We start from the raw sequence: 56,630 nt of genomic DNA, 5'->3' as shown, positions 1-56,630 counted from the left end.
GCCGGACACCGCCCACGGTCAGCGGCGGGCAGAAGGCGATGAAGAGTCTCCTCGCTTCGAGCGAGCGTCCGACCGGCGTCTTCTGCGCCAACGACCTGATCGCCATGGGGGCGCTGAAGGCGGCGCTGACGGCCCGCGTCTCCGTTCCCGGCGAGCTGTCGATCGTGGGGTGCGACGACGTGGAGATGGCGAGCTTCGTCACCCCCGAGCTGACCACCGTCGCCATTCCCGCGCGCGAGCTGGGCGCCCGTGCCGCACGCCTCCTCCTCCGCCAGCTCGACGGCCAGGAGGTGACGGTGAAGGGCGCGAAGCTTCTCCCGGTGAAGCTCGTCCGCCGCGGCACCACGGCCGAGCCGTCATCCAGGACTTAGGACTTGGGACTCAGGACTTTCCGTTGCGCCACGCCACCATCAGCGGAACCGGTTCGTTCGTCCCCGCGCGGGTCGTCGCCAACGCGGAGCTGTCCGCCGCGCTGGGCGAGGACATCGACGCGTTCGTGTCGAACACGCTGGGCATCCGCGAGCGGCACTGGTGCGCGCCCGGCGAGTCCACCGCCGACCTGGCCGAGCAGGCCGCCCGCGCCGCCCTCGCGGACGCCGGGCTGTCCGCGGAAGACGTCGACCTGCTCATCGTTTCCACCGACACGCCCGAGTACGTCTCCCCCGCCACCTCGTCGGTCCTGCACGGGCGGCTGGGGATGCGGAACACGGCGGGGACGTTCGACGTGAACAGCGCCTGCGCCGGCTTCGCCACCGCGCTCGACGCGGCGTGGAAGTACGTGCGCGCGGACGAGCGCTACGAGCGCGTCCTCGTCGTCGCCGTCTACGCGATGTCGAAGTTCCTCGACCCCGCGGACAAGAAGACGGTGACGATCTTCGCCGACGGCGCGGGCGCGGTGGTGGTGGAGCTCGCCGACGAGCCCGGCATCCTCGCCAGCGAGCTGTACGCGGACGGGTCGCTGGCGCTGGGGATGGGCGTGTTCGCGGGGGGGACGGCGGAGCCCATCACCGTGGACGTGCTGAACGCGGGCGTGCGCAACCGCCTCCGCTTCGTCCAGAAGTATCCCAAGGAGGTCAACGAGGAGGGGTGGCCGCGCATCGCCCGCTCCGTCCTCTCCCGCATCGGCACGACGGTCGACGACGTCGATCTGTGGCTGTGGACGCAGGTGAATCGATCGACCATCGAGATGGTGATGGATCGCCTCGGCGTGCCTATGTCGAAGGCGCACACGGTGATGGAGAAGTGGGGATACACCGGCTCCGCCTGCCTGCCGATGGCGCTGGACGACGCCGTGAAGGCGGGCCGTCTCCACGCGGGCGACCTGGTGCTGCTTACCGGCTCGGGCGCGGGGCTGTCGATGGGATGCGTCGCCCTGCGCTGGAACCCGCGGAGCGCGCGATGACGACCGCCGCCCGTGCCTTCCTGGCCCGCGCCGCGCGCCACCCCGGCCGCATCGCCTGGCGCACGCTGGCCGCCGGCGGCGCGCCGCGCGACGAGGCGCTGACCTGGGGCGAGTGGGCCGCCGAGTCGCGCCGCTTCGCCGCCGCGCTGGTGGCGGACGGGGTGCGGCCGGGCGAGTCCGTCGCCGTGCTGGCGGGAACGAGCACCGTCTGGCCCATCGCCGACCTGGGCGTGCTGATGGCCGGCGGCGTGTGCGCGGGCGTCTATCCCACCAGCGCGCCCGCGCAGGTGCGGCAGATCGCGGCCGACTGCGGCGCCCGGGTCCTGGTGGTGGACGACGCGGAGCAGCTGGCGAAGGTCCTCGCCGTCCGCGACGAGCTCCCGCGCCTGCGCACCATCGTCGCCATCGATGTCTTCGGCGACGACGTGGTGAGCTGGGACGCGTGGCTGGGGATGGGCGACGACGCGCTGACGGCCGGCGCCGGCGCGGAGGTCGACCGCCGCGTCGCGGCCGCATCCCCCAACGATACGGCGATCCTGATCTACACGTCGGGATCCACGGGCGAGCCGAAGGGCGCCGCGCTCCCGCACCGCAACCTCCTCGCGTCGGCCGAGTCGATCATCGAGGCGCTGGGGCTGACCGAGCGCGACACCACGCTCTCCTTCCTCCCTTTCTGCCACGCCGCCGAGCGCGTGTTCGGCCTCTACACGCGGATCGTCAGCGGGATGGAGGCGGCGCTGGTGCCCGACCACACGCGCGTGTGGGAGGCGGCGCGCGTCTACGGCCCCACGCTCTTCGGCGGGCTGCCGCGCTTCTACGAGAAGGCGTACGAGACGCTGCACGCCGAGCACATGGCCTCCGCGGGCGAGGGGCGGAAGCGGTGGGACCGGACCATCGAGCTCGGCACCGCGCGCTCGAAGCTGGTCCAGGGCCGCCGCTTCGTCCCGCCGACGCTGGAGCAGGAGTGGCGCGAGGTCGGCGCCCCGCTGTTCGAGCGCACCCGCGCCCTCTTCGGCGGCCGCGTGCGCCGCGCGACCAGCGGCGGCGCCGCGCTTCCCGTGGACGTCGCCGAGTACCTCGACGCGCTGGGGATCACCGTCCTCGGCGCGTACGGGCTGACGGAGCACCTGTGCGTCGCCATGAACCGGCCGGACGCGTACCGCTTCGACGCCGCGGGGCCGGCGATGCCGGGGACGGAGATCCGCATTGCCGAGGACGGCGAGATCCTGGTGCGGCGCGGCGACCTGAGCTTCGGCGGCTACCACGGCCGCGCCCAGGCGACGGCGGACGCGTTCACGCCGGACGGGTGGCTGCTGACGGGAGATCTCGGGCGGCTGCTGGACGACGGCTCGCTGCGCGTGAGCGGGCGCAAGAAGGAGCTGATCGCGCTCAGCACGGGGAAGAAGGTGGCGCCGCTGCCCATCGAGGCCGCGCTGGCGCAGGACCCGTGGATCGGCCAGGCCATGCTCTACGGCGAGGGCCGCAAGTACATCTCCGCCCTCATCTCCCTGCGCCCGTCGATGCTCCGCCTGTGGGCCGACGGGCAGGGGGACGAGGTCGATGGGAATGGCGTCGTCGTCCATCACCCCGAGCTGCTGTCGCAGGTGCAGGCGGCCGTCGATCGCGTCAATGCCAACCTCAGCCGCACCGAGCAGATCCGCCGCTTCGTGGTGATCGGCCGCGAGCTGACCGCCGAGGACGGCGACCTCACGCCCACGCTGAAGCTCCGCCGCACCGTGGTCGCCGAGAAGTTCCGCGGCGAGCTGGACGCCCTCTACCCCGCCGCAGGATGACCAAGCGCCTCGCACTCACCGCCCTCGCGCTCGCGGCGCTGGCCATCGCGGCCTCGTACGCGTCGGCGTTCCTCCCCGGCGGCGCGCCGGGGTGGGCACCCTGGCCCATGGCCATCGGCATCCCCACCGCGCTGGTGGCGGTGATGGTGCTGGGCGCCGCGCGCGGCGGGCGCATCGGGCGGCTGGCCATCCCCTTCGCCTTCTCGTTCGTCGTGCTGGCCGCGGGCTTCGCGCTGGCCCTCGTGCTTCCCGCGGTGGAATCGGCGGGCGCGCCGCTCTACCTGGGCCTCCCGCTGCGCGCGGCCATCGTGATCTACGGCATCGGCATCTTCCCGATCGTCGTCCTGCCGATCGCCTACGCGCTGACCTTCCACGAGCAGACGCTGAACGCGGCCGACCTGGAGCGCGTGCGCCTGGCCGGCGAGGCGTGGAGGCGCGCGCGCGACGGATCGTCATCTCCCGCGCAGTCCGAAGCCTCGCCCCCCGCCGAGCGGGTCCCCGCCCTTCCTGGAGCCCGCGCGTGAACCCGGCCATGCAGCACGTCAGCCATCCCGCCATCATCGCCGTGGCCGCCGCGTACTTCGCGGTGGTGGTGCTGATCAGCGTCTGGGCGACGCGCAGGACGAAGACGGCGAGCGACTTCTTCGTCGCGGGCCACGGGATCGGCCTGGTCGCGCTCACCGTGGCCTCCGTCTCCACCTCGGTCTCGGGGTTCGCGTTCATCGGCGGGCCGGGGCTCATCTACACCATCGGCCTGGCGGCGATGTACATCGTCCTCCCGGCGTCGGTGACGAACGTGATGGGCGCGTGGGTGCTGGCCAAGCGGATGCGCCTGCTGGGCGAGGCGCGCGGGCTGATGACCGTGCCCGACGCCATCGGCGCGCGCTACCGCAGCCCGCTGGCGCAGGGGCTGTCGGGCATCGGCATCCTCATTGGCATCCTGGGCTACATGGCCACCAACGCGCTGGCGATGGGCGTGGTGATCGACGCCATCTTCGGCGTGGGGATGGGGTGGGGGATCTGGATCGGGATGGGGGTGACGCTGGCCTACTCGGTGGCGGGCGGCATCCTGGCGGGGATCTACGTGGACGTGTTCCAGGGGACGCTGATGGCGGCGGCCTCCGTCCTCGTCTTCCTCGCCGTCCTCAAGGTCGGCGGCGGGCTGGGCGGCATCTCCACGCACATCCTGGCGCACGACCCCGGCTTCCTGTCGCCGTGGGGGAAGGCCACGCCGCTGGTGGCGCTCTCCTTCTTCTTCGTCTTCGGGATGGGGTCGCTGGGCCAGCCGCAGGGCGTGCACAAGTACTACATGCTGAAGGACCCGCTGCAGCTGCGCTGGTATCCGCTGCTGAAGACGCTGGGGCTGATCCTGGTCCTCCTCCTCTACTTCGGCGTGGGCGTGGGCGTGAAGTCGCTGGTGGCCCGCGGCGCGCTGGCCCCGCTCTCCGCGCCCGACGCGGCCACGCCGACGTTCCTGCTGCGCTTCACCCCGGTGATCCTGGCGGCGCTGGTGTTCAGCGGCGTGGCCGCGGCCACGATGAGCGCGGTGAACTCGTTCATCAACATCGCCGCGGCGGTGGTGACGCACGACCTGCCGCTGGCGTTCGGGCGCACGGCCAGGAACGAGCTGCTGTGGGGACGCATCTCCACCGCGGTGCTGGCGATCGCCGCCGCGCTGCTGGCGCAGGTGTCGGGGTCGATGGTGGCGTTCCTGGGGATCTTCGGATGGGGATTGTTCGCCTGCACGCTCGTTCCCGCGCTGGCCATCGGCCTGAACTGGGAGGGGGCGACGAAGGAGGGGGCGATCGCCAGCATCGCCACGGGGATCGTGGTGACGCTGACCTTCGAGACGCTGGCGTACTTCAAGGTCTACAGCTTCCCGACGGGGGTGACGGTGAGCGGGCTGTCGCTGGTGCTCTCGATCCTCGTGTTCTTCGCCGTGAGCTGGCTGACCCGCGCCCGCGCCGCGTCGCAGATCGATCCGGACGTGGCGCTGGTGATGAGCGTGTGAGGGGAAGTGCCCAGTGCCCAGTGCCAAGTGCCCAGTGGAAGCGGGGTCGGCATCGGTGTGACGGGCGGACCGGGGCGCGGCCGCGGATGGGCCCCCTCTCCCCCGGCCCCTCTCCCCCGCTTCGCAGGGGCGAGGGGAGAACATAGCCCGGTGGCAGGTGCGGCTCCGATCCCACGCACTACCCCCGCCCGACGTCATCCTGAGGCCGGACAGACCGGAACCGCGGCTGCCCTGGTGCCGGCAGGCCGAAGGATCTATAGCCGGCGTTCGCACGAGAGCCGGGGAGACGGACGAAAGCAGCGAATGCACCTGGAAGACATCGCCGTCGGGCAGACGGCCGAGTTCAGCAAGACGGTGACGGAGACGGACGTGGTGCTGTTCGCCGGCATCACGGGCGACTTCAACCCCGCGCACGTCAACGCGGTGGAGGCGGAGCAGGGGATGTTCGGCGGGCGGATCGCGCACGGGATGCTGTCGGCCGGCTTCATCAGCACCGTGCTGGCGATGAGGCTCCCCGGGCCGGGCACCATCTACCTCTCGCAGAACCTGCGCTTCCTGCGCCCGGTGAAGATCGGCGACACGGTGACCGCGCGGGTCGAGGTGGCGGAGGTGATCGCGGCGAAGCGGCGGGTGCGCCTGGCCACCACCGTCACCAACCACCACGGCGAGCGCGTGATCGACGGCGAGGCGGTGGTGATGGTCCCGGAGTCGCCGACCCCCTCCACGACGGGTTGAAACCCGCCGCTGGAACCTCGAGAAGTCCGCCTTCGCGGACTGAACGCCGGCCTGGTTCCGTGGAGCGGACGTTCGAGCGGTGCTGAGTTCTCCCCTCTCCCCTGCGAAGCGGGAGAGAGGGGCCGGGGGAGAGGGGGCCGCCCGCCGCGGCGCGAACGGCCGGCAGGACGGCAGGAAGCTCTCGCGACGATTCGACAGGAACCGCGGTCGCCTTACCGAAAGGACCGCGAGCGTGAAGTCCAACCGTGCGAGCGCGACCGCGTGCGCACACGTGTCCCACAACATGGAGACCCTTCCATGAGCAGCAGCGGCACCCTGCGCCACACCTGGCGCGCACTCCTGCTGGCCGCGGCACTGGCGCTGGTCCCGTCGCTCGCGGCGGCGCAGACCGGCACCGTGCGCGGCACCGTCTCCGGGCCCGAGGGCCGCGCCGTCTCCGCGGCGCAGGTGGCCATCGTCGGCACCCGCTTCTCCACCGTATCCAACACGCTGGGGCAGTTCACCCTGGGCGGTGTGCCGCAGGGCGTGCACCGGCTCCGGGTCTCCATGCCCGGCTTCGTCGCCAATACCAGCGACGTCACCGTGCGCCCGGGCGAGGAGACGCTCGTCTCCATCCAGCTCCAGGAGAACAACGTGGAGCTGGACGCCATGGTCGTCTCGGCCTCGCGCCGGGCCGAGCGCCGCTCCGAGTCGCCCGCCACCGTCACGCGCGTGGGCGCGCAGCAGCTCGAGGAGACGCCGGGGAACGCCTTCGTGGGCGCGCTCAAGCAGGCGACGGGTCTCGATTTCGTGCAGGTGGGGATGACGGCCGTGGCGGTCAACGCGCGCGGCTTCAACTCCTCGTTCAACAACCGGATGCTGATGCTGGAGGACGGCCGCATCGCCGTGCTTCCCGAGAACGGGCTGCCGGCGGGCGCCTTCACCCCCGTCCCCAAGATCGACCTGGCGGGGATCGAGGTGGTGGTGGGCCCCGGCAGCGCGCTGTACGGCGCCGACGCCTCGAACGGCGTGCTGACGCTGCAGAGCAAGGATCCGCGCGACTACCCCGGGCTGTCGCTGGAGGTGACGGGCGGCAACCGCGAGTACATGGACCTGCAGGGCCGCATCGCCGGCACGCGCGGCAACTGGGGATACAAGCTCAGCGGCGAGTGGAACTCGTTCAACGACTGGTCCAACCGCATCCACGCCACCGCGGCCGCCACCAGCCCCTGGGAGACGAGCGTCGGCGACACCACCGGTCTGAACTGGGACAGCAGCGTTTTGCGCGGCTACGGCCAGGTGCTGCGCTACTTCGGCGACGGGCAGGTGTCCCTGACCGGCGGCTACAGCCGCACCAACGGCGTGGGGCAGACGAACGTCGGCCGCAACCAGCTGGTGGACTGGACCTACAACGTCCTGCAGCTGCGGGCGACCAACCCGCGCTGGTACGTCAGCGCCTACCGCACCGAGAGCAACGCGGGCGAGAGCTACGCCGCCAACCGCTACACCACCAACCGCGCGACCGCGCCGGCGACGGTGAGCGACGACTCGGTGCGGCGGATGAGCGACTGGCCCAGCGACGGGCAGCTGTACGCGGCCGAGCTGCAGAACAACTTCCGCGTCCTTCCGCTGCTGAACACGCAGGTGACGTGGGGCGGGCAGTATCGCCACGACGTGGTGAGCAGCGACCGCCAGTGGCTGACCGACCGCCTGACCGGCGAGGCGCTGAAGATCGACCAGTGGGGCGTGTACGCGCAGACCGAGACGCCGCTGCTGCCGCAGCTGCGCCTGCTGCTGGCCGCGCGCTACGACGACCACGAGAACTACGATCCGCAGTTCTCGCCCAAGGCCGGCGTGCTCTTCACCCCGGCGCAGGGGCACACCTTCCGGCTCTTCTGGAACCGCGCGTTCAAGAGCCCCAGCACGCTGCAGACGAACTTCTGGATCCCCAACTTCGTGTCGGTGATCGGCGTGTTCGGCAACCGCGACGGCATCACCGTGCGCCGCGCGTCCGACAACTCGCTGGTGCGCGAGTACAAGCCGCTGGTCCCCGAGCGCAACACCACCTGGGAGGCGGGCTACAAGGGGCTCATCAACGGCCGGCTGTTCGTGGACGTGGCCGCGTACTACTCGCGCTACCAGAACTTCCTGAGCCCGCTGGTGACCGTGGCCAACCCGTACGCCACGGGTGGCGCGGCCACGGTGGCCTACAACGGCGCCACCAACCAGCCGTACGTGAGCGAGGCCGCGCAGCCGCAGGTGGTGCTGACCTACTTCAACCTGGGCAACGCCACCATCTACGGCACCGACGCGGCGTTCAGCTACGTGCTGAACCCCCGGGTCGACTTCACCGGCACGGTGTCGCTGCTCAAGCTCGACAACATCGAGGGGATCGACACCAACATCGCCTCCGAGACCGAGGCCACCGCGCTGAACTCGCCGGTGACCAAGTGGACGCTGGGGATGCACGCGCGCGACCTGGGCCGCTGGTCGGGCGGGGCCACCTTCCGCTACGTGAACGGCTACTACTTCAACTCCGGCATCAACAAGGGCCGCATCCCCACGTTCAACACGCTGGACCTGAACGTGGGCTACCGGGTGCCGCAGTTCCACTCGCAGATCAACCTGGCGGTGGCCAACCTGTTCAACTGCCGCGCGAACGACCCCACGCTCCCCGACGAGGGTGCGTCGTGCGGGTTCGGCGTGAAGCACACCGAGATGGTCAACATGCCGGCCATCGGCACGATGGTGTTCCTCGGCGTGCGGGTGGACACGAAGTGACGAGTGCGTGAGTGCAGGAGTGCGTGAGTGCGTTGGGTTCTCGCGAATCCGGTGCACTCACGTGCTGACACACTGACGGTCGGGGAGAGGATCAATCAGACGGGCAGGATGCGTCCAGTCTGCGCCGAAGCCTATCTCCGAGCTGAGGTCTCCCCCCTTCTCCCGTTATCGGGAGAAGGGGGGCCGGGGGGGATGAGGGGCCGCGAGCGCAGCGAGCCCCCGCTGTTGTCGACGGGGCAGTTCCTGGCAGGTCCACCCTGATCCGGAGGAGCCGTCCATGCGCCGCACCCGCACCGCTGTGCTCCTGGCCGCCGCGCTCGCGCTGGGTGCCTGCGCCGACGCGCCCACCGCCGCGCGCGAGGACGTCGCATCGCCGCAGAAGCCGCGGCTCGCTGCGACGTGGGTCGACGGGGTCTACAACAGCGTGTACGGCGCGCGCTACTTCCGTGTCTACGTCCCCTCCACCTACACCGGCACCGCGCGGCCGATGATGGTGATGCTGCACGGCTGCCTGCAGGACGGCTACGACTTCGCGGCCGGCACGCGGATGAACTCGTTCGCCGAGAGCCGCAACTTCATCGTCCTGTATCCGGAGCAGGGGACGGCGTACAACCCATCGGACTGCTGGAACTGGTTCTACACCTCCAACCAGTCGCGCGGTAGCGGTGAGCCGTACGTGATCGCGGGGATGATCGACTGGGTGAAGGCCAACTACGCCGTCGACGGCACGCGCGTGGGCGTGGCCGGCTTCTCCGCCGGCGCGGCGATGGCGACGATCATGGCGTGCACCTATCCCGACAGGGTGCGCAAGCTGGCCGAGGTCGCCGGCGTGATGTACAAGGCGGCGACGACGGCGGGCGGGGGGACGAATGCCATGTTCTTCGGCAGCAGCTACGACCCCAACACGCGCGGCACCGACTGCTGGAACGCGCAGGCCACGGGGGGACGCCGGGTGATCCCCACGCTCGTCTTCCACGGCTCATCGGACGGCACGGTGAACCCGGTGAACGCGACGCAGACCGCGCAGCAGTGGACGCAGACCGACGACCTGGCGAGCGACGGCGCCGACAACGGCAACGTAGACTTCGCCGCCGACGCCACGGTGAACGGGACGGCGTGCCGCAGCTACACGCGCACCGACTTCAACAACAGCTCGAACGGGCAGACGGTGGTGCGCCGGTACGTGATCAGCGGGATGGACCATCGCTGGCCGGGCGGCAGCAGCGCCGGCAGCTACACCGACGCCTGCGCCCTCGACGCCAGCCAGATCATCGTCGACTTCTTCGGCTTTTAGGGAACAGGAGACAGGGAACAGGGGACAGGGAGAGAGACGGATGTTCCGCCCCCAGCTGAGTTCTCCCTTCCCCTGCGAAGCGGGGGAGGGGCCGGGGGAGGGGGCCACAGCCGGGCGGGCAGGATCTCACCCTCCCGCGCAGATCTTTCCCGGCTACCTCTCCCGGTACGGGGCCCCCGGTACGCGAGAGGTGGCGAGCCTGAGCGAGCCGGAGAGGGCGCAATGCCGGAGCTGCGCGCCGATGCCAGCATCTACGGATAGGTCGCAAGATCCCCACAACCACGCGATCGCGATGACGATCCACCGCGCGCTCATCACCATCCTGGCAGCCGTGACGATGACCAGCACCGCGCCGGAGCCCGCCGCCCCGCAAGCGCCCGCGCGGGCGCCGGGCACCTTCGAGTGGCACACGTATGCGGGCGAGGCGGGCACGCGGCGCTACCGGCTGTTCGTCCCCGACGGCCTCGACACCAGCCGCCCGGCGCCGCTGGTGGTGATGCTGCACGGCTGCACGCAGGACCCCGACGATTTCGCTCGGGGCACGCGCTTCAACGAGCTGGCGGCACGCGCGGGGGTGGTCGTCGCCTGGCCCGAGCAGAAGGCCGAGCACCAGGTGCAGAAGTGCTGGAGCTGGTACGATCCCGCACACCAGGCCGTGCAGCGCGGCGAGCCCGCGGTGATCGCCGGCATCACGCGCGAGGTGATGGCCGCGCGCGCGGTCGATCCCAGGCGCGTCTACGTCGCCGGCGTGTCCGCGGGCGCGGCGATGGCGGTGATCGTGGCGGCGTCGTACCCCGAGCTGTTCGCCGCCGTGGGCTCGCACAGCGGCATCCCGTACCGCGCCGCCTCCGACGTGCCGCACGCGCTGAGCGTGATGCGCGGGGGGAGCACCGATCCCGCCATCCTCGCCTATGCGCTGCAGGACGCGGCGGGCAGGCGCGCCATGCCGCTGATCGCCATCCACGGCGGCGCGGACGCGGTGGTCAGCCCGCTGAACTCGCGGCAGCTGGCGGCGCAGTGGGCCGGCGTGCTCGGCCTCTCCTCCATTCCCGCGCAACGGTCGACGGAGGGGGGATTGGCCGTCGAGCGCACCCGCTGGAACGCCGCGGACGGCAAGCCCGCGATCGAGCTGGTGATCGTGGACGGGCTGGGCCACGCGTGGTCCGGCGGCTCGCCCGAGGGCACCTTTGCCGACGCCCGCGGCCCCGACGCATCGCGCCTCATCCTCGACTTCCTCCTCGCGCATTCGAAGTGAGTGCAGGGCGGGCGAGGTCGTGGATGTCGTGGATGTCGTGGATGTTTGTAGAGGTCGCAGTATGCGAGTGAACTCGCGGCTACAACGACACACAGTCCGCCTTCGCGGACTTCACTTTGGTGCCGAGCGATTTCGGCGCCGAGGGCAGGCGATGGGTGTGGTGATGCGCCGAATCCTCTCCCCGCGCTGAGGTCTCCCCCCTTCTCCCGTTATCGGGAGAAGGGGGGCCGGGGGGGATGAGGGGCCCCGGCGCGCAGCGCCGCCCACCGTCCTTTGAGGTGCGATGATGTTGGCGTTCAGGGCAACGACGGAGCAACAGAAGAGCAACACCGAACGATGACCACAGCCGTCCCCCCCTTCCCCCGCCGCCCCGACCCGCTGCGCTTCTGGCGGCGGCTGGCGGGCGCGCGCCACGCGCTGGTGGACCGCGCGCGCGGTGAGCGGCTGACGTATCCCGAGCTCGACGCCGCCGCCGACCGCTGGGCCGCGCTGCTGCGCGCGCAGGGCGTCGGCCGCGGCGACCTCGTGGCCACGCTGGCGGGGAACCGCAGCGAGCTGGCGGCCGCGTTCTTCGCCTGCGGCCGCATCGGCGCGGCGCTGATCCCGCTCAACTGGCGGCTGGCCGCGCCCGAGCTCGCGCCGATCCTCGCCGACGCGCGCCCGAAGCTGCTGCTCGGCGAGGACCGCTTTCGCGACCGGGCCGAGGGCGCGCTCCGCGGCATCTCCGACGCGCGGTGGATCGACCTCGACGCCGACGCACCCACGCTCCTGGCGCGCGGCGGCCCGTCGGCGGACGACGTGGAGGTGGAGCCGGACGATCCCTGGCTCGTCCTCTACACCTCCGGCAGCACGGGCCAGCCCAAGGGGGCCATCCTCCCGCATCGGCAGATCTTCTACAACGCCGTGGCGACGACCACCGCGTGGGAGCTCGGCGCCGGCGACGTCGCCCCCGTCTCCACGCCGTTCTTCCACACGGGGGGATGGAACGTCTTCGCCACGCCGCTCTGGTTCCGCGGCGGCAAGGTGGTGCTGTTCGACCAGTTCGACGCGGACGGGTACCTCGAGGCGATCGCGGAGGAGGGGATCACCGTCGCCCTCACCGTGCCCACCATGCTGCTGATGCTTATGGAGGGGCGGCAGTGGGGCCGCCCGCTCCCCAGCTTGCGCACCTTCATGTCCGGCGGCGCGCCGCTCCCCGCCGCGCTGGCGGAGCGCGTCCGCGCCGCGGGGTACGCGCTGCGCGAGGGCTACGGGCTGACCGAGTGCGGCCCCAACTGCTTCGCCATCCCCGCCGACGAGGCGGTACGGCGGCCGGGGTGCGTCGGCTGGCCCGTGCCGATGCTGGAGATGCGGCTCGCGCGCGACGACGGCACCGAGCCCGCGCCCGGCGAGCCGGGAGAGCTGCTGCTGCGCGGACCGCAGGTGTTCGCCGGCTATCTCAGAAATCCTGAAAAGACTGCAGAAGCGTTCACGTCCGACGGCTGGCTGCGCACCGGCGACCTGGCCGCGCGCGACGGCGACGGCACGTTCCGCATCTGCGGGCGGCGCAAGGAGATGTTCATCTCCGGCGGCGAGAACGTCTTTCCCGGCGAGGTCGAGGCGGTGCTGGCCGACTGCCCCGGCGTGGCCGAGGTCGTCGTCGTGGGCGTGCGCGACGAGCGCTGGGGCGAAGTGGGGCGCGCCTTCATCGTCCCGCGCGGTGAAACGAACGTGACGGAGGTCGACGTGGTGACGCATGCACGGGCGCGGCTGGCGGGATACAAGGTGCCGAAGTCGGTGGTCTTCCTCCGCGAGATCCCGCGGCTGGGCTCGGGGAAGCCGGACCGCCGCGCGCTGGCGGAGGCCCGGCCATGAGCGCCGTCGCCACCCAGCCGCTGGCGAAGGGGTCGACCCTCCGCTCCACGCTGCGCTACGTCGAGGCCGAGCACGGTCCCGCCGCGGCCGCCGCCGTCCTCGCGCGGCTGGGGGACGGCGAGCGCCGCCGCGTCGAGGCCGCCACCGCGACGGAGGAGGTGCCGATCGAGCTTCTCCGCGCGCTGTGGGACGCGGTGGAGGCGGAGATCGGCCGGCGCGATCCCGGCTGGCCGGAAAAGTCGGGCGCGTACTCGATCCAGTCGCTGGGGATGCAACTCTACGGCGGGATCCTGAAGAAGAAGGATCCGCTGGAGTTCCTGGTGCAGCCGGTGTCGCTCTTCCGGCTGTACTACCAGCCCGGCAACATGGAGGTGGTGGAGGCCGAGCCGGGGCGGGCGGTGCTGCGGCTGGTCGGCTTCCCCGGCGACCCGGTGTTCTGCCGGCGGCAGACGGGCGGGCTGCTGCGCGCGGTCGAGCTGGCCGGCGGCGCGAACCCCGCCGTCCGCCACGTCCGCTGCTCCGTCGAGGGCGACGCCTTCTGCGAGTGGGAGCTGCACTGGGGCGCGGCGAAGGAGTGACGTCGCAGTCCGCACCCGAGAAGGGCCCTCACCCGAAAACTGAAGGAGGGGAGACAAAACTGCCGTCTCCCCTTCAGTTTTCGACCCTCTCCCCAAACAGCCTGGGAGAGGTAACTGCGACAACGACTTAGCGCGCCGAACCTTCTTCCCGTGCTGAGGTCTCCCCCCTTCTCCCGTTATCGGGAGAAGGGGGGCCGGGGGGGATGAGGGGCCCCGGCGCGCAGCGCCGCCCGCAGATGCATCGTCGTGCTCCGGCTCAGCCCTCCCGCACCCCGATGTACGCCCCGCGCCCCGACACCCCCTCTTCGTCGTGGCTGACGCGCAGGCCGGCGGTCTCGAACGCGGCGGTCATCTGCTCGCGCGAGAAGAGGCCCATCTCGTGGAGCTCGGAGGCGCGGGTGATGCCGTCCGGGTGGCCGACCAGGTACTCGAACGTGAGCAGTGAGATCGTGCCCTCGACGGCCATGTGTGCCATGCGTACGATCGTTAGCCCCGGCTCCTCGACCGTCTCCGCGCTGACGCGGCCGGGTTGGATCATCTCCGCGGTGAACCACGGCTCCACCAGCAGCACCCCGCCCGGCGCGAGGTGGCCGGCCATGCTGCGGAGCGCCGCGTTCAGCCCGGCGGCGGTGCGCGTGTAGCCGATGGCGCTGAACAGGCAGGTGACCACGTCGAAGCGCCGCCCCAGCTCGAAGTCGCGCATGTCGCCGAGGTGCAGCGGCACGTCCGGCAGCCGGCGCCGCGCGGCTTCGAGCAGCCCCGGCTCGAGGTCGACGCCCTCGACGGTGTAGTGCTCGCGCAGCGCCTGGAGATGCATCCCGGTGCCGCAGGCCACGTCGAGCAGCGTGCCCCCGCCGCGGCCGCCGGCGGCCGTCACCAGCCCGCGGACGCGCGCCGCCTCGGCCGGGTAGTCCTTCCACGCGTAGATGCGATCGTACAGCTCCGCCGATTCCGAGAACATCATCTCCCCCCATGAAACGAAGCACGCGACGATTCCCGTCGCGTGAACGATCGCATCGCCGGCACGAATGCCGGTAGTCCGCGAAGGCGGACTTCGTGTGGTTGTTGCAGCGAAATCATTCGCCCCACCCCCACCCGGGCCGACGCCGTCTCACTCCGCCACGCGCTCCAGCCACGCCAGCGCGGGCTCCACCTCGCGGAACACCTCCACCGGCGCGTCCACGAACTCGCAGAGCATCGCGTACATCCGCGCCATCCCGTACACCACGTCGTTGTCGGCGACGACGGCGGTGGGGCCGACGACGGTGCCCGCCTGCTGCATCCGGCGCGCGCGACCGACCAAGCGCCGCACGTCGTCGGGGGTGAGGTCCGTGGTGGCGCCGCGCGCGTCGAACAGCTCCGCGTACCCGGCCGCGCGGTCGGCCTCCTCGAAGTCGAGATGCTGCTCCAGCTCCACCAGCGTCAGCAGCCCCTCCGCGCGCGTGTACATCCGCTGCCGCTCGCGGTCGAGCGTGTAGGGAATGGGCATCGAAACCGGACCGTCTCCATGGACAAAATGCTGCCGAGTGAACCGGAAGATGTTCTCGCGGCGGCCGAACGGCAACGCCTGCATGGCGCCACTCTCGATCCATCTCCCCGCGTAAACTCTGCACACCTTGTCACCGCGCCCGTTCCGCCGCCTCCGGGGTATACGTATCTTTAGATCAGAAAATCAGTTGCGAACCTGAACCGCCGTAGATGACCTCGTCCGAGCGCCCCCGCCGCCTGCTGCTGGCCGACTGCGACTCGTACTTCGTGCGCTGCGCCATGCTGGCCGACCCCGAGGGCGCGGGGAAGGCCGAGCTGCTGCTGGTGGGCGGGCGCCCGGACGGGCGCGGGGTGGTGACGTCGGCCAGCTACGCCGCGCGCAGGTTCGGCGCGCACGCGGGGATGCCGATGTCGCAGGCGATCCGCCTCTGCCCGCAGGCGATGGTCGTTCCCGTCCCCGGCGAGATGGTGCAGAAGAAGCACCGGGAAGTGCGCGCGGTGCTCGACGAGTTCAGCCCCGTGGTCGAGGCCGCCAGCGTGGACGAGTTCTACCTCGACCTCACGGGGACCGAGGCGCTGTACCGCCACGAGCCGCTGGAAGAGACCGCGCGCCGCATCCAGCAGGCGGTGCTGGAGCGCACGGGGATCTCGCTCTCCATCGGCGGGGCCACGCAGCGCACGCTGGCCAAGATGGCGGCGTCGGTGAACAAGCCGTTCGGCATCCACGTGGTCCCCCCCGGCGGCGAGGCGGAGTTCATCGCGCGCTTCGACCTGGCCGACATCCCCGGCGTGGGGCCGGCGTTCGCCGAGGCGCTGCGGCGGCGCGGCGCCACCCGCGTGCGCGACCTCCTCCCCCTCGACGAGGACACGCTGGTCGCCTGGCTGGGCGATTCGCGCGGGCGGTGGCTCCATCGGCTCTCGCGGGGGATGGGGAGCGAGGGCGGCGTCACCCCGCGTGCGCCGCAGAAGTCCATCTCGCACGAGCGCACCTTCCCGCAGGACATCCTGGCGGAGGAGGAGATCGAGGCGAAGCTGCTGTACCTGGTGGGCGAGACGGGCGCGTCGCTGCGCGCGGACGGGCTGAAGGCGCGCACGGTGACCGTGAAGATGCGCTACGCCGACTTCACCGACCGCAGCGCCAGCCGCACCGTGGCCGAGCCGCTGGAGAGCGACCGCGCGATCTACGCCGTCGCCCGGCAGCTGCTGCGGCAGCTGCGCTCGCGGCGGCGCGGCGGGATCCGCCTCCTGGGCGTGGGCGTCAGCAAGCTGGGCGAGGACGCGGAGCCGGAGCCGATGCTCTTCGAGCCGCCGCAGGGGCTGGAGACGGACCGCGACCGGCGCCTTTCCGCCGCCACCGACCGCCTGCGCGGCCGCTTCGGGCGCGACGCGGTGCTCCCCGCGCGGGTGGCGCCGGCGCGGAAGGAGGCGGGGTGAAGGCGCTCCTGCGCGCGGCGCTGGCGCTGCTCCTGGCCGCGCCCGCGCTGCATCACCCCGGCCCGGCGGGCGCCGCGTCCCACCCCGGCGCGCGGGCGCGGGACGAGCGTCTCGCCGCCGTCCCGTCGCACCGCGTCCCCGCCGCCGAGGCGCCGGCGCCGAAGCGCGCGCGTCCGCCGGCGCCGAACGGGCCGGTCCCGCAGCTCTTCGTCCCCACCACGGGTCTCGCGCCCGCACGCGAAGGTGCGGCCGCGAGCACCATCCGCGCGCCGCGCGTCCTCTCGCCGCGGCGGATCAACCGTCCCGCGTACTACGCCACCGCGCCTCCCCGCGAACGCCGTTGATCCCCCAGCCCGCCGAAACGGTTCGGCGGGCGGACGACGAACGTTCGCGAGGAGATGCCGATGTTGCTGGCGATGCTCGCGGTGCGCCCCTTCGAGGACGCGCCGCCGCTGGAGGTTGCGATCGTGCTGGTGATCGCCGCGCTGATGGTGTGGATGCTGTGGGTCGGCGCGCGGAGCGGGAAGAACAATCCCCCGCGCCCGCCCGAGGGCGACCGCGATCTCAACGCCTGATCGCACGAAACGGAGCCGCCCCGGCCGATGCGCCGGGCGGCTCCTTCAGTATCCGGATGGCTGTTTCTCGAAGAAGCAAGCGATGTCATTCCGAGCGCCGCCGCTCGCCGGATGCCGCGTCCGCACCGGCGTCAGTGCGGCGGCCGAGGAATCTGTGGCCTGCTTCCGAGCTACAGCCGGGCTGTTGCGCGGACGCCGGCCAAAGATTCCTCGGGAGCCGCCAACCTGTGGTGCAGCCGCGAGTTCGGAGAGGCGGCTCCGCTCGGAATGACAGCGTCTGGTTAATGCTCTAACCCTCATCACCGCTCGGCGTGATCACCAGCCCGACCTGCTCGACGCGGCCGTCGACCATCGATCTCACGTGCAGCTTCACGCCGGGGAGGGTGATGCCGCGCCCGGCTTCCAGGCGCTTCCCCAGGCGCGCGCGCAGCAGGTCCTCCAGCGTGCACGCCGCGTCCTCGGCGAGATCGACCCCGTAGAACTCCTCGATGTCGCCCACGGTGGTGTCGCCGCGCAGGGGGAACTCGATCTGCGCGGGAAGCGGCGCCGCGACGGCGCCGCCCGCGAACAGCCGGTCGACCAGCGGGCGCGCCTCGGGGGTCAGTACAAGGAACGCGTGGTCGCCCGGCTCCAGGCGCGTGCTGCCGCGCGGCGGGATCACGCGGCGGCCGCGGGCGATCATGGCCACCACCGCGCCGTCCGGCAGCGCCAGCTCGCGCACCGTGCGCCCGGCGAAGCGGTCGCCCTCCTGAAGCGTGTACTGCACGATGTCGCCCTGCACCTCGCGCAGCGACGTGATCTCCAGCGTCACCGCGGGCGCGGGGGGATGCGGCTCCTGCAGGCGCAGCAGCCGCGCGAGCGGGGCCAGCGTCCACCCCTGCAGCAGCGCGGAGACGAGCACGACGAAGAACACCACGTCGAACAGCCGCTCGCCGCCGGGGAGCCCCAGCAGGAGCGGATACGTTCCCAGCACGATGGGCACCGCGCCCTTGAGCCCCGCCCACGAGACGAACGCCAGCTCGCGCGGGCGGAAGCCGAGCGGCGCCAGCGCGGCCGCCACCGCCAGCGGCCGGGCGAAGAACACCAGCACCGCGGCAATCAGCAGCCCCGGCCCGGCCACGCCCAGCAGCCGGCTGGGGAAAGCGAGAAGGCCCAGCAGCACGAACATCGCGACCTGCGCTAGCCACGCCGCGCCGTCGTGGAAGAGGAGGATGCCGCGCTGGAAGACGATGCGGCTGCCGGCGATGGCGATTCCCGACAGGTACACGGCCAGGAAGCCGCTCCCGTGCAGCGACGCCGCCAGCCCGTACGACAGCAGCCCGGCCGCGGCCACGAACACCGGGTACAGCCCCTCCGCGCCGAGGCGGATGCGATTCGTCGCCCAGACCGCGCCCGCGCCCACCGCGATCCCCACCGCCGCGCCGATGAGCATGTGCTGGGCGAAGAGCCACGCCAGCCCGGGCCCGGGCGCCATCTCTCCCAGCAGGATCTCCAGCAGCCCGACGGTGAGGAACACGGCCATCGGGTCGTTCGAGCCGCTCTCCACCTCCAGCGTGGCTCCCAGCCGCTCGGGGAGGTGCAGCCCCGTCGACCGCAGCACGGAGAAGACCGCCGCCGCGTCCGTCGAGGCGACGATGCTTCCCAGCAGCATCCCGTTCAGCAGCGGCACGTCCAGGATCCACGCCACGGCCGAGCCGACGATCGCGGCGGTCAGCAGCACGCCGACCGTGGCCAGCGAGGCGGCGGGGGCCAGCGCGGGGCGGATGGAGCGGAAGGGCGTGCGCAGCCCGCCGTCGAACAGGATCACCGCGAGCGCCACGGTCCCCGCGCCGTGGGCGAAGCGGTAGTTCTCGAACGCGATCCCGCCGAAGCCCTCGGAGCCGGCCAGCATCCCCACGAGGACGAAGAGGACGAGGACGGGCACGCCGAAGCGCGACGACAGCTTGCTCGACGCGATCCCGATCAGCACCAGCAGGGCGCCCATCAGGATCAGCCGGTCGATGGGGAACATCAGCGCCGCTCCCGCGTTGCGCGAGAGAGACGGAGGTGGCGACGATGGATCGTCTGCAAGGCACTCCGTTCGTCAGGGGGAATTGCCAATCCGCGGGATCCAGAACACCTCCGGTGTCATCCCGAGGGAGGCGCTGCACCTCACTTTCGTACCGCACAAGCGCCGGGCGCCGACAGAGGGATCTCCTCGATCTCGCGGAGATTCCCGCTCCTTCGGCAGACATCCCGCCCACCGTGCAAGATCCTTCGGGCGCGCAGGGTTTCGTGTGAACGCGATCTCGGTGCTCCGCGCCCTCAGGATGACACCGAGGGGGTGTCCGCAGGTTTGCGCGACATTCTCTCAGGCGACGACGAGACCCGGCCGCGCCGGCGGCGGTATCTCCCGATTTGGGACGGGCCGCCGGGGTTTGTCAACGCCGCGCGCGCGGGGGAGGCGACATCTTCATGTGAAGTCATTATCTTGAAACGATCTACGGCAGATGGTCGTAGTTCACCCCCGGCCCGGCCGATCGGCCTGGGCTCGCGGGTGGGCGGCGGAGCGAAGGATGCCGCCGCCCCCCGCATCACCCGGAATCCGCTCGAGGAGAGCGCAATCCCACCATGCCTACCATCCAGTTGCCCACCGGCCGCAACAGGCCCATTCCCAGCATCGGCAACCCGCTGCGCGCGTTCGCGGGCAAGGCGCCGTGGGTGATCATCGCCGTGCTGGCGCTGCTGACGCTGCCGACGATGTTCGTCTACATCAACCCGGGGAACGTGGGGATCGTGATCCACAAGCTGGGCGGCGGCGTGGACCGGCACCCGCTGGGGCAGGGGCTGCACTTCCGCAACCCCATCACCACGGGGATCGAGGAGTACCCCGTGTACATGCAGACGCTGATCCTGACGCGCGGCGGCAGCGAGGGCTCGCAGAGCAACGACGAGATCAACGTCAACAGCGTGGAAGGGCAGCCGGTGTCGCTGGACGTGTCGCTGAGCTTCGAGCTGGACGCCAGCAAGACGCCGGCGCTGTACACCACCTTCCGCACGCACATCGAGCAGATCCAGCACGGCTACGTGAAGCAGGCCATCCGGCAGGCGCTGCAGGAGGTGGTGGGGAGCGAGCCGATCGCCGACATCCTGGGGCCCAAGAAGGCCGAGGTGGTGGGCCGCACGCAGCAGCTCATCGCCACGCGCCTGGCGCCGTACGGGTTCGTCGTCAAGCAGTTCACCATCAACGAGATCCGCGCGCCGGCCGAGGTGATGCAGGCCATCAACACCAAGAACGTGATGCAGCAGCAGGCGCTGACCGCGCAGAACGAGCTGCAGAAGAACATGTACAACGCGCAGGGCGACAGCATCCGCGCCAGCGGCCGGGCGAAGGCGATCCTGACCGAGGCGCAGGCGCAGGCCGAGGCCAACCGCCTCCTCTCGCAGAGCATCACGCCCACGCTGGTGCAGTACGAGATGACCAAGAAGTGGAACGGCCAGATGCCGCAGGTCACCGGCGGCGCCACCCCGCTCCTGCAGCTCAACCCGAACCAGTAGCGCGCGATCTCCGCTCGTCCCCGCTCGTCCGCGGAGGGACGGGTCCGTCGAGCGGGTCCGCGGGTGCACGTCCGCTGGTACGGGGCGACTGAAGTCGCGGCTACAACTACACGAAGTCCGCCTTCGCGGACTACCGGCATCGGCGCGGACGAGGGCACCCGCGCACGTGACGAGCATCGCGGGCCGGCGGCGGGCAGGATGCATCTCCGCCCACACGCCGGCCGCGTTCCGCGCGAAGTCCGCGAAGGCGGACTGTGTGCCGTTGTAGCCGCGACTTCAGTCGCATCGTCGCGACCGAAAATTCCATCTTCCGCCCAGACGATTGGGGCGCACCGATGATCGGTGCGCCCCAATCGTTCTTCTCCAACCCTTCGTCTACCGCCCGACCTTGGCGGAGGCCGGCGTGCTGGCGGCGTCGCGGCGGAAGACGGCCACGCCGTACGAGCATTCCGGCGTGCCGCACTGCGCCATCCGCACCGACACGTGGTACGTCCCCGTTTCCTGCGGCGTGAACGCCAGCGTCGGGAAGTCGTCGCTGTCGGTGTCGCTCTGCAGCAGGTGGTCGCCGCGGTCGTACAGGCCGAGGTCCACGTTGGTGCACTCGGCGTCGCAGCGCGCGGTGATCAGGTACGAGACGCCCTTCTCCAGCGTGAAGTCGTGCGCCTCCGCCGCGTCGCGCGCCGCGCTCCCCGTGGCCACGGGGAAGGCGCGCACGAACCCGCGCATCTGCAGCATCGGGGCGATCACGACGAACTGGTCCTCCACCTCGCGCCCGGGCTCGCGGCGGCGGACGATGCTCCCGCTCTCGCCGCCCAGCGCGGGCTCGGGATGGTCGCCCACCCGCGCCAGGCCGGCGTGCGGGTTGGACACCAGCACCGCCCGCGAGAAGGGGCGCGGCGTGCCGCGGCTGGCCAGCATCGGCCGGGCGTAGCGCACGGGCACGGCCATGTTCAGGTTCTGCCCGCCCATCACCATCATCGTCGCGACCCCGATCACCTCGCCGCGCTCGTTCATCACCGGGCCGCCCGACGAGCCGGGAGAGATCGGCGCGCTGATCTGCAGCATCGCGATCCCCTCCAGCGGGCGCTTGCCGCTGATCATCCCGTCGGTGAAGGTGCCGCCCATCCCCAGCGGGTTCCCCATCACGTAGATCTTGTCGCCCACCTCCATCTGCGTGTCGCTGCCCAGCTTCATGGCCCGCAGCCCGTGCGCGGGAAGCTGCATCAGCGCCAGGTCGCTGGCGGGGTCGGCCGACACGAGGGAGACCTGCTCCCAGCTGCCGCCGTCCAGCAGGCTCACCTGCAGCTTCGCGGCTTCCTCGATCACGTGGTAGTTGGTGATGAACAGCCCGTCGGGGCTGATCACGAACCCGGTGCCGAGCCCCACCGTGTCGCCGTCGGCCGCCAGCGCGCGGATCATCAGCAGGCTGGCGTGCGCGCCGGCCGCGATCTCGCGCGGCGTCGGAGCGGCGGGCTGCGCCTGCGCCTGGCGCGAGGCGAGCTGCGTGCGGGGCGGCTGGCCCGCGGCGGGCGCCGCGGCAGCGATTGCGAGAGTGGCGAGAAGGGCGGCGGTGCGGGCCGAACGACGGGTTCCCCTACTCATGGCGACCTCTCCGGATCCATGTGCTGCCCCGGGCCGCCGACCTCCGCGCCCCGGCTGGGTCCGGTCACCTACTCAAATCCGATGCCAGAAATCCGCGGAGATGAATTCATAAGATCCAATAGGTCAACGATTTGCGATTTCGCCGTAGCAGGATAGCGCACGGATGGCGGACTGTTCCAGCACCTCGACGGCCACCGGCAGGCAATCTTCGCAGATGTCGAAGTGGGGAGAGTGGTGGGGATGCACCGCCCCCTTCGGCTCGCTCATCGCGCCCACGAAGAAGTAGCAGCCGGGCACGCGCAGGAGGAACTCGCCGAAGTCCTCCGCCGCCATGGTGCGCACCTCCGGCCCGAAGCGCACGCGCTCGCGCCCTACCGTCTCCTCCGCGGCGGCGCGGACGATCTCCGCCACGCCCGCGTGGTTGATGGTCGGCGGCGTGTCCTGGTGGTAGCGGAAGTCGTACGTCGCCCCGAACGCCTCGCAGATGCCGGCGGTGATGCGCTCGATGCGGCGCGGCAGCTCGTCGCACGCGTCCACGTCGAAGGCGCGGACGGTGCCCAGCAGCCGCGCGCTGTCGGCGATGACGTTGTACGCGCCGCCCGCGTGGAACGCGCCCACCGTGACCACCGCCGACTCCAGCGGCGACACCCCGCGGCTGACGATGCTCTGCAGCGCGACCACGACCTGGCTGCCGATCAGCGTGGCGTCCACCGTCTGCTCCGGCATCGCGCCGTGGCCGCCCTTGCCGCGGATGGTGATCTCGAACTCGCCGGCCGACGCCATGAACGGCCCCGGGGTGATGCCAACCATGCCGGACGGCAGTCCCATCCACACGTGCAGCCCCAGCGCGCAGTCCACCCCGTCCAGTACGCCCTGCTCGATCATCCGCAGCGCGCCCTGGCCGCCCTCCTCGGCGGGCTGGAAGACGTACTTCACCGTACCGCCCCACCGCTCGCGACTGGCCGCCAGCCGCTCGGCGACGGCCAGGCCGATGGCGGTGTGGGCGTCGTGCCCGCACGCGTGCATCTTCCCCGCGACGGTGCTGGCGAAGTCGTGCGCCGTCTCCTCCTGGATGGGGAGCGCGTCCATGTCGGCGCGCAGCAGCAGCGTGGGCCCGCCGCCCGCGCCGCCGCGCAGCGTGCCGACCACGCCCGTCTCCGCGATGCCGGTGCGCACCTCGTAGCCCGCCGCGCGCAGCCGGTCCGCCACGATCCCGGCGGTGCGGTGCTCCTCGAACCCCAGCTCCGGGTGGCGATGGAGGTCGCGGCGGGTGCGGATCAGCAGCTCGGTCTCGGCGGTGGCCATCGTCGCTCGGTTCGTTCGTGGCAGATGGAGATTGTCGGCGGAGGAATCTAACGCGCGCGGGAAGGCCGACGCATCGGACCGCCAGATCCGGAAAAAGATTTGAGCTCACGCAGGATTAGCAGGGTTAGCAGAGAACTGCAGCTATTCTCTCTGCTAACCCTGCTAACTCTGCGTGAGACTTGCTGTTTCTTGATGTGGTTTCGCGGGCGAAACTCACACCACCTGCGGGGTCTCCGCGGCGGGCGCGGCCTCCTGCGGCTCCGGCTCCGCTTCGGGCTCGGGGATGCTGCGCGTGGGCTCGTCGTGCGGCGGGCGGCCGCCGTTGCGGTGTTGGTGCTCGCCGCGATGCGCGTCGCGGCCGGCGCGCGGGGGCCTGCCGTTGCGCCGCGCGTCTTCCTCCGCCGGCGGCTGGGCGCGGTCGGGCTTCGCCGGCGCGGACGACGTCTCGTCGGCCGGCGGGGGCGCGGCGGGCGGGGCGTCCTTCGGCGGGGCGAGGAGGTGGTCGAGGGGGATCACCTCGTCGCTCATCCCCTTGCGGTGCGGGTCGGCGATCCACTTCGCCACGCCCTGCATGAAGCGCCACACGCCGCCGCTGGTGGGCCGCTGGTAGTCCTTCGACACCGGGTCCGTCCCCATCTTCTGGAACACCGCGGTCAGCCACTCGGGCCCGTGCCCGCCCACCTCCAGCTCGGGCAGCCAGCACTCCAGCTCGCCGGTGGGCACGATGAACAGCCCGTACTCGGCGCAGGCGTTCAGCAGCTGCTCGGCCATGGCCCGCACGTCGCGCGGCGCGCGGTAGATGCCGCCGCCCTTCCAGTCCTCGCCGCGCAGCTTCTGGGCGATGCGCGCGCGCTGCTCCTCCCACGGCTCCCAGAACACCTGGGGGACGAAGGTGGCCTTCAGCAGGTCGCGGAAGTCCTCGCGCCCCTTGAGGATGTCGAGGTCCACGATGGCCACCGACGGAATCCCCATCTCGCGCAGCGGGCGCACGATGCGGCGGATGGTCTGCTTGTTCTGCGCGTTCATGAACAGGCACCCGTCGGCCCCGCCCGCGCGCGCCGCCAGCAGCCGCTCGTTGATCTCCGAGTAGAACACGCGGTCGGCGTCGGCCTCGCACACCACCGCGCCGTCGTGGAAGAGCGCGCCGAGCACGCCGGTGGAGCGCAGCAGCGGGTCCTTCATCATGGCGTCGAGCTTCCCCGCGCCCAGCAGCCGCGCGGTGGCCACGCCGGCGCGCCAGGTCAGCCGCACCACGTTCACCCGCTGCCCGCTCTGCACGCACCCCATCAGGAACTCGGGCGAGTGCGTCGACGCCAGCACGTTGGCCCCCCGCTCGGACGCCAGCTGCGTCAGCCGCTTCCCCAGCTTCCGCGTGAGCGGGGGATGGAGGAAGGCCTCGGGCTCGTCCACCAGCATGATGCGGTAGTCGGCACTCATCACCGCGGCCGTCAGCCCGGTGAAGGCGCGCACCCCGTCGCTCAGCGAGGCGATGTCGTGCGCGCGCCCGTGGAAGGCCAGCGCACGGTCGTCGTCGCCCTGCTCCTCGGCGTCGTCCATGGGCGCTCGGCTGGACATGCGGATGCGGAAGAGCTCCGGGTCCGTGGTCCGGTCGATCGCGAAGAACAGCCCGAACGCCTCGCCGGTGATCTCGCGGATGAGCTCGCGCGCCGCGTCGTCGCGCCAGAGCGCGGCCAGGTGGTGCGCCGGGTGGTCTTCGGGGTCGCCCGCCGGCCGCGGCTGGGTGAGCGCGAGCCGCGTCTGCCCGTCGAGGCGGATCAGGAAGAGCGTCAGCACGTCGCGGCAGAGGAGCGCGAACTCCTCGTCGGTCAGGTGGTCGACGTCCTGGAGCGCGCGGGTGACCGCCCCGAGGTCGATCACCTGCTCCTCGAGCGGCTCGGCCGGGTCCTCGGCGCGGCGGCGGCTGAACTCGCCGGGGCTCTTCAGCCGCACCACGCGCGTGCACCCCGCGGGGGGATCGCGCCCGTCGCGCACCTGCCGGCTGAGCACCATCTCCCGCACCACCTCGGGCGGGGGAAGGTCGGGCTCCACCCCCTCCACGATGTGGCCCTGGTCCTCGCCCCCGCTCTCCACGAAGCTCTCGAGCTCGCGCAGCGCCAGGCTCTTCCCCGAGTTGTTGGGGCCCACGAACACGGTCATGGGGCCGGGCTCGAAGCTCAGTCCCGGCTCGTCCTCGTCCGCGCCGAAGCGAAGGTTTACGGTCTTCAGCATGCGTCGGGTGGAATCGCCCCGGCGCGCGGCCGGGGGCGGAACGTCGAGCGGCGGAGCGGAGATCGGTGGGCGATGTACCGCGGGTCTCGTCCCTCCGCCGGCCCGCGGGGCGCCACGGGCCGTTTTGTTCAAAGGTGTGCCAGAAGCGGGCCAAGGACGTAACGAAGCCGCGACAGGCGAGACAGGACGCCCTTGATCCCCGCGGCGGCGCGGCGCACCTTGTCGAGCCGACCCCGCACCTCCCGTCCGTTCGCCCGGAGCCGCCCATGCCGCGCCGCCGCGCCGTCCTCGCCGCCACTGTCATCCTCCTCACCGTCGCGACCTCCGCCGCCGCGCAGAACATCCCCGACAGCGTGCGGGTGCGCTCGGAGCCGGTCGCGGGGAACGTCTGGGTGCTGATGGGGCGCGGCGGCAACATCGGCGTGCTGGTAGGGCCGGACGGGATGGTGATGGTGGACGACGAGTATGCGCCGCTCACCGACCGCATCCGCGCGGCCATCGCGGCCATCGACCGCGGGCCGATCCGCTTCCTGCTGAACACGCACTGGCACGGCGACCACACCGGCGGCAACGAGAACTTCGGCAAGGCCGGGGTGGTGATCGTGGCGCACGACAACGTGCGGGTGCGGATGAGTACGGAGCAGGTGATGAAGACGATCGAGGACCGGGTGCCCGCGTCGCCGCCCGGGGCGCTGCCGGTGGTCACCTTCGGCGAGGACGTCACCGTGCACCTGGACGGCGAGGAGACGCACGCCGTCCACGTGCCGCCCGCGCACACCGACGGCGACGTGATCGTGCAATTCCGCACCTCGAACGTGATCCACGCGGGCGACGTGTACTTTAACGGCATGTACCCGTTCATCGACCTGGACAGCGGCGGCTCGGTGGAGGGAACCATCGCCGCGGTGGACCGCATCCTGTCGCTGGCCAACGCGCGGACGCGCATCATCCCCGGCCACGGGCCTGTCTCGGGCGTGGCCGAGCTGCGCGCGTATCGCGACATGCTGGCCACGGCGCGCGACCGCGTACGCGCCGCCATCGCGCGCGGGCAGACGCTGGAGCAGCTCCAGGCCGCGCGCCCGCTGGCCGACCTGGACCCGCGCTGGGGCGGGGGATTCATGAAGGCCGACCGGTTCCTTCGGCTCGTGTACCTCGACCTCTCCGCGCGCCGCTGATCGGGACTGGCCTCACGCGGAGCCGCGGAGGCGCGGAGAAAAGACGAAGAACGGCGGAGGAACGAAGAAGAGTGGGCGACACCGACGATGTCATCCTGAGGTCGCCGCCGCACTGAACCGTCGTACGCACGGATGCCCGGCGGCGGCCGAAGGATCTACTCGATCCCGCGGAGATGCCCGCCCGTCGGGACCGGCATCCCGGCGGCGCCGGCAAGATCCTTCGGGCGCGGCAAGCGCCGGCGCGGTCGAGAGTTGCGGCACCCGCGCCCTCAGGATGACATCCTGGGACATCTCATCTCCATCCCCACCCTCACGGAGACGAACGGTGGCAGCGTCCGAAGTCGCGATCCGCAGGCAAAGCGAGGTCTACGTCGGGGGGATGGCGGGGGAGAAGCCGCTCGTGCCGGTGGACGCGCGGCGGCTGGAAGAGGCCGCGCGGCGGAAGATGTCGCCGCAGGCGTACGCGTACGTGGCCGGCGGCGCGGGGTCGGAAGGCACCGTGCGCGCCAACCGCGAGGCGTTCGAGCGCCGCCGCATCGTCCCGCGCATGCTGCGCGACGTGGCCGAGCGCGAGATCTCCGTCGAGCTCTTCGGCCGCACCCTTCCCGCGCCGCTGCTCACCGCGCCCATCGGCGTGCTGGAGCTGGCGCACCCGGAGGCCGACCTCGCCGTGGCGCGCGCGGCGGCCGAGGCGGGGGTGCCGATGATCTTCTCCAGCCAGGCCTCCGTGGCGATGGAGACCTGCGCCGCGGCGATGGGCGCCGGGCCGCGCTGGTTCCAGCTCTACTGGAGCAAGAACGACGAGCTGGTGGAGAGCTTCGTCCGCCGCGCCGAGGCGTGCGGGTGCGAGGCCATCGTCGTCACCCTCGACACCACGCTCCTCGGCTGGCGCGCGCGCGACCTGGACCTCGCCTACCTCCCCTTCCTGCGCGGCAAGGGAATCGCCCAGTACGTCAGCGACCCCGTCTTCCTCGCCTCGCTCGCCACGCCCGCGCCCTCCGCCGCCGCGGGGCAGAAGCGCAAGATCAACCTGCACACGCTGCGCGCCTTCGCCGAGCTGACGCGGGCGCACCCGGGCGCGTTCCTGAAGAACCTGCGCTCGGGCGTCCCCCTGGCGGCGGTGCAGCAGTTCATCGGCACCTACTCGCGGCCGTCGCTCACCTGGTCCGACCTCCCCTTCCTGCGCGAGCGGACCAAGCTCCCCGTGCTGCTGAAGGGGATCCTGCACCCCGACGACGCCCGCCGCGCGCTGGACCAGGGGATGGACGGCGTCATCGTCTCCAACCACGGCGGGCGGCAGGTGGACGGGGCGATCGCCACCCTCGACGCGCTCCCCGCCATCGTCGACGCCGTGGCCGGCCGCGTCCCCGTGCTGATGGACAGCGGCATCCGCGGGGGCGCGGACGTGTTCAAGGCGCTGGCGCTCGGCGCGCGCGCGGTCTGCGTCGGCCGCCCCTACGTCTACGCGCTGGCGCTGGAGGGGCGCGCGGGGGTGCTGGAGCTCCTTCGCAACCTCGTCGCCGACTTCGAGCTGACGATGGGGCTGGCCGGCTGCCACTCCATCTCCGAGATCGGCCCGGAGTGCTTGGCCGGAGGATGATCTTTCGAAGGGAGATGGGATGATGAGGCCGAGCCGCCGCGATCTTCTCGCGCTCCCGCTCCTGGCGATCGCCGCGTGCGCCCGCGCGCAGGAGACGATGACGCCGCAGCCGCAGCCCGCGCCCGCCGTGATCGGGCGGGCCAAGATCCGCCGACTTCCGGGCCATCCGCGGACTTGCCCCAAGCGCAGTTCTCGCACAGACTTGTAGCATCCCCGCCCGACGACCCCTCGCAGGACGCTCGCATGACGGACACGCTCGCCCCGGCACCCTCCGCCGTCCCCGCGATCGAGATCGCGCCCGCCTTGCCCGACGGCGTCGCCCAGCCCGGACGGCTGCGCGCGCTGGACGTGTTCCGCGGCATCACCATCGCGGGGATGCTGCTGGTGAACAATCCCGGCTCGTGGGACCACGTCTACGCGCCGTTGGAGCACGCGGAGTGGAACGGGTGGACGCCGACGGACACCATCTTCCCGTTTTTCCTGTTCATCGTCGGCGTGGCGATGACCTTCTCGTTCGGCGCGCAGATGGCGCGCGGTCAGAAACGGGGCGCCATCTTCGTCAAGGCAGTGAGGCGCTCGGCCATCCTGTTCGGGCTGGGCCTGCTTCTGGCGGCGTTCCCGTACTACAACCTGGACGTCGGCCACCTCCGCATCATGGGGGTGCTGCAGCGCATCGCGCTCTGCTTCCTGGCCGCGTCCGCCGTCTACCTCTTCGTCCCCCGGCGGGGGCGCCCGTGGGTGGCCGCCGCCCTGCTGCTCGGCTACTGGGCGGCGATGACGCTGGTCCCCGTCCCCGGGCACGGCGCGGGCGACCTGGTGACGAAGGACGGCAGCCTGGCCGCGTACGTCGACCGCATGGTGCTCGGGACGAACCATCTCTGGGCCGCCGCGAAGACGTGGGACCCCGAGGGGCTGCTGAGCACGGTCCCGGCCATCGTCACCGTGCTGCTCGGCATCTTCGCGGGAGAGTGGCTGCGGAGCGCGCGTCCCCCGGCCGAGCGCGCCACGGGACTCTTCTTCGCGGGGAACGCGCTGATGGCGGCGGGGCTCGTCTGGAACCCCGTCTTCCACATCAACAAGAACCTGTGGACCAGCTCCTACGTGCTGTTCATGGGTGGGATGGCGATGGTGGGGCTGGCGATGTGCTGGTGGCTGGTGGACGTGAAGGGCGTGCGGAGGTGGATCCGCCCCTTCACGGTGTACGGGATGAATGCCATTGCGGCGTTCTTTCTTTCCGGGGTATTCGCGCGCCTGCTGAACCTGGTGACGGTCCCGGGTGGACCGGCGGGAACGCAGCCGGTGAAGGGATGGATCTACGCGAACGCCTTCGAAGCGTGGCTTCCCCCGTTGAACGCGTCGCTGGCCTTCGCCGTGACGTTCGTGCTGGTGTGGTGGGGGATCATGGAGGTGTTCTACCGCAGGAAGATCTTCATCAGGGTGTGATGAAGAGGGGTGGGGAGAGGGTGCGGACGACCCTCGCCGGACGAGGGCGGGGCGCAGGGATAGACGTACCACCGCAGTCGGCCCGGCCTTCGGGGACCCGCGACCACGGGCGCCCCGGGCCGGTGGCATCTCCCCGGAGGTTTTTCGATGAAGCGTTCCTCGCTCGCCCTCCTTCCGGCCCTGCTGGCGGCGACGGCGCTCCACGCGCAGCAGTTCACCGGCAAGGTGATGGACCGCACCGGCGAGGCGCCGGTGCAGACCGCCACCGTCGAGGCCCTGGCGCCCAACGACCGGGTCGTCGCCCGCGCGCGCTCGGGCGACGACGGCTCGTTCACCCTGCGCCTGCGCGATCCCGGCGAGTTCCGGCTGCGCGTGCAGCGGCTGGGCTACCGCACGGCCACCTCCGAGCCCGTCCCCATCGCGGAGACGCAGACGGTGCGGGTGGAGCTGCGCATCAGCACCAGCGAGGTGGCGCTCACCCCGCTGACGGTGACCGGGCGCACCCAGCCGCCGCGCAGCGCGCGCCTGGAGCGCGAGGGCTTCTACCAGCGGCAGCAGCTGCACGTGGGCGCCTTCGTCACGCGCGACCAGATCCGCGAGCGGCGGCCGCTGCACCCCAGCCAGGCGCTGCGCGGGATCCCGGGCGTGCGGGTGCAGCAGATCACCGGCAGCACCCAGGGCGTGGTGGTGATCACGCGGCGCGAGCGCGGCGGGTGCATCCCCCTGCTGCTGGTGGACAACGCGGTGATGGGCGCCGAGGACATCGACCTGCAGATCCGCGCGCAGGACATCGACGGCATCGAGGTGTACCGCGGGCCGAGCGAGATCCCCGGGCGCTACATGAGCCTGGCGTCGCCCTGCGGGCTGATCGTGATCTGGAGCCGCGACGGCGAGGCGGACCCGGAGCCCGACACCGCCTCCGCCGGCGAGCGGTGACGCTGGACGGGGAGGGAGATGAACGAGCGAAGGGAGGCGCACCGGTCCGGGGCGCCTCCCTTCGCTTTGCCGTTCGGCGAGATCTCGATCGCCCGCGTCAGCGCGGCAGGCCGGGGCGCGGGGCGTGCACGGGCCCGGCGGACCGGACGGGCGGCTCGGGGCCGCGGCGCACCAGCTCCTCCATCTCGCCCAGGAAGGTGTTGTCGCCCGCGCGGCTCTCGCCGAACAGCCCATCGGGGTTGTGCCCGGCACCGCGCGCGCCGGCGTACAGGTTCAGCCACAGGTCGAACCGCTCGCCCAGCTCCAGCACCCAGTAGAAGAGCCGGGCCCTGCGCCTCAGCAGCAGCATGGCGATGAGGTCCACGCAGAAGGCCAGGATGCCGGCCTGCACCATCACCACGTCCTTCAGCCCGTCGATGAACAGCTTCAGGCCGAAGAGCGCGAAGTCGCGGATGAGAACGCCCGGAGATTGGGCGCGGCGGTCGATCGGGAATTGGGCGCTGCGGTCGATCATTTCGAAGTCCCTCGAGTCGGTAGGTCCCACGTCGCCACCCGATTACGTCGCCAGCCCGCCGCGAGTTTCCAGCACCGAAAGCTGCGCGATCCTGGTCCCGGGCACCAGTCTCCAGATGACGGCCTCGTCGGGCCCCGCGTTCACGTCGCCGGGAGCGGGGCGGCGGGGCGGGTGAAGCCGGCTGGGACGGCCTGGTTGGCGGGGGGATCGTACATGTCGAGGTACAGGAGCACGGGGTGGGGGAGACCGGGATAGGTGACCTCGTACGCGTCCAGCAGCCCGCGGCCCTGCATGTCGCGCGGGGCGTTGGGCGTCTCGAACTCGCAGCAGCTCCCCAGCCGGAACCAGGTGACAGTCTGCCCGTCCGGGCCGCGCAGCCCGTCGAGCCAAGCGTGCTCGTTCTGCACGCCGCGGTCGCCGCCGCCGCCGACCTTCACCGGGTTCTCGGGCGCGTAGCCGAGGGCCTTCGCGCCGGCCAGGCTGTCGGCCAGGCTGCGCGGCGGCGGCTGGTACGCCTTCATCCGGTCCTCGATCCCCTTCACGATCATCGCCCCGGCGGCCAACTCCATCGTCAGGCACTCCTGCGTGGTGCAGCGGCCGTTTCGCGCCGCGTTCACCGCGACGGGCTCTACCGTGAAGGCGACGGAATCGCCCTTCTGCTCCATCAGCACGCGCGCCACGGTGGACGGCTTGCCGGCCTGGGGGGAGTTGAGGTCGGTGATGAGCATCTGGTCGAGCGACATCACCCGGAGCGGGTAGCCGTTCTCGCGCAGCGCGTCGATGGCGGCGCGGTAGACGGCGCGCAGCGGCCGGTCCGTCGTCCCGCTGAGGGCGAACGGGCCCATCCCGCCCTCATTCTTCTGCGCGGCGGCGGGCATGGCGGCGGCAATGGCGCCCAGGGCGAGCGCCGCGGCGCGGAGGAGGGCGAGTCTCATCGGCGGTGGGCTCCGATCGAGTTGGGGATCAGGGATGCGGCTCGTAGCGCCGCAGGCTCTGCATCAGCGTGCTGTCGGCGGCGGTGACGCCGGGGACGCCGTCGAGGTGCGCGCGGACGAGCTCCACCAGCGCGGGGTCGGCGGCGTGCACCTCCCACACCGCGCCGTCGACGCAGGAGAAGTGGAGCGCGCAGGTCTCCTCGATCAGCGCGTGCGCCGACTCGGGCGTGTCCGCCGCCCACCAGCGCTCGAGGAAGCCGTCGAGCCGGTCCGCGGGCGCGGCGAGGGCGAAGAAGTCGGCCCAGTCGTCGAGCAGCGTGTCGGCCACGGCTTGGAGCCAGCGCCCGTCGACCAGGCGCCAGTCGTCGCGCTCGTCCAGCACCAGCCGCTCGGCGGCGCGCAGCTCGCGGCCGGCGAAGGCGCCGGCGGTCTCGTCCCAGTCGCGGTACCAGCCGTCGGGGAAGCGGAAGAGGTGCGGCTCGGCGTGCAGCACCCAGCGCCAGCGCGCGAGCATCGGCTTGAGCGGCGCGAACCAGCGCGCGAAGTCCGACACGCCGGCGGACACGAAGGTGGCGCCGGAGCCGCGCTCGGCGGGGTGGCCGGTCTGCTGCACGGCGGCGGTGTCCGGCGGGCGGGAGATGCGCAGGCCGTTCATGCGGCGGGGGTGTGCGCGGGTGTGTTCCGGAAGGGGTCGGGATGATGAGCGTACGGAACTACGAAACGGCGCGATGCGCAAGGGTGAGGTCGGGGAGTGCTGAGTGCTGAGTGCTGAGTGGGGAAGTGCGTCAGTGCGGAAGTGCATGAGTGCGTTGGGTCGGTGCGCACCGCGGCATCGCGCCCTCTCCGGCTCGCTGGGGCTCGCCACCTCTCCCGTACCGGGAGAGGTAGCCGGGCGCCCTATCGGCGCGAATCGCGAGCGGCGGTGCGGCCGCATGCAGTTGAAGTCCGCGAAGGCGGACTGCGTGTTTTTGTAGCCGCGACTTCAGTCGCATCGTTCCTCGACCTCCTCCTTGCTTCGATCCGGTTTCCCGATCCCCATTTTGTCCCCTGTCCCCTGATCCTCCGCATGGCCGCCTTCTTGCCGCAAACGCCGGACACGCACCATCATCCGCCCATGACCGCTCGCACACCGGCCCACGCGTGACGCCGTCCCCGCAGGCCCGGCGCACCGAGCACGACGCCAGCTTCGGCACCGCGCGCGACGGCGTGGCCGTGCTCGCGCCCAACTGGCGCATCCGCTACATGAACGCGTCGATGCTCGAGATCCTGCGGCTGATCGGCCGCGGGGGCGAGGTGGCCACGCTGTGGGACGCGCTGCCGAAGTGGGAGCACACGCCTGCGGCCGACACGCTGCGGCAGGCCATGCAGAGCGGCGCGCCCGTCGTCTTCCGCGTGGACGGCGAGCGCGGCCGCGGGCGCGTGTGGGAGGTGCAGGCCGAGCCGCTCTCCTCCGGCGAGCTGCGGGTGCGCGTGCGCAACGTGACCGCGCAGGCCCAGGCCGAAGACGCCGAGCGCCGCTTCCGCGACGCCGGCGGGTCGGTGGCCGAGCGCGAGGCGCGCCTGGCCGCCATCGTCGCGGGCGCGCCGGTGGGGATCGTGCTGCTGGAGGCCGACGGCTTGGTGGTGCGCGAGGCCAACGCCTTCTACCACCAGTTCCTCGAGGGCCCCTGGCGCGAGCCGGGCGCCATCGTCGGCCACACCCCCGCCGAGTTCATCCCCGACTTCGAGGGGTCGGGGATCGGCGAGATCTTCCGGCGGGTGCGCGACAGCGGCCAGCCGGTCGAGATCCCCGAGTTCGAGTTCGCCGGCTTCGAGCGCGGCGTCATCTACTTCCGCTGGACGCTGCAGCCGCTCTCGGCGGGCGAGGGCGACCGGCCGCGCTACCTCCTCCTGCTGGTGGTCGACGTCACCGAGCAGGTGCTCGGGCGCCGCGCAGCCGAGGCCGAGCGCAAGGCGCTGTACGACGTGCTCGACACCCTTCCCGTGGGCGTGATCGTGGCCGACGCGCCGTCGGGGAACGCCACCTACATCAACCCCGCCGGTGTGGCGATGGGCGGGCGCCCGCTGGAGGAGCTGACCGCCGCCGAGCTGGCCGAATATCCCGGCCGCTGGCAGGCCTTCCGCCCCACCGGCGAGCCCTTCCCGGCCGGCGAGCTCCCCGTCGCGCGGGCGCTGCGCGGCGAGCCCACGCGCGACGTGGAGATCGTGCTCCGCCCCGGCGACGGCGAGGAGCGCACCGTCAGCGTCAGCGGCGTTCCCCTGCGCGATTCGGCGGGGCGGGTGGACCGCGCGCTCGTGGTCTTCTACGACCTAACCGAGCGGCTGGCGCTGGAGCGGCAGCTGCTGGAACGCACCCGCGAGGCCGAGTCGGCCGCCAGCGAGGCGGCGCTGCGCGCGGAGGAGAGCCGCGCGCTGCGCGAGATCGGGCGCGTGCTGGTGAGCGAGCTGGATCCCGCGCGGGTGCTGGACTTGGCCGCGCACTCGGCGATGGAGCTGCTGGGCTCGCGCGCGGCGGTGATCGTCATCCCCCGTGACGGCGAGAGCGTGCGGCTCTCCCCCGCGCTGGGTGCGCTGGCGGACCTGGACGGGCGGGTGATGGGTCTCGCCGGCACGGTGGTGGCCGACGTGCTGGCCCACGGGGGAACGCGCGTGTTCAACGACACCGCCGACCTTCCCGAGACCAGCCTGTTCAAGGCGATGGCGCGCGAGCGGGGGATCCGCAACCTGGCGCTCGCGCCGATGCTGGCCTTCGGCGCGCCGGCCGGCGTGCTGGCCGTGGTCGACCGGGGGACGCCGTTCACCGACGAGGACGTGCGGCTGCTGGAGGGGCTGGCCGACACCGCCGCGCTGGCCATCCACAACGCGCGGCTGCACCTGGAGGAGCGCCGCCGCGGCGAGGAGAACCGCGCGCTCCTCGCCGCCGCCGAGGCGCTCACCTCCACCCTCGATCCGCCGGAGGTGATGCAGCGCATCGCCGCGGCGGCGCGCGAGCTGACCGGCGCGGAGGGCGCGGCGCTGACCATGTACGTGGGCGAGGAGCGCGAGCGCACGCAGGTGATGGCGGCGGTGGGGATCATGGAATCCCTGGCGGGCGTGACCGTCCCCTCGGGCGCGTCGGTGACGCGGATGGTTGCCGACGCGGGCGTGCCCCGCAGCATGGCCGTCGCCGACCTGCCCGCGGAGATTCCCAGCCGCGCGATGCTGTTGTCGGTGGGCGCCGAGCACGCCGCGCTCGTTCCCCTGCGCGCGGGCGACGAGGTGGTGGGGATCCTGGCGGTGGTGAACGGCCCCGGGCGCGGCGCGCTGGGCGACGAGGCGCTGCGCGTCGTCTCCCTGCTGACCGACCAGGCGGCGCTGGCGGTGCGCAACGCCCGGCTCTACGCCGGCGCGCAGTCCGCCAGCCGCGCCAAGAGCGAGTTCCTGGCGATGATGAGCCACGAGCTGCGCACCCCGCTCAACGCGCTGGAGGGGTACGCCGGCCTGCTGGAGGAGGGGATCTACGGCCCGCTCACCGAGATGCAGCGCGACGCGCTCCGCCGCATGCGCGTCTCGCGGCGCCACCTGGTGGAGCTGATCGACAGCGTGCTCGACCTGGCCCGCGTGGAGGCCGGAACGCGCCGCGCCGAGCCCGAGGTGCTGGACCTGGGCGAGCTGGTGGAATCCGTCGGCGAGGCCATGCGCGGCGCGGCGGAGGCGAGGAAGCTGTCGCTGGAGATCGACACCGAGGGCGCGGGGCGCGTCGCCACCGACCGCGGGCTGCTGCGCCAGGTGCTGACCAACCTGCTGGGGAACGCGCTCAAGTTCACCGAGCGCGGCGGCGTGGCGGTCCGCGCGCGGCGCGAGGGCGACCGGGCGGTGGTCGAAGTGGAGGACACCGGCCCCGGCATCAGCGCCGACAACCAGGCGCGCGTCTTCGAGCCCTTCTTCCAGGTCGATCCCTCGACGACGCGCAAGGAGGGCGGCACGGGGCTCGGCCTGGCGCTCTCGCGCGACTTCGTGCGCCTGCTGGGCGGCGAGATCTCCGTGCGCAGCGAGCCCGGCCGCGGCAGCACCTTCACCGTCACCCTTCCAGTCGACGGCCCGCGGCAGGAAGTCGAAGAGTAGACGGAAGAAGAAGGAATCTACGAAATCCAGGAATCGGGTTGATGCACCCAGAGCGATCCCACGCTGACGTCATCCTGAGGCCGGCCAGACCATAACCAGCGTCTTTACAAGCGTTTGCAGGCCGAAGGATCTATCATCGCGGCAGCACGAGATTCGGTCGGATGCGCCAATACTTTCCCCATACCTGGCATCACACAGAAGGCACGGAGATCACAGAAGCACAGAGGACCGCGATGGGTTCTCTGTGCCGGTGTGATCTCCGTGCCCTCCGTGTGAAATCAAGATTGCCGATGCGCGGGGCGATATCTTCACTCCCGCGCGATCAGTACGTCCTGACCTTCACGGCGTCGCGGAAGGTGGCGGCGGCGACCAGGCGCGTCATCGGGTTCGCCGCGCCGAGCCAGGCGGATGCGTCGAGATCGACGAGCAGCCGGGCGTCGGCCTCGGGCGCGCCCAGGTCCACCGCGCGCTCCACCACGATGCTGTCGCCGGGGAGGATGGAGACGCTGAGCAGGCCGGTCACGCTCGTGCCGCCGATCACCAGCCCGCTGGTGACGTTGGCCTGCACGCGGGTGAAGGTGACGCGCACCGCGGTGTAACGGTCCACCGGCACGCCGCTCGACGCGATGTGCACGGTGTCGCCGCCGTCGATGCGCACCGTCGTCCCGGTCGCGTCGGCCAGTGGGATGACGTCGCCGCCGGATGTCACCAGAAACACCCGCGCGTCGAAGCCGATCGTTCCCTGCGCGCGACCGGCGATCGCGGTGGCGGCATTCGGCCCGTCCGCAGGCGCCAGCGCGAACGCCGGTGCGCGCGACGCGTTCCCCTCCGGCGTGCCGTCGCCGGTCGCGCTGGTCTCGACGTGCTTCTGGCCGCCGACCAGCACCTCCTTGCCGCATCCCCCCAGCCCGATCACCAGCAGCAGCGCGGCGGCCGCGCCCCTCGCATGCATCTTCATCGTCCACCGTCTTCAGAAGTGATCTCGACCGTATCTTCAACCCTTTGCACGCCAGAGAGTTGCGCCTGTATCTCCACCTTCTCCCGCTCCGCCTTCTCCATCTCCGGCCGCGTTCCCAGGCGGCGGTAGATGGCGAGCGCCTCGTCGAGCCGCGCGACGGCGCTCTCCGGATGGCCCATCGCCGCCTCGAACAGCGCGTACTCATGCTGGGTCTGCGCCAGCTCGAAAGGGGGCGATCCGGGCGCCCGGCAGAGGTCGAGCGCCTGCTCGTAGAACACGAATCCCTCCTCGTCGCGGCGCGCGCGTGCGGCGGCGCCGAGGGTGCGGTACGCGTGCGGCAGCAGCGGCGTGAGTCGATGCACCATCGCAAGCCGCTCCAGCTCGCGCGCCGCGGCCACGGCGCCGCGAAGGTCGCCCGCCAGCAGCAGGCAGTCGGCCAGGTTCGAAAGCACCGCGCCGCGCAGCGACGGCGATCCCTGCGCCTCGAGGGATCGGCGATACGCCGCCGCTGCCGCCGCGTAGTCGCCGCGCTCCACCAGCAGGCGCGCGCGCCCGTTCTCGATCGGCAGCCGCCCCGCCGCGTCGTCCAACTGGCCGACGATGGCTTCCGCGCGGTCCAGCCACGCCTCGCTCGCGCCCAGGTCGCCCGTGCGCCGCGCGACCACGGCCAGGTTGCTGTACAGCTGCCAGAGCGGCCGCGTCGGGATCTCCTCGCTGAGCAGTGAGACGCCGCGCTCGTACCATTCGCGCGCCTTCTCCCACAGCCCCTGGTCGCCGTACACGTTGCCCGTGCCCTGGCAGGCAACGACCGCGCCCTCCGTGTCGCGCTGCGCCACGGCGATCTCGTAGCTGGCGAGATAGTGCCGCAGCGCCGCATCCAGGTCGCCGCGCTCGCGGGCGATGCGGCCGAGACGCCGCACCGCCAGCCCCTCGGCGCTGCGGTCGCGCGGGCGCCGGCCGAGCGCGGCAGCCTGTCGGTAGCACGCCTCGGCGGCGTCCAGCCGTCCCGCGTCTTCCTCCACCTCGCCCGCGGCCACCAGCGCGCGCGACGCCGCGGCCTCGTCGCCCGCCTCGAGCGCGCGCAGGGCGGCCAGCGAGTGCCGCATCACCGTCTCCACCCGCGATCGCGCCTCGTCCGCGATGGCGGCGATGCGCGCGTCGAGCGCCGCCGTGTCGGCGATGCGCGCGTCGACGGTGGCGTATGCCTCCGACGCCGCCCACGCCCGCCCGCGGTCCTCGCGCGACGCGCCGATCAGCGCCTCGCGCAGCCCGCCCAGGTCGTCGACCTCGGGGAGGGCCTTGAGCGCGTGGTCGACTTTCAGCGGGCGCGTGGTCACGGTCGGGAGATGCGGCTACGGTTGCCAGGATTCCGCGCGGGCCGGCGTTCCGGACCGCGCCAGAGTCTCAAGGCAGGCGTCGTTCCATGGGTGGGGGATGGGAATTCGGCGTGGTTGCTGGGGTTTTTGGGGATTCGAGGGAGATGGAGATGGATTGTGGTTGCCACAATTTGTGAGAACGGGCGAGAAATCCGGCAGGACTGGCATCCTCAACAGCGGGGTCGCGCTGCGCGCGAGGGCCCTCATCCCCCCCGACCCCCCTTCTCCCGATAACGGGAGAAGGGGGGAGACCTCAGCGCGGGGAGAGAGGGTGCAGCGCGGGTCGGGATGATTCTGCCGGCCGGTATCTACAAGGATATAACTGCAAATGCCGCATGAACTTAGTTGCAGTTGCAGTTCACCTCTCCTGCTGTCGGGAGAGGTCGAAAATCTGGAAGGGCCGACACGGGGGTTATGTGTCGGCCCTTCCAGATTTTCGGGTGAGGGTCAACCCGGTTGAGGATCACACGATGCTTCTACTCCCGCGGGATGATGCCGTACTCCATCGCTTTGCGCGACACGGTGTTGCGGTGCATCTGCAGGATGTCGGCGGCTTTGCCGAAGTGGCCGCCGACGCGGTCCAGCACCTCGCGGATGTGCAGCGCCTCCACCTGCGCCATCGTCATCTCCGCGTTCCATCCCGGCAGCGTCGGTCCGGTGGACGCCGCCGGCTCGGCGCCGGCGCGGGCGTCCAGCTCCAGGTGCTCGGGGAGGAGCACGTCGCCCGTCGCCAGCAGCACCGCGCGCTCGATCACGTTGCGCAGCTCGCGCACGTTGCCGGGCCACGGGTGCGTCTCAAGCCGCGCCAGCGCATCCTCGGCGACGGCGCGCAGCGGGCGAGCGTACGCGCGCGCGAACCGGGCGGCGTAGTGCAGCGCCAGCGCGCGCATGTCGCCGCGGCGCTCGCGGAGCGGCGGGAGGTGGAGGCGCACCACGGCCAGGCGGTAGAACAGGTCCTCGCGGAAGTCGCCCGACGCGATCAGCGCCGCCAGGTCGCGGTGCGTGGCCGCAACGACGCGCACGTCCAGCGCGATGCGCTCCTCGCCGCCCACGCGCTCGATCTCCCGCTCCTGCAGCGCGCGGAGGATCTTGGCCTGCAGGACCAGGCTCATGTCGCCGATCTCGTCCAGGAACAGCGTGCCGCCGTGCGCGCGCTCGAAGCGGCCGATCTTGCGCGCCACCGCGCCGGTGAACGCGCCGCGCTCGTGGCCGAACAGCTCGCTCTCCAGCAGGTCTTCGGGAATCGCCGCGCAGTTCACCGCCACGAACGGCCGCGTCGCGCGCGGGCTGACGGCGTGGATCGCGCGCGCGACCAGCTCCTTCCCCGTCCCCGACTCGCCCGTCACCAGCACCGTCGCGGGGCTCGGGCCGATCCGCCCTACCGTCTTGAACACCTCCAGCAGCTCGGGGGATGAGCCCACCAGCTCGTCCCCATCTCCATCGAGCTCCGGGAGTGGCACCCCTTCGCCGGTCGGCCCCGCCGCGCCGAGGATGCGGAGCACGTCCTCCGCGCGGACGGGCTCGGCCAGCAGCTCGGCGGCGCCCAGGCGCGGCGCCTCCATCGCCAGGCGCAGCGACGGCACGGCGGCGACGAGCACCAGCGCGCCCGCGTTCGCCTCGTCGGCGATGCGGCGGATGAGCTCCGGGTCCTCTCCCGCCGTCTCCACCGACAGCAGCGTCGCGCCCCACCCGTGCTCGCCCAGGGCGCGCAGCCCGTCCGTCAGCGACGCGGCGACGCGCGCCACCACGCCAGCGTCGCGCGCGGCGGAGCGGACCGCCGCGGCCGTCGCTGCGTCGCCGCCGATCAGCAGGATCCCGCCGCTCCGCTCCGCCATCTCCATCGAGTGCAAAATGTTAGAAGCTGCTTCCGAGCGCTTGCCGAAAAATGTGGCAAGACTTTGGCCACGCCCAATCCACATCTCCCTAAAACCCAGTAACGTCAACAGTTTAGGGGATGGCACCACGGCTGCCTCGCCCTGCGTCCGACAGGTAAGCGTGACGACCCATGCAGGCGCCACCACCGACCTGCGGATCAACCTGAACAGCGACGTCTGGCTGAACCAGGCGAGCGCCAGCACACGCAGCGTCGGCGAGACGGCGTTCGCCAGCGCAGTGCAGGTAACGGCGAACTGAAGTGCTGAGTGCTCAGTGCGGAGTGCGGGGATGGCGGCTGATCGGCCGCCGTCCACCCGCGCAGGATGAAGACCTGAACCAGCCGCTGCGAGGCCGGAATGTCATTCCGAAGGCGCTGTGCCGCCCTATCGTCCATGCCATGGCCATGGCGCCTGAGGAATCTGTGGCCGGCTCCCGAACCACGGGCCGCCTGTCGCTCGGACGCATGCCATGATTGCAAAATGTGAAAGCCGCGTCCGCGGGCTTGCCGGAAAATGTGACAAGACTCTGTCCGTGCGCGATCGACATTTTCCGGAAACCTAGTGATATCAACGATTTTGGAGGTGGCACCGCCGCTGCCTTGCAGTCGGGCCAGATGCGGCGGGCGTGGTGCCCGCCGCCGCTCGACCCTGACGGGCTCCTGGAGGAAGACGATGAAGAAGACGTATGCGACGCTGTTCGCCCTCGCCACGGCGGCCATGCTGGGCGCCTGCTCGGACGCGACCGGCGTGTCCGGCTCGGGGAACTCGACCATGCGCGCCTCCGCCATCGGCGACGACAACGGCGCGTCGGCCGCGATGGCGCCGGCGGACGGCGGCGCGCCGCGCTTCGCCACGACGACGGCCAGCGGCACGGTGGACTTCCGCGCCCGCGTGTACGTGCAGACGCAGACGGGCGGCTGGGTGGAGCTGACCAACAACGCCGCCTCGCACGCGGTGGTCGACGCGTCGGGGCAGGGGGGTGCCGCCGTCCTCGCCACCTCGCGCGTCGAGGCCGGCACCTACGCCCGCGTCCGCGTGGTGTTCGAGCAGGTGAACGCCAGCCTCAGCAGCAGCCTGCAGATCAGCACCGGCCTGCTCACCGGCAACGTGAGCGTGGACACGCAGGGCGACGGCAGCATCACCGTGGAGCGCCAGGTGAGCGCGACGGCCAACGCGGGCGCCACCACCAACCTGCTGATCAACCTGAACAGCAACGTCTGGCTCAATCAGGCGAGCGCGACCACGCACACCGTCAGCGAGACCGCCTTCGCCAGCGCGGTGCAGGTGACGGCGAGCTGAAGTGTTGAGTGCTGAGTGCGGCGGATGGCGGTGCGTGTGGCCGCCGTCCGCCGCGACGGGATGAGGAGAACAAAACTGCAGATGGAGATGAAGAAGATGCGGAAGATCACGTACATCGCGGCGGCTGCGCTGCTGGCCGCCCCCGCCGCGCTCGCGGCGCAGACGACGGTACAGGCGCGGACGAATGTGTCCGCCCGCGCGCAGGCCAACGCCGCCGGCTCGCGTACCAATGCGGGCGCGGACGTCAGCGTGCGAGCCGCGGCGGACGCCGGGCTGCCGTCGGAGGTCGTCGCTCGCGCGGCGGCGGAGGCGCGAGCCCGCGGCGCGTCCGAGGCGCAGGCCGCCCGCGCCGCAGCCGATGCGTACGCGCGCCTCGACGCCTCGCGCGACGCCCTCGGCCGCCGCGGCGAGCGCACCGCCTCGCGCGCGGAGATCGTCGCCGGCGCGAACGCGATAGCGCGCGGCGCGTCGCAGGCGGACCTCGCCGTGCTCGCGGAGCGCGCGCCCGCCCGCCGCTCGCTGACGGCGTCGCTGAACGCGCTCGCCAGCCTTGGCGCCGAAAGCGGCGACTTCCACGGCGCGGCGGCGGCAATCGCCTCGCGGCTACAGCACAACGCCAGCGACCGCGCCATCACCCAGCTGGCCGCCACCGGCAGCGTGGACGCGATGCTGCGCGGCTCCACGGGCGGCCTGGACGCGGCCGGCAACGTCGCCGCGGGCGCGACGGCGGGGGTGGGCGGCGTGCTGAACGCGGGCGGGTCGCTCGGCGGGTCCGTCACCGGCGCCGTCGGCGGGCTGATCCCGTAATCCTCGATCCAGAAAGTCACACAGAGACATGGAGATCACGGAGGCGTAGAGGACCGCGTTTGGTTCTCTGTGCCTCCGTGATCTCCGTGCCCTCTGTGTGAAAAAGGAGAGCCGGCGGTCGCTCGACCGCCGGCTCCTCCGAGTTTCGTCTGCCGATGCTGGAGATCAGCCCGTGCTCGTGGCGTGGTCGGCCACGGGCAGGCGGATCTCGAAGCAGGCGCCGCCCAGCTCGTCGCCGGGGCGGTGCCGCACCCAGCCGCCCAGCTGCGCCACCATCCACGCCACCGCCGAGAGCCCCATCCCCACGCCCTCGGGGTCGCCGAAGGGGGCGGGCTCGAAGACGGTGGCGGCGCGCGCCAGGTCCAGCCCCGCGCCGTCGTCCTCGATGTCGATGCAGACCACCGCCTCGGCGTCCTCGTCCATCCGGCGCGGATCCTCGACGCTCACGCCCACCTGCACCTCGCTGCGGCAGTGGCGCATGGCGTTGGACAGCAGGTTCATGACCGAGCGGAAGAGGAACGACGCGCGCCCCTCCACCTCCACCGTGCCGGGAAGCTCGGTGCGCAGCCGCACCTCCACCCCGCGCGAGCCGCGGAAGAAGCGTCCCACCGCACCCTCCACCACGCTGGCCACGTCGAAGCGCACCTCGGGCGAGATGGCGCGCCCCTGCACCACGTCCAGCGTGTCGCGCACCATCAGGTTCAGGTCGGCGCTGGCGTCGACCACCTGCTCCAGGTCGCCGGTGACGGCGTGCCCGGCGCGCGCCTCGGCCGCGGCCAGGCGCGCGCGCGCCTCGATGGCGCTGAGCCCCATCGCCAGGTCGTGCATCAGCTCGGCCGACACCTGCCCGAGCGCCTCCATGCGCTCGCGCAGCTGCAGGCCGCGGTAGCCCGCCTCGTCGTCGTACTGGTTGGAACGGCCGCCGAAATCCATGGATCCCTCGACCCGCCGTGAGAGGGTTCCCGTCCACCGGCCCGGGCTCGGGCGGCGCCGGTCCGGTGGGGGTTCAACAAAGATAATCGCGCATGCAAGAGGGTCGCCAGTCGCGTAGCGCGCCGCGCCCCCGCCGCCGGGCGGAGGAAGAACGCGCATCCATGGCGGATCTTGGACAATCTGCGGCCGGGATGTGCCGGAGTGATACAGTGCGGGAGCGCGAAAGTGCGGGAGTGCGGCGGTGGACTACCCGTCCGGGTGCGTCCAAAGCGGCCACGGACGGAAAATTTCTTCCAAGATCGGAAAAGAATCCCCCGCCATCGTACCTTCCGTTTCCCTGCAACGGCGTGGTTTCTCCCGCCTTCGGGCAGCGGAGGGATGGCAGAGCTTTTGCGGCCGCCTCGGGGACAAGTTGAGTCATCGGCGGCAAGCTCCCGTTACGCGCCAGCAAAGGAGGCTTGATCGCCGTCTCCGGCGCGTGTAGAATCCCGCCGCGGCCAATCCGTACACCTTGCCGACTCCGCCTCGCTTGCAGGGAGCCTTCGTGCACCGCGTCCACCCTGTCGACGACCGCCCCGTGACCGCGCGTCGCCCCGCCTTTGGGGCCGTTGCGGCCCGCCGCGAGAAGGCGTTCCGGTGAGCGCGCACGGCCCGCACCTGGCGGAGGTGGTGACCGAGGGCGTGCTGGAGAGCGCGGCCATCGGCATCGCTGCGTGCGACCGCGAGCTGCGCTGGGTGGTGTGGAACGCGGCGATGGAGGCGCTGACCGGCCTGTCCGCCGCGGACGTGCTGGGCGAGCCGGCCGCGGAGGTGGGCGCCGCGCTGGCGGGCGACGCGCCGGCCTCGCTGCTCGACGCGGTGCTGCAGGGTGGGACCGCCGAGGTGGCCGACGTGGCCGCGGCGGGGCGGGCGGCGGGACGCCGCGTGGCCGTGCGCTGGTCGCCGCAGCCGGGGCCTGACGGCGAGATCGCGGGCGCCGTCGCCGTGGCGCACGACGTCACCGAGCTGCGGCGCGCGGAGGACCAGACGCTGCGCCTGGCCGCCATCCCCCGCGAGGCGCCCAGCCCGGTGCTGGAGTGCGACCGCGAGGGCAACGTCATCTACGCCAACCCCGCCACCCGCCACGTGCTGGCCGAGGTGGGCACGCCGCTCGAGGACGGCTTCCTCCCGCGCAACCACCGCGGCCTGTGCGCCGCCGCGCTGGCCGGCGGGCAGCCCATCCGCACGGTGGAGGTGGACGTCGACGACCGTGTGTTCTCGTGGACCTACCATCCCCACGTGGAGATGGGCGTGGTCCACCTCTTCGCCGACGACATCACCGCGCGGCGGGCGGTGGAGGAGCAGCTGCGCCACGACGCGCTGCACGACGCGCTGACCGGCCTTCCCAACCGCCACCTCTTCATGGAGCGGCTGGCGCGCGCCGTCCTGCAGGAGAAGCGGCGCGAGGGCTACCTCTTTGCCGTGCTCTTCCTGGACCTGGACCGCTTCAAGGTGGTGAACGACTCGCTGGGCCACGCCGTGGGCGACGAGCTGCTGGTGGCCGTGGCGGGACGCCTGAAGAACGTGCTGCGGGAGACGGACACCGTCTCGCGCTTCGGCGGCGACGAGTTCGCGGTGCTGCTGGACGACCTGGGCGCGGTGGAGGACGCGCTGCGGGCGGCCGACCGCATCCAGGCGGCGCTGGCCGCGCCGGTCTCGCTCAGCGGCTACGAGGTGTTCACCTCCGCCAGCATCGGCGTGGCGCTGAGCTCCACCGCGTACGGGCGGCCGGACCACCTGATGCGCAACGCCGACATGGCCATGTACCGCGCCAAGGCGGCGGGAACGGGGCGGCACGAGCTGTTCGATCGGGCGATGCACGCGCTGGCGCTCACCCGGCTGCAGATGGAGACGGACCTGCGCAAGGGGATCGAGCGCGGCGAGTTCTCCCTCCACTACCAGCCGATCGTCTCGCTGCGCACCGGGCGGATCGTGGGGGTGGAGGCGCTGCTGCGCTGGCGGCACCCCGAGCGCGGCTGGATCGCCCCGATGGACTTCATCCCCCCCGCCGAGGAGACGGGGCTGATCCTGCAGATCGGCCGGCGGGTGATCGGCGACGCCTGCCGGCAGCTGCACGAGTGGCAGGCGCGCTCGCCGGCGGCCGCGGGGCTCAGCGTGAGCGTGAACCTGTCCGTGCGCCAGTTCTCGCAGTCCGACCTGGTCGACCAGGTGCGCGAGGCCATCGCGGAGAGCGGGATCGAGCCGCACCTGCTGCGGCTGGAGGTGACCGAGAGCGTGGTGGTCGACAACGTCGACGCCGCGGCGGCCACGCTGGCGCGGCTGAAGGCGCTGGGCGCGCGCGTGTACCTCGACGACTTCGGCACCGGCTACTCCAGCCTCTCCTCGCTCCACCGCCTGCCGATCGACGCGCTGAAGGTGGACCGCTCGTTCGTGGCCCGCATCGGCGGCGAGGGGGGCGAGCCGATGGTGCGCACTGTGGCCACCATCGCCCGCACCCTCGACCTGGCGGTGATCGCGGAGGGGATCGAGACGCCCGCGCAGCTGGCCCTGGTCCGCGCGCTGGGGTGCGAGTACGGGCAGGGCTTCCTCTTCTCCCCCGCGCTGGAGCCGGACGCGCTCCTCCAGCTCGTGGCCGCCGAGCCGCGCTGGTAGACCTCCCCGCGAGAACGGGTGGGCGAAGGGCGGCGGGCTCCATGGCGCCAAATCCGCGCTCCCGCCGAAGGAATCTTTTGCTCCACCGGACAGGGCGCCCTATCTTCCCTCTTCACCCAAACGCCGGTTTCCCACCCCCGCGCCCATCCTTCGCGGGGACGGGCGGCCCGGGCCGCGGCGCCGCGATGTGACGCGCCGTGGCGGACGAGCGTCGCCCCCCTTGAGGCTCGGCCGACCGTCTTCATGCTCCCGCGGGACCGCATGTCCGCACCTCTCGCCGACTCCGCGCTCGATCCGCAGCTCGCCGCACTGGTCGAGCGGCACTTCGGCGCGGCCGACGCGCTTCCCGAGCCGCTGCGGGCATTCCTCGCGGACCTGAACGAATCCTTCCACGACGCCGCCTCGGACCGTGCGCTGCTGGCGGCGCACGAGAGCGCGCAGGCCGCGCTGCGCGAGAGCGACCGCCAGTTCCGCGAGCTGGCCGAGGCCGTGGCCGCGGCCACCTTCATCTTCCGCGGCTCCCGCTTCCTGTACGTGAACGCCGCCGCCACCGAGCTCACCGGCTACTCGCGCGAGGAGCTGCTGGCAGCCGACTTCTGGATGGTGGTGCACCCCGACCACCGCGACCTGGTGCGCGACCGCGGCCTGGCCCGGCAGCGCGGCGAGGACGTGCCCGGGCGCTACGAGTTCAAGATCGTGCACAAGTCGGGCGAGGTGCGCTGGGTGGACTACACCACCGGCACCGTGACCTACGCGGGAGAGCCGGCGGGGCTGGGCACCTGCTTCGACATCACGGGGCGCAAGCGGGCCGAGGAGGCGCTGCAGCGGCAGGCGCTGACCTTCGACAGCATGTACGACGCGGTGATCATCAGCGACCTGGAGGGGCGGATCACCGACTGGAACCCGGCCGCCGAGCGTATCTACGGCTGGACGCGCGACGAGGCGCTGGGACGCACCGCGCTGGAGCTGTGGATGAGCCCCGACGAGGGGCCGGGGCTGAACCGGCGCATCCTGCAGGCGCTGGAGGCCGAGGGGCGGTGGCAGGGCGAGGTGCGCTTCGTCCGCAACGACGGCTCGCGCGGATGGTCGGAAACGCTGGTGGTGCCGTTGCGCGACGCGCAGGGGCAGCGGATCGGCGCGCTGGGGGTGAACCGCGACATCACCGCGCGCCGGCGGGCCGAGGAGGCGCTGCGCACCAGCGAGGAGCGCTTCCGGCTGATGCTGACCGGCTCGCAGCAGCTCTTCTTCTACGTGCACGACACCGAGGGCGTGTACGAGTACCTGAGCCCCTCGGTGCGCGACGTGCTGGGCTACGCCCCCGAGGAGCTGATGGGGCGGCCCTACGCCGTCCTGCACACCGGCCACGAGCTCGACGCCATCGTCGACGCGCAGACGCGGCACACGCTGGAAAGCGGAACCCCCAACACCTACCTGGTGTTCTCGCTCCACCGCGACGGGCGGCGGATCGCGCTGGAGCTGGTGGAGACCGCGGTGCGGCGCGGCGGGCGCCTGCGCGGGGTGCAGGGGTTCGCGCGCAACGTCACGGAGCGCATCCGCGCCGAGGAGGCGCTGCGCGAGAGCGAGGAGCGCTACCGCTCGCTCTTCGAGGAGAGCCGCGACGCCGTGTACATGAGCACGGTGGAGGGCCGCCTCCTCTCCGCCAACCAGGCCATGCTGGAGATGTTCGGCATCCCCCGCGACGCGGTGGAGTCGTTCCACATGGAGGACCTGTACTTCGACGCCAGCGACCGGCTGCGCTTCCGCGACGAGATCTACCGCACCGGCTACGTGCGCGACTACGAGCTGCGGCTGCGCAGGAGCGACGGCGAGCCCATCCACTGCCTGGTCTCGTCCACCGTGCGCCGCGGCGCCGACGGCCGGCCGGTGGGCTTCCAGGGGATCATCCACGACATCACCGAGCGCAAGCGGGTGGAAGACCAGCTGGCCTACGGCGCGCTGCACGACGCGCTGACCGGCCTGCCCAACCGCGCGCTCTTCGTCGACCGCCTGGGGCAGGCGCTGGAGCGCGTGCGCCGCGGCGGCGAGCACCCCTTCGCCGTGCTCTTCCTGGACCTCGACCGCTTCAAGGTGGTGAACGATTCGCTGGGCCACGGCGTGGGCGACCAGATGCTGGTGGCCATCGCCGAGCGGCTGGAGGGGGTGATGCGCCCCGGCGACACGGTGGCGCGCTTCGGCGGCGACGAGTTCACCGTGCTGCTGGGCGAGGTGGCCAGCCCGATCGAGGCCACGCACATGGCCGAGCGGGTGCTCGACGTGCTGGCGGCGCCCTTCGCCCTGGCGCGCCACGAGGTGTTCACCTCGGCCAGCGTGGGGATCGCGGTGAGCACCGGCGGCGCCGACCAGGCCGACGAGGTGCTGCGCAACGCCGACGCCGCGCTCAGCCGCGCCAAGGCGCTGGGGAAGAACCGCTACGAGGTGTTCGACCGCGCCATGCACGCCGAGGCCATCGAGCGGCTGCAGATGGAGACGGACCTGCGCCGGGCGATGGAGCGGGGCGAGTTCTCGCTCCACTTCCAGCCCGTGGTGCGGCTGGAGGACGGGCGGATCGCGGGGTTCGAGGCGCTGCTGCGCTGGCGGCACCCCGAGCGGGGATGGGTGTCGCCCAGCGTGTTCGTGCCCGTGGCCGAGGAGATGGGGCTGATCCACTCGCTGGGCCGCTGGGTGATCGAGGAGGCGTGCAGCCAGGCGCAGCGCTGGGGCGAGGCGTTCCCCGGGCGGCCGCTGCGGGTGTCGGTGAACCTGTCGGCCGCGCAGTTCACGCAGCTGGAGCTGGCCGACCACGTGGAGCGCTCCATCCGCGAGTGCGGGATCGCGCCCGGGGTGCTGCACTTCGAGATCACCGAGAGCGTGATCCTGCAGCACGCCGAGCCGGGGCAGTCGATCCTGGCCCGCCTGCGCGACCTGGGCGTGCTGCTGTGCATGGACGACTTCGGCACCGGCTACTCGTCGCTCGGCTACCTGCACCGCTTTCCCATCGACGAGCTGAAGATCGACCGCAGCTTCGTGAGCGGGATGGAGTTCGACCGGCGCAACGCGCAGCTGGTGCAGGCGATCGTGGCGCTGGCGCGGAACCTGGGCGTGGTGGTCGTGGCGGAGGGGGTGGAGACGAACGAGCAGTTGCAGCTGCTGCGCGCGCTGGACTGCGACTACGCGCAGGGCTTCCTCTTCTCCGTCCCCGTCCCCGCCGACGAGGCGGACGCGCTGCTCGCGGAAGATCCGAGGTGGTGAGATCAAGGAAAGGAAGAAATTCACACGGAGGGAACGGAGGAAACGGAGGAACGACGAGAAGTCCTCCGTTCCCTCCGTTTCCTCCGTGTGAGGCCAATCTGTTGTCTTTTTGAGTCACCGCGAAGCGACGGCCCCGGCCGAGGAGATCTCGACCGGGGCCGCGTCATATCGTTCGTGAAGACTGGCGTCAGCGGGTGACGACGAAGATGGCGCCGGCGCCGTGGTCGGTGCCCCAGCGCTGCGTGGCGTCGGTGGCGTTGTAGAAGCGGATCTCCTTGACCGACTCGATGCTGATGTCCGTCAGCGCGCTCACGCCGCCGATGCGCATCCCGTCGCGGTACACCACCACCGTGGCGCTGCGCAGCCCCGACGCGCCGCGGACGCCGCGCAGCCACCCCGGCCGCAGCGCGCGCACCATCTCGTACGCGTTGGCGTCGTGCCGCTGCTCGATCTCCTCGGGCGTCAGCAGGTTGCGGTCGATCCGCGGCCGCTGCGCGTTCGGCTGCTGCACCGTGACGGCCGTGGACGACGTGGTGCTGTCGGTCTGCGCGGCGGCGGGGCGCGCGCACGCCAGCGCGGCAACGGTGCTCGCGGCAAGGGCGATGGCGATGCGGGAGCTCATGGGTACCTCGCGGGTGGGGTGCGATGCGGGGCCCCGGCAGGGCGGGCGCCGCGTTCGGGAGCTCGGGATGATGGGTTCGGAACGTCCGTAATGTACCGTCGAATCGACACCGGGTCAACTCGCGGATTGGCGCGATCCGGAGCGTCCGCCGCGGGATGGACGAGCCTCTCCCGCGCGCAACGTCTGTCCAACGCCGGGCGAAGCGCGGCGCCCCGGCGGAGTTGCCCACCGGGGCGTGGGCGCGCGCTTCGTCGCGGGAAGTGGTGCGGTGGCGTCAGCCGGTCACTGGGTGGAGACCAGGATGGCGCCGCCCGCGTGGTCCATCCCGTAGCGCTGCGTGGCCGCCATCGCGTCCAGGTAGCGGATCTCGCGGATCTGCACCTTGCCGATCCCCCGCAGCTCGCTCTCGCCGCCCATCTTCACGTCGTCGCGGTAGACGACCACGGGCGTGGCCTCGGCGTTGCTGCTGGCGCCGCGCGAGCCGCGCAGCCATGCCGGCCGCAGCGCGCGCACGATGGCGTAGGCGTTGTCCTCGTTGCGGCTGGCGAAGTCTTCCTGCGTCAGCACGTTGCGGTCGCGGTGCGCGCGGCGCGGCGGCGTGGCCGGGTGCGCGGCGTGCGACGTGTCGTGCGCGGTGGTGTCGGCCTGCGCCGCGGCGGGGCGGGCGGAAAGGAGCGCGGCGGCGCAGAAGGCGACGGCCAGCGCGGAGGCGGTGCGAGCGTTCATGTCCTGCACATCCGGGGAGGTGGACGAGAGGTGTGGGATTGGATGCCGCATCTTCAACGGCGGACACCGCTTACCCGCTTCCGCCGCGACGGTTCCCGCGCGGGCTCAGGGGAAGCAGCGCAGCGGCACGTCCAGCGCCGGCGGATCGCCGGACATCCGGTAGTGCCACCACTCCTTGTCGTAGTTCTGGAAGCCCTCCGCCTCCATCGCGCGCTTCAGCCGCATCCGGTTCTCCATCACCTCGCCCGTGGCGTTGGCCGTGTGCGCGGCCTCGGAGAAGGTGTCGAACGGCGTCCCCATCGCCAGCTCGCGGCCGGTGCCGAGGTCCACCAGCGTCAGGTCCACCGTGTTGCCGCGGTTGTGGCCGCTGTAGCGGGCCACGTAGCCCTGGTCCAGCACCCACTGGTTGCCGCTGCGCTGCGCCCACTCCACCATCGCCTGCGTGGCGCGGATGGGGCGGTAGGCGTCGAACACCTTCAATCCCAGCCCCTGCGCGCGCAGCCGCGCCTGCACGCGTCCCAGCGCCGCGGCGGCGGAGGGGCGCAGCATCGCGCGGGGGTGCTCGTAGCCGGGGAGGACGCGGCCGGTGAAGTTGTCTTCCGTCGCGTAGCGCACCTCGGTGCGGATGGTGCGGTCCACGCGGCGCACGTTCACCAGCTCGTCGCCGGGAGGCAGGGTGCACTCGCCGGCGCGGGCGGTCTGCGCGGCGGCGCACCCCGCGATCGCCAGCGCCATCGCCGCGGCGGCGGGGATGCGGGCGAGCTCAGAACTCATGCCGCCCTCCGTCCAACCCGAGCTCCGTGTGCGCGAACACGCCGCGCGCGGCGGCGAGGTCTCCCTCGTTCACGCCGGGGGGGAGATGGACGAGGATGAGGCGGCGCGCACCCGCCTCGAACGCCACCTGCGCGGCCTGCTCGTAGGTGCAGTGCACGCCGGGGACGGGCTGCTTCTGCGCCTCGTGGACCAGGATGTCGGCGCCCTTCGCCATCTCCGTGATCTCCCGTGACGGCGCGGTGTCGCACGAGTAGGCGGCCACGCCGCCGCCGGCCGCTTCCACGCGGATCCCCACCACGGGAACGGGGTGGATCCCCGGCGAGGCGGTCACGTGCCAGCGCTCGTTGCGGATCACCGTCGCGCCCGGCTCGTGCTTCACCCGGTGCCACTCGATCTCCGGCACGCCCTTCCACTCCCTGGTGTCGAAGCTCTCCCACGCGCGCCGCGCCTGGGCGAGCGCCTCGTCGATGCCGTACACAGGGATGGGGCGGCGGCGGCCGGCCAGCCAGATCTTCTCCATGAACAGCGGAAAGCCGCCCACGTGGTCGGCGTGCTCGTGGGTGACGATCATCGCCTCGATCGAGTCGAGGTCCACCCCGCTCGCCAGCAGCCGCTGCACCACGTCGCCGCCGCAGTCCACCACCAGCGTGTGGCCCCGGTGCTCGAAAGCCAGCATGGTGGTGGTGCGCGAGGCGTCGCTCATGGCGGCGCCGGTGCCCAGCAGGTGCAGCACGGCCATCTCGGAGACCCCTCCGTCGGGTGAAATGCGGGACGCGCGCGGCACCAGTGTCCACGCAGGGAACGGGAATTGCCCTGAGCTGGCGCCGCGTGCAGTCAGTCTACGGGGATCAACGGGACGGAGGAAAGGGTCATGTCGAGTGCCAAGCGGACCAGGGATCACGACGAGATCCGCGAGTGGGCCGAGTCCCGCGGCGGCATCCCGACGTTCGTGAAGGGGACGGGGGAGGGGCTGCTGCGGATCGACTTCGTCGAGGGGCGGGGGAGCGGCGGGCGCGAGGAGAACCTCGAGGCGACCACGTGGGACGAGTGGTTCCAGGTGTTCGACGACCGCGGGCTGGAGTTCCTGCACCAGCCCGAGGGCGAGAGCCGCTTCTTCAAGCTCGTCTACCCCGGCAGCGACGACTGACGAGTGATCGGGGGATGGAACGAAGGGCGGGGCCGTTTCGCGCGGCCCCGCCCTTCGTCGTGTCCAGGCTCTGAAAACTGCAGGTCTCACGCAGAGTCAGCAGGGTCAGCAGTAAACTGCAGCTGTTTCACTGCTGACTCTGCTGACTCTGCGTGAGACTTTCTCTTTCCAGGCTTGGAATCAGCTTTCGCCGTCCTCGCCCTGCTTGTTACAGGGGTGGTCGGGGTTGGCCAGCGCCTCGCGCATGTCGGCCTCGAAGCGCTCCGCGGCGTTCTGCTGCACGCCCGGCTGCGGCGCGGGCGGGCGCGCGCGCTGCGACTCGCCGGCCAGGCGCACCGAGTCGTTCTTCGAGCGGGCGACGGCGGCGCTGTCGGCCAGGTCGGCGGCGCGGCTCTTGGCGTCGGCGTAGCTCTTGTAGGCGGCGGCGAAGAGGTGGCTGGCGTTCGTCACCTGCTCCAGCGGCGAGCCCTGCATCCGCACCACCTGCGTGTCGAGCGAGGCCAAGCGCTCCTTGGCCTCGAGCGCCAGCTCCGACGCCACGCACGAGCTGCGGCGCGCCTGCGCCCGTGCCTCCTTGCGTGCCTCGCTCTCGCCGCACGCGGCCAGCGCCGCGCACGCCAGCACGGCCGCCGCCACGGTCATCAGCTTGAAGTTCCTCATCCGCGTCCGTTCCTGGGGGATGGAGATCGGGGGATCGCATGCGAACGCGCGGGCTCAGCCGTCCGTGACGGACTCCGGGAAGAGCTCGCGCTCCACCAGCTCGCACAGCAGGTGGATCAGGGTGATGTGCGCCTCCTGGATGCGCTCGGTGTCGCGCGCGGGCACGACCAGCGCTTCGGTGCAGAGCGCCGCCAGCCGCCCGCCGCCGCGCCCCAGCAGCCCGACGACGTCCGCGCCGCGCTCCCGCGCCGCCTCGGCCGCGGCGACCACGTTCGGCGAGTTGCCGCTGGTGCTGATGGCCACCAGCACGTCGCCAGGGCGCACCATCGCCTCCACCTGGCGGCGGAAGGCGGTGGCGAAGTCGTAGTCGTTGGCCCAGCAGGTCAGTGTGGGCGCGTCGAGGAGGTGGTGCGCGGGAAGGCCGGGGCGGTCGCGCTTGTAGCGCGCCACCAGCTCCTCGACGAGATGCATGGCGTCGCACGCCGAGCCGCCGTTGCCGCACGCGTACAGCCGCCCGCCGCCGCGGAACGTCTCGGCCACCCGCGCCGCCGTCCGCGCCACCTGCGGCGCCAGCTCGCGCAGCGCCAGCTTCACGCGCGCGGACTCCTCCAGCGCTGCGGTCACGACGGCGACGGGGTCCGCGGCGGGCATCGGCTCCTGCGTGGCGGGTGGAAGGGATGCGCGGGCGGCGGACAAGCTAACAACTTGTCAGGTAACTCGCATCATCGAACGGGCGGGGGCGTGGCACTTGCTTCCGGCTGCGCGGGACGGGCATCCTCCCGCGGCTCACCCTTGCAACCGGCTCGGAGCGTTTGGCTTTTCGGTCGATGGAATCCCCCGCCACCACGGACCCGCGCGCACCGGGGGAGACGTCCATCTCCCTCCATCTCCTGCAGCTCGGGAGAAGGGGGGCAGGAGGGGACGAGGGGCGATGCCGCGCCGCGCGGCTTCGTCTCTTCATCCCCCTCCTCCTGTTCTTTCTGACGATGGTAGCCTGCGGGAAGAAGGATACGCTGCGCACCCTCGACCGCGTCCCCCTGCGCGACTCCGTGCCCGAGGACGCGACGCTGGCGATCGATTCGGCGGGGCGCGCGTGGATCGGGACGGCGGGCGCGCTGGTGGCCGTCGATACTGCGGGGCGCGAGGTGGCGCGCTTGGCCGTGTCGCTGGACGGCGCGCCGCGGCTGCTCTGGCGCGCGGGCCGGCGGACGTACGTGCGGGGCGAGGAGGCGACGGGAGTGGTGGACTCGGCGGGGAAGCTGGCCGTGCGCCGCTCGGACGCGCCGCTCGCGCGCGATCCGCGCGGGCGCTGGGTCTATTCGGCGACGCGCAACGGGAGCGTCCTCGGCCTCGCGCCGGAGACGCTGGCGCCCAAGTGGGGGTGGCCGGACGCGGGCTCCGCCGTCTCCTCCCTCGCCGTATCCCCGCTGGGCGACCGCGTGTACGTGGCGCTGGCGGGAAGCGAGCGCCACGACGTCCCCGCCGGCATCGAGGTGCGCGACGCGCTCTCCGGCGCGCTACTGTCGACCTACGGCAGCGGCGCGGCGGTGCGCTCGCTCGTGGCGGGGCCGGACGGCACGCTGTACGGGCTGATCGGCGGCTCCGTCGTCGCCCTGCGGCACGGGCCCGAGGGGCTCAAGCAGGTGTGGTCGAAGGACTTCGGCGGCATCGGCGGGCACGACCCCGACGCGGTGCGGGTGGCGCTGGTGGGGGGGAGATTGGCCGTCGTGGCGTTCGGGCGGGAGCTGCACCTGCTGGCCGCGGCCGACGGCAGGGTGCTGGAGGAGAGCAAACGAGCGCCCCGCGACGCCGCATGGGACGCCGCGGGGCGCTTGTGGGTGCTGGGCGGGCGCGAGATCAGGATCGTGCGGTGACGATCCGCGGCGCGCTCAGTGACCCAGGTCGGGGCCGTGGCCGTCGCTTCCCTTGCCCATCAGCAGGCCGGCGGCAACGAACGGAAGGGTGTTGAGGCCGATGCTGAAGAGCGCGGCGTAAACCAGCCAGTGGGGTCCCCAGATCAGCCCGTAGATCAGCGCAGCCACCGCGGGCAGGGTGATCAGAAAAGCCCCAACGAGCGCGAACTTCATCGTCCTCGGCTCCGTTCCCGATTCGTGCGGTTTCGTGTGTGCGTCCGGTGCTCTCCGGAGGGTCCGCAACCTAGTCCCGGAGCGGCTTTCCGGCAAGTAAGGGGCCGCCCCCGCGCCCGTGCGTGGGGAGATCTCCCACTCCCGCGTCCTCCGCTTGCCGATCCACGCGCCGGACGGTGGTCGCGAGATTTGGTGCGAGAGTGCGAGAGTGCGAGAGTGCGAGAGTGCGTTGATACGCGCCTGGATCGAATCTGACGGAGACGGGAGATAGATGAGACAGGAGACGAAGGGCTCGGCGCGGGCGGAGGTGCCGCCGCTGGGGACGCGGCTGTGGCGCGCGGCGCGGCTGCGGTGCCCGGTGTGCGGCGGGGGCGGGCTGCTGCGGCACTGGCTGAAGCTGAAGCCGCGCTGCCCCACCTGCGGCCTACGCCTGGACCGCGGCGAGCACGATTTCTTCCTCGGCTCGATGATGTTCAACATCGCCATCGCCGAGGGGCTGCTGGCGCTGGCGGTGGTCGCGGTGATGATCGCCACCTGGCCGCGCGTGCCGTGGACGCTGCTGGAGATCGGCGGCCCGGTGATGATGGTGATCGCCCCGTTCCTCTTCTACCCCTTCTCCCAGACGCTCTGGCTCGCGGTGGACCTGCTGATCCGCCCGCTAACGGTCGACGAACTGGAGTGGCACCGCACCGCGGGAGAGCACGAGACGCGGCGATCGGACGATCGGTGAGGTTGCCGGAGTCCGTAACCGGCGGCTGAAGCCGCAGCGTAACCGTTCAGGGGCCATGCGCGAAAGTTGTGGACTTCGTTCATGTTGGCCACTACATATTGTGGCTCATGAGCATAGTCGAGCAACTCGAGGCCAGCGGCGAGGTACTCTCGCCATCGTTGCGTGCTGCCGTGGAGC

48 protein-coding genes are annotated in these 56,630 nt (G+C 71.8%); 28 read left to right on the top strand and 20 right to left on the bottom strand.

Annotated elements, in window-relative coordinates:
* The 11 genes from VF092_30075 to VF092_30025 all read left to right on the top strand — a co-directional run.
* Positions 1–371: substrate-binding domain-containing protein (locus VF092_30075; GenBank protein ID HEX6751579.1), on the top strand; the 371-nt coding region annotated here is incomplete at its 5' end.
* A gap of 23 nt (positions 372–394) precedes the next feature.
* A complete protein-coding gene (locus tag VF092_30070) occupies positions 395–1,402 on the top strand; it encodes a ketoacyl-ACP synthase III (GenBank protein HEX6751578.1) in 1,008 nt (335 codons plus the stop codon).
* Positions 1,399–3,195, top strand: coding sequence for a long-chain fatty acid--CoA ligase (locus VF092_30065; GenBank protein ID HEX6751577.1), 1,797 nt, complete (start codon positions 1,399–1,401; stop codon positions 3,193–3,195). The genes VF092_30070 and VF092_30065 overlap by 4 nt, the downstream gene beginning before the upstream one ends.
* Positions 3,192–3,719 (top strand): hypothetical protein, encoded by a 528-nt coding sequence (locus VF092_30060; GenBank protein HEX6751576.1) that lies wholly within the window; start codon positions 3,192–3,194, stop codon positions 3,717–3,719. The genes VF092_30065 and VF092_30060 overlap by 4 nt, the downstream gene beginning before the upstream one ends.
* Positions 3,716–5,206, top strand: a complete 1,491-nt coding sequence (locus VF092_30055) for a hypothetical protein (protein HEX6751575.1) — start codon at positions 3,716–3,718, stop codon at positions 5,204–5,206. Before VF092_30060 ends, VF092_30055 begins: the two co-directional genes overlap by 4 nt.
* Positions 5,207–5,509: 303 nt before the next feature.
* Positions 5,510–5,941, top strand: coding sequence for a MaoC family dehydratase (locus tag VF092_30050; protein HEX6751574.1), 432 nt, complete (start codon positions 5,510–5,512; stop codon positions 5,939–5,941).
* Positions 5,942–6,238: 297 nt separating this feature from the next.
* A complete protein-coding gene (locus VF092_30045) occupies positions 6,239–8,701 on the top strand; it encodes a TonB-dependent receptor (protein HEX6751573.1) in 2,463 nt (820 codons plus the stop codon).
* Between the two features lie 277 nt (positions 8,702–8,978).
* Positions 8,979–9,995: a PHB depolymerase family esterase gene (locus VF092_30040; GenBank protein HEX6751572.1), complete on the top strand. Its 1,017-nt coding sequence runs from the start codon at positions 8,979–8,981 to the stop codon at positions 9,993–9,995.
* 292 nt (positions 9,996–10,287) lie between these two features.
* A complete protein-coding gene (locus VF092_30035; protein HEX6751571.1) occupies positions 10,288–11,250 on the top strand; it encodes a PHB depolymerase family esterase in 963 nt (320 codons plus the stop codon).
* Between the two features lie 336 nt (positions 11,251–11,586).
* On the top strand, positions 11,587–13,104 hold the full coding sequence (locus tag VF092_30030) for an AMP-binding protein (GenBank protein HEX6751570.1): 1,518 nt from the start codon (positions 11,587–11,589) through the stop codon (positions 13,102–13,104).
* Positions 13,101–13,682: a hypothetical protein gene (locus VF092_30025; protein ID HEX6751569.1), complete on the top strand. Its 582-nt coding sequence runs from the start codon at positions 13,101–13,103 to the stop codon at positions 13,680–13,682. The genes VF092_30030 and VF092_30025 overlap by 4 nt, the downstream gene beginning before the upstream one ends.
* 256 nt (positions 13,683–13,938) lie before the next feature.
* Here the strand turns inward: VF092_30025 and VF092_30020 are convergent, their stop codons facing one another.
* Positions 13,939–14,643: a class I SAM-dependent methyltransferase gene (locus VF092_30020; protein HEX6751568.1), complete on the bottom strand. Its 705-nt coding sequence runs from the start codon at positions 14,641–14,643 to the stop codon at positions 13,939–13,941.
* 150 nt (positions 14,644–14,793) lie between these two features.
* A complete protein-coding gene (locus VF092_30015) occupies positions 14,794–15,171 on the bottom strand; it encodes a hypothetical protein (protein HEX6751567.1) in 378 nt (125 codons plus the stop codon).
* A gap of 209 nt (positions 15,172–15,380) precedes the next feature.
* On the opposite strand from VF092_30015, the gene VF092_30010 reads away from it, so the two are divergent.
* Genes VF092_30010 through VF092_30000 form a run of 3 tightly spaced genes read left to right on the top strand, consistent with a single transcriptional unit; the run spans position 15,381 to position 17,179 of the window.
* Positions 15,381–16,604, top strand: a complete 1,224-nt coding sequence (locus VF092_30010; GenBank protein ID HEX6751566.1) for a DNA polymerase IV — start codon at positions 15,381–15,383, stop codon at positions 16,602–16,604.
* Positions 16,601–16,948 carry a hypothetical protein gene (locus VF092_30005; protein HEX6751565.1) on the top strand — a complete coding sequence of 116 codons (348 nt, stop codon included), beginning with the start codon at positions 16,601–16,603 and terminating at the stop codon, positions 16,946–16,948. The genes VF092_30010 and VF092_30005 overlap by 4 nt, the downstream gene beginning before the upstream one ends.
* A 54-nt stretch (positions 16,949–17,002) precedes the next feature.
* The gene (locus VF092_30000; GenBank protein ID HEX6751564.1) at positions 17,003–17,179 is read left to right on the top strand and encodes a hypothetical protein; all 177 of its coding nucleotides are present in this window, start codon (positions 17,003–17,005) and stop codon (positions 17,177–17,179) included.
* Between the two features lie 289 nt (positions 17,180–17,468).
* Here the strand turns inward: VF092_30000 and VF092_29995 are convergent, their stop codons facing one another.
* Positions 17,469–19,190, bottom strand: coding sequence for a potassium/proton antiporter (locus VF092_29995; protein ID HEX6751563.1), 1,722 nt, complete (start codon positions 19,188–19,190; stop codon positions 17,469–17,471).
* Between the two features lie 599 nt (positions 19,191–19,789).
* Here VF092_29995 and VF092_29990 point away from each other — a divergent pair.
* Positions 19,790–20,716: a prohibitin family protein gene (locus VF092_29990; GenBank protein ID HEX6751562.1), complete on the top strand. Its 927-nt coding sequence runs from the start codon at positions 19,790–19,792 to the stop codon at positions 20,714–20,716.
* 375 nt (positions 20,717–21,091) lie between these two features.
* Here the strand turns inward: VF092_29990 and VF092_29985 are convergent, their stop codons facing one another.
* The 3 genes from VF092_29985 to VF092_29975 form a co-directional block, all read right to left on the bottom strand.
* Entirely contained in the window at positions 21,092–22,318 is a 1,227-nt protein-coding gene (locus tag VF092_29985) for a S1C family serine protease (protein ID HEX6751561.1), read from the bottom strand.
* 123 nt (positions 22,319–22,441) lie between these two features.
* A complete protein-coding gene (locus tag VF092_29980) occupies positions 22,442–23,623 on the bottom strand; it encodes an amidohydrolase (GenBank protein HEX6751560.1) in 1,182 nt (393 codons plus the stop codon).
* Positions 23,624–23,836: 213 nt separating this feature from the next.
* Positions 23,837–25,852, bottom strand: a complete 2,016-nt coding sequence (locus VF092_29975) for an AAA family ATPase (GenBank protein HEX6751559.1) — start codon at positions 25,850–25,852, stop codon at positions 23,837–23,839.
* Positions 25,853–26,118: 266 nt separating this feature from the next.
* Between VF092_29975 and VF092_29970 the strand changes: the two genes are divergently transcribed.
* From VF092_29970 to VF092_29955, 4 genes are all read left to right on the top strand, one after another.
* On the top strand, positions 26,119–27,027 hold the full coding sequence (locus VF092_29970) for an MBL fold metallo-hydrolase (protein ID HEX6751558.1): 909 nt from the start codon (positions 26,119–26,121) through the stop codon (positions 27,025–27,027).
* A gap of 325 nt (positions 27,028–27,352) precedes the next feature.
* A complete protein-coding gene (locus VF092_29965) occupies positions 27,353–28,627 on the top strand; it encodes a lactate 2-monooxygenase (protein HEX6751557.1) in 1,275 nt (424 codons plus the stop codon).
* Positions 28,628–28,870: 243 nt separating this feature from the next.
* A complete protein-coding gene (locus VF092_29960) occupies positions 28,871–30,070 on the top strand; it encodes a heparan-alpha-glucosaminide N-acetyltransferase domain-containing protein (GenBank protein ID HEX6751556.1) in 1,200 nt (399 codons plus the stop codon).
* Positions 30,071–30,217: 147 nt separating this feature from the next.
* On the top strand, positions 30,218–31,006 hold the full coding sequence (locus tag VF092_29955) for a carboxypeptidase regulatory-like domain-containing protein (protein ID HEX6751555.1): 789 nt from the start codon (positions 30,218–30,220) through the stop codon (positions 31,004–31,006).
* A 97-nt stretch (positions 31,007–31,103) separates the two neighbouring features.
* Here the strand turns inward: VF092_29955 and VF092_29950 are convergent, their stop codons facing one another.
* The 3 genes from VF092_29950 to VF092_29940 all read right to left on the bottom strand — a co-directional run bounded on the left by VF092_29950 (position 31,104) and on the right by VF092_29940 (position 33,110).
* Positions 31,104–31,520 (bottom strand): hypothetical protein, encoded by a 417-nt coding sequence (locus tag VF092_29950; GenBank protein HEX6751554.1) that lies wholly within the window; start codon positions 31,518–31,520, stop codon positions 31,104–31,106.
* 140 nt (positions 31,521–31,660) lie between these two features.
* Complete coding sequence (locus tag VF092_29945) at positions 31,661–32,455, bottom strand: hypothetical protein (GenBank protein ID HEX6751553.1); 795 nt, start codon at positions 32,453–32,455, stop codon at positions 31,661–31,663.
* Positions 32,456–32,483: 28 nt separating this feature from the next.
* Positions 32,484–33,110 (bottom strand): hypothetical protein, encoded by a 627-nt coding sequence (locus VF092_29940; GenBank protein HEX6751552.1) that lies wholly within the window; start codon positions 33,108–33,110, stop codon positions 32,484–32,486.
* A gap of 485 nt (positions 33,111–33,595) precedes the next feature.
* Between VF092_29940 and VF092_29935 the strand changes: the two genes are divergently transcribed.
* On the top strand, positions 33,596–36,559 hold the full coding sequence (locus VF092_29935; protein HEX6751551.1) for an ATP-binding protein: 2,964 nt from the start codon (positions 33,596–33,598) through the stop codon (positions 36,557–36,559).
* A 322-nt stretch (positions 36,560–36,881) separates the two neighbouring features.
* Here VF092_29935 and VF092_29930 read toward each other — a convergent pair whose 3' ends face one another.
* From VF092_29930 to VF092_29920, 3 genes are all read right to left on the bottom strand, one after another.
* The gene (locus tag VF092_29930) at positions 36,882–37,517 is read right to left on the bottom strand and encodes a hypothetical protein (GenBank protein ID HEX6751550.1); all 636 of its coding nucleotides are present in this window, start codon (positions 37,515–37,517) and stop codon (positions 36,882–36,884) included.
* Entirely contained in the window at positions 37,514–38,854 is a 1,341-nt protein-coding gene (locus tag VF092_29925; GenBank protein ID HEX6751549.1) for a tetratricopeptide repeat protein, read from the bottom strand. Before VF092_29925 ends, VF092_29930 begins: the two co-directional genes overlap by 4 nt.
* A 515-nt stretch (positions 38,855–39,369) precedes the next feature.
* Positions 39,370–40,728, bottom strand: coding sequence for a sigma-54 dependent transcriptional regulator (locus VF092_29920; GenBank protein HEX6751548.1), 1,359 nt, complete (start codon positions 40,726–40,728; stop codon positions 39,370–39,372).
* A 160-nt stretch (positions 40,729–40,888) separates the two neighbouring features.
* Here VF092_29920 and VF092_29915 point away from each other — a divergent pair, with 160 nt between their 5' ends.
* From VF092_29915 to VF092_29905, 3 genes are all read left to right on the top strand, one after another.
* Positions 40,889–41,026, top strand: a complete 138-nt coding sequence (locus VF092_29915; protein ID HEX6751547.1) for a hypothetical protein — start codon at positions 40,889–40,891, stop codon at positions 41,024–41,026.
* Positions 41,027–41,439: 413 nt separating this feature from the next.
* Positions 41,440–42,066 (top strand): hypothetical protein, encoded by a 627-nt coding sequence (locus tag VF092_29910; GenBank protein ID HEX6751546.1) that lies wholly within the window; start codon positions 41,440–41,442, stop codon positions 42,064–42,066.
* Between the two features lie 96 nt (positions 42,067–42,162).
* The gene (locus VF092_29905) at positions 42,163–42,873 is read left to right on the top strand and encodes a hypothetical protein (GenBank protein HEX6751545.1); all 711 of its coding nucleotides are present in this window, start codon (positions 42,163–42,165) and stop codon (positions 42,871–42,873) included.
* A gap of 165 nt (positions 42,874–43,038) precedes the next feature.
* Here the strand turns inward: VF092_29905 and VF092_29900 are convergent, their stop codons facing one another.
* Positions 43,039–43,806 (bottom strand): HAMP domain-containing sensor histidine kinase, encoded by a 768-nt coding sequence (locus tag VF092_29900; GenBank protein HEX6751544.1) that lies wholly within the window; start codon positions 43,804–43,806, stop codon positions 43,039–43,041.
* A 636-nt stretch (positions 43,807–44,442) separates the two neighbouring features.
* Between VF092_29900 and VF092_29895 the strand changes: the two genes are divergently transcribed.
* A complete protein-coding gene (locus VF092_29895; protein ID HEX6751543.1) occupies positions 44,443–46,458 on the top strand; it encodes an EAL domain-containing protein in 2,016 nt (671 codons plus the stop codon).
* 261 nt (positions 46,459–46,719) lie between these two features.
* Positions 46,720–49,707, top strand: coding sequence for a PAS domain S-box protein (locus tag VF092_29890; protein HEX6751542.1), 2,988 nt, complete (start codon positions 46,720–46,722; stop codon positions 49,705–49,707).
* A 187-nt stretch (positions 49,708–49,894) separates the two neighbouring features.
* Here the strand turns inward: VF092_29890 and VF092_29885 are convergent, their stop codons facing one another.
* From VF092_29885 to VF092_29870, 4 genes are all read right to left on the bottom strand, one after another.
* Positions 49,895–50,329 (bottom strand): hypothetical protein, encoded by a 435-nt coding sequence (locus VF092_29885; protein HEX6751541.1) that lies wholly within the window; start codon positions 50,327–50,329, stop codon positions 49,895–49,897.
* Between the two features lie 282 nt (positions 50,330–50,611).
* Positions 50,612–51,055, bottom strand: coding sequence for a hypothetical protein (locus VF092_29880; GenBank protein HEX6751540.1), 444 nt, complete (start codon positions 51,053–51,055; stop codon positions 50,612–50,614).
* Between the two features lie 105 nt (positions 51,056–51,160).
* A complete protein-coding gene (locus VF092_29875; protein HEX6751539.1) occupies positions 51,161–51,829 on the bottom strand; it encodes a M15 family metallopeptidase in 669 nt (222 codons plus the stop codon).
* Positions 51,819–52,568 carry an MBL fold metallo-hydrolase gene (locus VF092_29870; GenBank protein ID HEX6751538.1) on the bottom strand — a complete coding sequence of 250 codons (750 nt, stop codon included), beginning with the start codon at positions 52,566–52,568 and terminating at the stop codon, positions 51,819–51,821. The genes VF092_29875 and VF092_29870 overlap by 11 nt, the downstream gene beginning before the upstream one ends.
* Positions 52,569–52,700: 132 nt before the next feature.
* Here VF092_29870 and VF092_29865 point away from each other — a divergent pair, with 132 nt between their 5' ends.
* Positions 52,701–52,976, top strand: a complete 276-nt coding sequence (locus VF092_29865; protein ID HEX6751537.1) for a hypothetical protein — start codon at positions 52,701–52,703, stop codon at positions 52,974–52,976.
* A gap of 180 nt (positions 52,977–53,156) precedes the next feature.
* On the opposite strand, the gene VF092_29860 is transcribed toward VF092_29865, so the two are convergent.
* Positions 53,157–53,636, bottom strand: coding sequence for a hypothetical protein (locus VF092_29860; protein ID HEX6751536.1), 480 nt, complete (start codon positions 53,634–53,636; stop codon positions 53,157–53,159).
* Between the two features lie 54 nt (positions 53,637–53,690).
* Positions 53,691–54,287, bottom strand: coding sequence for an SIS domain-containing protein (locus VF092_29855; GenBank protein ID HEX6751535.1), 597 nt, complete (start codon positions 54,285–54,287; stop codon positions 53,691–53,693).
* Positions 54,288–54,622: 335 nt separating this feature from the next.
* On the opposite strand from VF092_29855, the gene VF092_29850 reads away from it, so the two are divergent.
* On the top strand, positions 54,623–55,510 hold the full coding sequence (locus VF092_29850; protein ID HEX6751534.1) for a hypothetical protein: 888 nt from the start codon (positions 54,623–54,625) through the stop codon (positions 55,508–55,510).
* 15 nt (positions 55,511–55,525) lie between these two features.
* Here VF092_29850 and VF092_29845 read toward each other — a convergent pair whose 3' ends face one another.
* Complete coding sequence (locus VF092_29845; protein HEX6751533.1) at positions 55,526–55,723, bottom strand: hypothetical protein; 198 nt, start codon at positions 55,721–55,723, stop codon at positions 55,526–55,528.
* A gap of 271 nt (positions 55,724–55,994) precedes the next feature.
* Between VF092_29845 and VF092_29840 the strand changes: the two genes are divergently transcribed.
* Positions 55,995–56,453: a DUF983 domain-containing protein gene (locus VF092_29840; GenBank protein ID HEX6751532.1), complete on the top strand. Its 459-nt coding sequence runs from the start codon at positions 55,995–55,997 to the stop codon at positions 56,451–56,453.
* Positions 56,454–56,630: the final 177 nt, after the last annotated feature.

This window comes from Longimicrobium sp. (genome assembly GCA_036377595.1).
Lineage (GTDB): Bacteria > Gemmatimonadota > Gemmatimonadetes > Longimicrobiales > Longimicrobiaceae > Longimicrobium.
Note: the sequence above shows the minus strand (reverse complement) of the source record. Positions and strands in the feature narration are given on the sequence as shown.

Excerpts from the sequence above, each read along its gene's own strand:
- VF092_30065 (HEX6751577.1), top strand. The coding sequence starts at position 1,399 with ATGACGACCGCCGCCCGTGCCTTCCTGGCCCGCGCCGCGCGCCACCCC.
- VF092_30060 (HEX6751576.1), top strand. The coding sequence starts at position 3,192 with ATGACCAAGCGCCTCGCACTCACCGCCCTCGCGCTCGCGGCGCTGGCC.
- VF092_30050 (HEX6751574.1), top strand. The coding sequence starts at position 5,510 with ATGCACCTGGAAGACATCGCCGTCGGGCAGACGGCCGAGTTCAGCAAG.
- VF092_30045 (HEX6751573.1), top strand. The coding sequence starts at position 6,239 with ATGAGCAGCAGCGGCACCCTGCGCCACACCTGGCGCGCACTCCTGCTG.
- VF092_30040 (HEX6751572.1), top strand. The coding sequence starts at position 8,979 with ATGCGCCGCACCCGCACCGCTGTGCTCCTGGCCGCCGCGCTCGCGCTG.
- VF092_30035 (HEX6751571.1), top strand. The coding sequence starts at position 10,288 with ATGACGATCCACCGCGCGCTCATCACCATCCTGGCAGCCGTGACGATG.
- VF092_30030 (HEX6751570.1), top strand. The coding sequence starts at position 11,587 with ATGACCACAGCCGTCCCCCCCTTCCCCCGCCGCCCCGACCCGCTGCGC.
- VF092_30025 (HEX6751569.1), top strand. The coding sequence starts at position 13,101 with ATGAGCGCCGTCGCCACCCAGCCGCTGGCGAAGGGGTCGACCCTCCGC.
- VF092_30020 (HEX6751568.1), bottom strand. The coding sequence starts at position 14,643 with ATGTTCTCGGAATCGGCGGAGCTGTACGATCGCATCTACGCGTGGAAG.
- VF092_30015 (HEX6751567.1), bottom strand. The coding sequence starts at position 15,171 with ATGCCCATTCCCTACACGCTCGACCGCGAGCGGCAGCGGATGTACACG.
- VF092_30010 (HEX6751566.1), top strand. The coding sequence starts at position 15,381 with ATGACCTCGTCCGAGCGCCCCCGCCGCCTGCTGCTGGCCGACTGCGAC.
- VF092_30000 (HEX6751564.1), top strand. The coding sequence starts at position 17,003 with ATGCCGATGTTGCTGGCGATGCTCGCGGTGCGCCCCTTCGAGGACGCG.
- VF092_29995 (HEX6751563.1), bottom strand. The coding sequence starts at position 19,190 with ATGTTCCCCATCGACCGGCTGATCCTGATGGGCGCCCTGCTGGTGCTG.
- VF092_29990 (HEX6751562.1), top strand. The coding sequence starts at position 19,790 with ATGCCTACCATCCAGTTGCCCACCGGCCGCAACAGGCCCATTCCCAGC.
- VF092_29985 (HEX6751561.1), bottom strand. The coding sequence starts at position 22,318 with ATGAGTAGGGGAACCCGTCGTTCGGCCCGCACCGCCGCCCTTCTCGCC.
- VF092_29980 (HEX6751560.1), bottom strand. The coding sequence starts at position 23,623 with ATGGCCACCGCCGAGACCGAGCTGCTGATCCGCACCCGCCGCGACCTC.
- VF092_29975 (HEX6751559.1), bottom strand. The coding sequence starts at position 25,852 with ATGCTGAAGACCGTAAACCTTCGCTTCGGCGCGGACGAGGACGAGCCG.
- VF092_29970 (HEX6751558.1), top strand. The coding sequence starts at position 26,119 with ATGCCGCGCCGCCGCGCCGTCCTCGCCGCCACTGTCATCCTCCTCACC.
- VF092_29960 (HEX6751556.1), top strand. The coding sequence starts at position 28,871 with ATGACGGACACGCTCGCCCCGGCACCCTCCGCCGTCCCCGCGATCGAG.
- VF092_29955 (HEX6751555.1), top strand. The coding sequence starts at position 30,218 with ATGAAGCGTTCCTCGCTCGCCCTCCTTCCGGCCCTGCTGGCGGCGACG.
- VF092_29950 (HEX6751554.1), bottom strand. The coding sequence starts at position 31,520 with ATGATCGACCGCAGCGCCCAATTCCCGATCGACCGCCGCGCCCAATCT.
- VF092_29945 (HEX6751553.1), bottom strand. The coding sequence starts at position 32,455 with ATGAGACTCGCCCTCCTCCGCGCCGCGGCGCTCGCCCTGGGCGCCATT.
- VF092_29940 (HEX6751552.1), bottom strand. The coding sequence starts at position 33,110 with ATGAACGGCCTGCGCATCTCCCGCCCGCCGGACACCGCCGCCGTGCAG.
- VF092_29930 (HEX6751550.1), bottom strand. The coding sequence starts at position 37,517 with ATGAAGATGCATGCGAGGGGCGCGGCCGCCGCGCTGCTGCTGGTGATC.
- VF092_29920 (HEX6751548.1), bottom strand. The coding sequence starts at position 40,728 with ATGGCGGAGCGGAGCGGCGGGATCCTGCTGATCGGCGGCGACGCAGCG.
- VF092_29910 (HEX6751546.1), top strand. The coding sequence starts at position 41,440 with ATGAAGAAGACGTATGCGACGCTGTTCGCCCTCGCCACGGCGGCCATG.
- VF092_29905 (HEX6751545.1), top strand. The coding sequence starts at position 42,163 with ATGCGGAAGATCACGTACATCGCGGCGGCTGCGCTGCTGGCCGCCCCC.
- VF092_29900 (HEX6751544.1), bottom strand. The coding sequence starts at position 43,806 with ATGGATTTCGGCGGCCGTTCCAACCAGTACGACGACGAGGCGGGCTAC.
- VF092_29890 (HEX6751542.1), top strand. The coding sequence starts at position 46,720 with ATGTCCGCACCTCTCGCCGACTCCGCGCTCGATCCGCAGCTCGCCGCA.
- VF092_29885 (HEX6751541.1), bottom strand. The coding sequence starts at position 50,329 with ATGAGCTCCCGCATCGCCATCGCCCTTGCCGCGAGCACCGTTGCCGCG.
- VF092_29880 (HEX6751540.1), bottom strand. The coding sequence starts at position 51,055 with ATGAACGCTCGCACCGCCTCCGCGCTGGCCGTCGCCTTCTGCGCCGCC.
- VF092_29875 (HEX6751539.1), bottom strand. The coding sequence starts at position 51,829 with ATGAGTTCTGAGCTCGCCCGCATCCCCGCCGCCGCGGCGATGGCGCTG.
- VF092_29870 (HEX6751538.1), bottom strand. The coding sequence starts at position 52,568 with ATGGCCGTGCTGCACCTGCTGGGCACCGGCGCCGCCATGAGCGACGCC.
- VF092_29865 (HEX6751537.1), top strand. The coding sequence starts at position 52,701 with ATGTCGAGTGCCAAGCGGACCAGGGATCACGACGAGATCCGCGAGTGG.
- VF092_29860 (HEX6751536.1), bottom strand. The coding sequence starts at position 53,636 with ATGAGGAACTTCAAGCTGATGACCGTGGCGGCGGCCGTGCTGGCGTGC.
- VF092_29855 (HEX6751535.1), bottom strand. The coding sequence starts at position 54,287 with ATGCCCGCCGCGGACCCCGTCGCCGTCGTGACCGCAGCGCTGGAGGAG.
- VF092_29850 (HEX6751534.1), top strand. The coding sequence starts at position 54,623 with ATGGTAGCCTGCGGGAAGAAGGATACGCTGCGCACCCTCGACCGCGTC.
- VF092_29845 (HEX6751533.1), bottom strand. The coding sequence starts at position 55,723 with ATGAAGTTCGCGCTCGTTGGGGCTTTTCTGATCACCCTGCCCGCGGTG.
- VF092_29840 (HEX6751532.1), top strand. The coding sequence starts at position 55,995 with ATGAGACAGGAGACGAAGGGCTCGGCGCGGGCGGAGGTGCCGCCGCTG.